The 57671-nt window shown below is 43.4% G+C and carries 63 protein-coding genes and 1 other RNA gene (1 of these 64 running past the window's edge); 53 read left to right on the top strand and 11 right to left on the bottom strand.

Annotation, left to right across the window (positions count from 1 at the left end):
• The 11 genes from CRO17_RS08180 to nth all read left to right on the top strand — a co-directional run.
• A protein-coding gene (locus CRO17_RS08180) for a CCA tRNA nucleotidyltransferase (protein ID WP_097041111.1) crosses the window boundary here: on the top strand, positions 1-544 show its end. Its footprint begins 626 nt before the window's first position; 544 of the gene's 1170 nt are visible here — the last part of the coding sequence; its start codon lies off the left edge, out of view; it ends in the stop codon at positions 542-544.
• Positions 528-1508 (top strand): biotin--[acetyl-CoA-carboxylase] ligase, encoded by a 981-nt coding sequence (locus tag CRO17_RS08175; protein WP_097041108.1) that lies wholly within the window; start codon positions 528-530, stop codon positions 1506-1508. The genes CRO17_RS08180 and CRO17_RS08175 overlap by 17 nt, the downstream gene beginning before the upstream one ends.
• A 4-nt stretch (positions 1509-1512) precedes the next feature.
• Positions 1513-2349 carry a 3-methyl-2-oxobutanoate hydroxymethyltransferase gene (gene panB / locus CRO17_RS08170; RefSeq protein ID WP_097041106.1) on the top strand — a complete coding sequence of 279 codons (837 nt, stop codon included), beginning with the start codon at positions 1513-1515 and terminating at the stop codon, positions 2347-2349.
• A complete protein-coding gene (panC, locus tag CRO17_RS08165; protein ID WP_097041104.1) occupies positions 2346-3215 on the top strand; it encodes a pantoate--beta-alanine ligase in 870 nt (289 codons plus the stop codon). The genes panB and panC overlap by 4 nt, the downstream gene beginning before the upstream one ends.
• A 16-nt stretch (positions 3216-3231) precedes the next feature.
• A complete protein-coding gene (gene panD, locus CRO17_RS08160) occupies positions 3232-3618 on the top strand; it encodes an aspartate 1-decarboxylase (protein WP_097041102.1) in 387 nt (128 codons plus the stop codon).
• 77 nt (positions 3619-3695) lie between these two features.
• Entirely contained in the window at positions 3696-6461 is a 2766-nt protein-coding gene (dinG, locus tag CRO17_RS08155; protein ID WP_097041100.1) for an ATP-dependent DNA helicase DinG, read from the top strand.
• A 198-nt stretch (positions 6462-6659) separates the two neighbouring features.
• Positions 6660-6833 carry a YpmA family protein gene (locus CRO17_RS08150; protein ID WP_097041098.1) on the top strand — a complete coding sequence of 58 codons (174 nt, stop codon included), beginning with the start codon at positions 6660-6662 and terminating at the stop codon, positions 6831-6833.
• On the top strand, positions 6799-7329 hold the full coding sequence (locus CRO17_RS08145) for a cell wall elongation regulator TseB-like domain-containing protein (protein ID WP_143596003.1): 531 nt from the start codon (positions 6799-6801) through the stop codon (positions 7327-7329). The genes CRO17_RS08150 and CRO17_RS08145 overlap by 35 nt, the downstream gene beginning before the upstream one ends.
• 38 nt (positions 7330-7367) lie before the next feature.
• Entirely contained in the window at positions 7368-8660 is a 1293-nt protein-coding gene (gene asnS / locus CRO17_RS08140; RefSeq protein WP_097041094.1) for an asparagine--tRNA ligase, read from the top strand.
• A 75-nt stretch (positions 8661-8735) separates the two neighbouring features.
• A complete protein-coding gene (locus CRO17_RS08135) occupies positions 8736-9449 on the top strand; it encodes a DnaD domain-containing protein (RefSeq protein ID WP_097041093.1) in 714 nt (237 codons plus the stop codon).
• A gap of 13 nt (positions 9450-9462) precedes the next feature.
• Complete coding sequence (nth, locus tag CRO17_RS08130; protein WP_097041090.1) at positions 9463-10116, top strand: endonuclease III; 654 nt, start codon at positions 9463-9465, stop codon at positions 10114-10116.
• Between the two features lie 46 nt (positions 10117-10162).
• Here nth and CRO17_RS08125 read toward each other — a convergent pair whose 3' ends face one another.
• On the bottom strand, positions 10163-12829 hold the full coding sequence (locus CRO17_RS08125; protein ID WP_097041089.1) for a penicillin-binding protein 1A: 2667 nt from the start codon (positions 12827-12829) through the stop codon (positions 10163-10165).
• Positions 12829-13410 carry a Holliday junction resolvase RecU gene (recU, locus tag CRO17_RS08120; protein ID WP_245864764.1) on the bottom strand — a complete coding sequence of 194 codons (582 nt, stop codon included), beginning with the start codon at positions 13408-13410 and terminating at the stop codon, positions 12829-12831. The genes CRO17_RS08125 and recU overlap by 1 nt, the downstream gene beginning before the upstream one ends.
• Positions 13411-13528: 118 nt before the next feature.
• Here recU and CRO17_RS08115 point away from each other — a divergent pair, with 118 nt between their 5' ends.
• A complete protein-coding gene (locus CRO17_RS08115) occupies positions 13529-14491 on the top strand; it encodes a DUF2515 family protein (protein ID WP_097041086.1) in 963 nt (320 codons plus the stop codon).
• An 18-nt stretch (positions 14492-14509) separates the two neighbouring features.
• Here CRO17_RS08115 and CRO17_RS17275 read toward each other — a convergent pair whose 3' ends face one another.
• On the bottom strand, positions 14510-14623 hold the full coding sequence (locus CRO17_RS17275; RefSeq protein WP_101896432.1) for a spore protein: 114 nt from the start codon (positions 14621-14623) through the stop codon (positions 14510-14512).
• Between the two features lie 137 nt (positions 14624-14760).
• Between CRO17_RS17275 and CRO17_RS08110 the strand changes: the two genes are divergently transcribed.
• The 14 genes from CRO17_RS08110 (at position 14761) to CRO17_RS08050 (ending at position 23276) form a co-directional block, all read left to right on the top strand.
• Positions 14761-14976: a hypothetical protein gene (locus CRO17_RS08110; RefSeq protein ID WP_097041084.1), complete on the top strand. Its 216-nt coding sequence runs from the start codon at positions 14761-14763 to the stop codon at positions 14974-14976.
• A gap of 45 nt (positions 14977-15021) precedes the next feature.
• Entirely contained in the window at positions 15022-15396 is a 375-nt protein-coding gene (locus CRO17_RS08105) for a DUF1798 family protein (protein ID WP_245864717.1), read from the top strand.
• A 1-nt stretch (position 15397) separates the two neighbouring features.
• Entirely contained in the window at positions 15398-15814 is a 417-nt protein-coding gene (locus CRO17_RS08100; protein WP_097041080.1) for a cytidine deaminase, read from the top strand.
• Positions 15815-16000: 186 nt separating this feature from the next.
• Entirely contained in the window at positions 16001-16234 is a 234-nt protein-coding gene (locus CRO17_RS18030; protein ID WP_097041958.1) for a glycosyltransferase, read from the top strand.
• 661 nt (positions 16235-16895) lie between these two features.
• Positions 16896-17123, top strand: a complete 228-nt coding sequence (locus CRO17_RS08085; protein ID WP_097041076.1) for an FAD-dependent oxidoreductase — start codon at positions 16896-16898, stop codon at positions 17121-17123.
• Positions 17124-17148: 25 nt separating this feature from the next.
• A complete protein-coding gene (locus CRO17_RS17870) occupies positions 17149-17283 on the top strand; it encodes a hypothetical protein (protein WP_281253811.1) in 135 nt (44 codons plus the stop codon).
• Positions 17284-17298: 15 nt separating this feature from the next.
• Positions 17299-17424, top strand: coding sequence for a hypothetical protein (locus CRO17_RS17865; RefSeq protein ID WP_281253810.1), 126 nt, complete (start codon positions 17299-17301; stop codon positions 17422-17424).
• A gap of 61 nt (positions 17425-17485) precedes the next feature.
• A complete protein-coding gene (gene fni / locus CRO17_RS08080; protein WP_097041074.1) occupies positions 17486-18529 on the top strand; it encodes a type 2 isopentenyl-diphosphate Delta-isomerase in 1044 nt (347 codons plus the stop codon).
• Between the two features lie 80 nt (positions 18530-18609).
• Positions 18610-19017: a CotD family spore coat protein gene (locus tag CRO17_RS08075; RefSeq protein ID WP_179636919.1), complete on the top strand. Its 408-nt coding sequence runs from the start codon at positions 18610-18612 to the stop codon at positions 19015-19017.
• A 78-nt stretch (positions 19018-19095) separates the two neighbouring features.
• Positions 19096-19665 carry an SLOG family protein gene (locus tag CRO17_RS08070; RefSeq protein WP_097041070.1) on the top strand — a complete coding sequence of 190 codons (570 nt, stop codon included), beginning with the start codon at positions 19096-19098 and terminating at the stop codon, positions 19663-19665.
• A gap of 75 nt (positions 19666-19740) precedes the next feature.
• On the top strand, positions 19741-20103 hold the full coding sequence (gene gpsB / locus CRO17_RS08065; RefSeq protein WP_097041068.1) for a cell division regulator GpsB: 363 nt from the start codon (positions 19741-19743) through the stop codon (positions 20101-20103).
• A gap of 60 nt (positions 20104-20163) precedes the next feature.
• Positions 20164-20538: RNase P RNA component class B (gene rnpB / locus CRO17_RS08060), an RNA gene on the top strand.
• Positions 20539-20633: 95 nt separating this feature from the next.
• Entirely contained in the window at positions 20634-21767 is a 1134-nt protein-coding gene (locus tag CRO17_RS08055) for a THUMP domain-containing class I SAM-dependent RNA methyltransferase (protein WP_097041956.1), read from the top strand.
• A gap of 18 nt (positions 21768-21785) precedes the next feature.
• Complete coding sequence (locus CRO17_RS08050; protein ID WP_097041067.1) at positions 21786-23276, top strand: carboxypeptidase M32; 1491 nt, start codon at positions 21786-21788, stop codon at positions 23274-23276.
• Between the two features lie 33 nt (positions 23277-23309).
• On the opposite strand, the gene CRO17_RS08045 is transcribed toward CRO17_RS08050, so the two are convergent.
• Entirely contained in the window at positions 23310-23849 is a 540-nt protein-coding gene (locus CRO17_RS08045; RefSeq protein WP_097041064.1) for a hypothetical protein, read from the bottom strand.
• 191 nt (positions 23850-24040) lie between these two features.
• Here CRO17_RS08045 and CRO17_RS08040 point away from each other — a divergent pair, with 191 nt between their 5' ends.
• Positions 24041-24325, top strand: a complete 285-nt coding sequence (locus CRO17_RS08040) for a DUF6123 family protein (protein ID WP_097041062.1) — start codon at positions 24041-24043, stop codon at positions 24323-24325.
• On the opposite strand, the gene CRO17_RS08035 is transcribed toward CRO17_RS08040, so the two are convergent.
• The 3 genes from CRO17_RS08035 to CRO17_RS08025 all read right to left on the bottom strand — a co-directional run bounded on the left by CRO17_RS08035 (position 24319) and on the right by CRO17_RS08025 (position 25738).
• Complete coding sequence (locus tag CRO17_RS08035) at positions 24319-24711, bottom strand: ribonuclease HI family protein (protein ID WP_097041061.1); 393 nt, start codon at positions 24709-24711, stop codon at positions 24319-24321. The genes CRO17_RS08040 and CRO17_RS08035 overlap by 7 nt on opposite strands.
• A 12-nt stretch (positions 24712-24723) precedes the next feature.
• The gene (locus tag CRO17_RS08030; RefSeq protein ID WP_097041060.1) at positions 24724-25407 is read right to left on the bottom strand and encodes a queuosine precursor transporter; all 684 of its coding nucleotides are present in this window, start codon (positions 25405-25407) and stop codon (positions 24724-24726) included.
• Positions 25408-25537: 130 nt separating this feature from the next.
• Entirely contained in the window at positions 25538-25738 is a 201-nt protein-coding gene (locus CRO17_RS08025; protein WP_097041058.1) for a cold-shock protein, read from the bottom strand.
• A 378-nt stretch (positions 25739-26116) separates the two neighbouring features.
• Between CRO17_RS08025 and CRO17_RS08020 the strand changes: the two genes are divergently transcribed.
• The 9 genes from CRO17_RS08020 (at position 26117) to CRO17_RS07980 (ending at position 35148) form a co-directional block, all read left to right on the top strand.
• Positions 26117-26965, top strand: coding sequence for a DUF72 domain-containing protein (locus CRO17_RS08020; protein WP_097041056.1), 849 nt, complete (start codon positions 26117-26119; stop codon positions 26963-26965).
• 19 nt (positions 26966-26984) lie between these two features.
• A complete protein-coding gene (locus CRO17_RS08015) occupies positions 26985-27599 on the top strand; it encodes an HD domain-containing protein (protein WP_245864715.1) in 615 nt (204 codons plus the stop codon).
• 17 nt (positions 27600-27616) lie between these two features.
• The gene (locus CRO17_RS08010; protein WP_097041054.1) at positions 27617-28573 is read left to right on the top strand and encodes a thymidylate synthase; all 957 of its coding nucleotides are present in this window, start codon (positions 27617-27619) and stop codon (positions 28571-28573) included.
• Between the two features lie 11 nt (positions 28574-28584).
• A complete protein-coding gene (locus CRO17_RS08005) occupies positions 28585-29079 on the top strand; it encodes a dihydrofolate reductase (RefSeq protein WP_097041052.1) in 495 nt (164 codons plus the stop codon).
• A 108-nt stretch (positions 29080-29187) separates the two neighbouring features.
• Positions 29188-29403, top strand: a complete 216-nt coding sequence (locus CRO17_RS08000) for a YozE family protein (protein WP_097041050.1) — start codon at positions 29188-29190, stop codon at positions 29401-29403.
• A 130-nt stretch (positions 29404-29533) separates the two neighbouring features.
• Positions 29534-30130: a glycerol-3-phosphate 1-O-acyltransferase PlsY gene (plsY, locus tag CRO17_RS07995; protein ID WP_097041048.1), complete on the top strand. Its 597-nt coding sequence runs from the start codon at positions 29534-29536 to the stop codon at positions 30128-30130.
• Between the two features lie 6 nt (positions 30131-30136).
• Positions 30137-31741 (top strand): aminotransferase class V-fold PLP-dependent enzyme, encoded by a 1605-nt coding sequence (locus CRO17_RS07990; protein ID WP_097041046.1) that lies wholly within the window; start codon positions 30137-30139, stop codon positions 31739-31741.
• Entirely contained in the window at positions 31738-33573 is a 1836-nt protein-coding gene (locus CRO17_RS07985) for an LTA synthase family protein (protein WP_097041044.1), read from the top strand. The genes CRO17_RS07990 and CRO17_RS07985 overlap by 4 nt, the downstream gene beginning before the upstream one ends.
• Positions 33574-33756: 183 nt before the next feature.
• Positions 33757-35148, top strand: a complete 1392-nt coding sequence (locus CRO17_RS07980) for an L-cystine transporter (RefSeq protein ID WP_245864713.1) — start codon at positions 33757-33759, stop codon at positions 35146-35148.
• A 49-nt stretch (positions 35149-35197) separates the two neighbouring features.
• Here CRO17_RS07980 and CRO17_RS07975 read toward each other — a convergent pair whose 3' ends face one another.
• On the bottom strand, positions 35198-35530 hold the full coding sequence (locus CRO17_RS07975; RefSeq protein ID WP_097041043.1) for a YolD-like family protein: 333 nt from the start codon (positions 35528-35530) through the stop codon (positions 35198-35200).
• A 114-nt stretch (positions 35531-35644) separates the two neighbouring features.
• On the opposite strand from CRO17_RS07975, the gene CRO17_RS07970 reads away from it, so the two are divergent.
• From CRO17_RS07970 to CRO17_RS07920, 11 genes are all read left to right on the top strand, one after another.
• Positions 35645-35863, top strand: a complete 219-nt coding sequence (locus CRO17_RS07970) for a transcriptional regulator (protein ID WP_097041041.1) — start codon at positions 35645-35647, stop codon at positions 35861-35863.
• A 72-nt stretch (positions 35864-35935) separates the two neighbouring features.
• Entirely contained in the window at positions 35936-36673 is a 738-nt protein-coding gene (locus tag CRO17_RS07965; RefSeq protein ID WP_097041039.1) for a YqcI/YcgG family protein, read from the top strand.
• Positions 36674-36744: 71 nt separating this feature from the next.
• A complete protein-coding gene (locus tag CRO17_RS07960) occupies positions 36745-37899 on the top strand; it encodes an exonuclease SbcCD subunit D (RefSeq protein WP_097041037.1) in 1155 nt (384 codons plus the stop codon).
• Between the two features lies 1 nt (position 37900).
• Positions 37901-41008: an AAA family ATPase gene (locus tag CRO17_RS07955; protein ID WP_097041036.1), complete on the top strand. Its 3108-nt coding sequence runs from the start codon at positions 37901-37903 to the stop codon at positions 41006-41008.
• Between the two features lie 12 nt (positions 41009-41020).
• Positions 41021-41269, top strand: a complete 249-nt coding sequence (locus tag CRO17_RS07950; protein WP_097041034.1) for a DUF2584 family protein — start codon at positions 41021-41023, stop codon at positions 41267-41269.
• Between the two features lie 167 nt (positions 41270-41436).
• Complete coding sequence (gene vrrA, locus CRO17_RS07945) at positions 41437-41976, top strand: VrrA/YqfQ family protein (RefSeq protein WP_097041032.1); 540 nt, start codon at positions 41437-41439, stop codon at positions 41974-41976.
• A gap of 67 nt (positions 41977-42043) precedes the next feature.
• Positions 42044-42997 (top strand): peptide-methionine (S)-S-oxide reductase MsrA, encoded by a 954-nt coding sequence (msrA, locus tag CRO17_RS07940; protein WP_097041030.1) that lies wholly within the window; start codon positions 42044-42046, stop codon positions 42995-42997.
• A gap of 92 nt (positions 42998-43089) precedes the next feature.
• Complete coding sequence (locus CRO17_RS07935) at positions 43090-43848, top strand: TerC family protein (protein WP_097041028.1); 759 nt, start codon at positions 43090-43092, stop codon at positions 43846-43848.
• A gap of 175 nt (positions 43849-44023) precedes the next feature.
• On the top strand, positions 44024-44923 hold the full coding sequence (locus tag CRO17_RS07930) for an AbrB family transcriptional regulator (protein WP_097041026.1): 900 nt from the start codon (positions 44024-44026) through the stop codon (positions 44921-44923).
• Complete coding sequence (locus CRO17_RS07925; protein ID WP_097041024.1) at positions 44923-45126, top strand: DUF6501 family protein; 204 nt, start codon at positions 44923-44925, stop codon at positions 45124-45126. Before CRO17_RS07930 ends, CRO17_RS07925 begins: the two co-directional genes overlap by 1 nt.
• A 121-nt stretch (positions 45127-45247) precedes the next feature.
• Positions 45248-45808, top strand: a complete 561-nt coding sequence (locus tag CRO17_RS07920) for a histidine phosphatase family protein (RefSeq protein ID WP_371747528.1) — start codon at positions 45248-45250, stop codon at positions 45806-45808.
• Here CRO17_RS07920 and CRO17_RS07915 read toward each other — a convergent pair.
• Positions 45805-46995 (bottom strand): M14 family metallopeptidase, encoded by a 1191-nt coding sequence (locus tag CRO17_RS07915; RefSeq protein WP_097041022.1) that lies wholly within the window; start codon positions 46993-46995, stop codon positions 45805-45807. The genes CRO17_RS07920 and CRO17_RS07915 overlap by 4 nt on opposite strands.
• 236 nt (positions 46996-47231) lie before the next feature.
• Here CRO17_RS07915 and CRO17_RS07910 point away from each other — a divergent pair, with 236 nt between their 5' ends.
• Positions 47232-47471, top strand: coding sequence for a ferredoxin family protein (locus tag CRO17_RS07910; RefSeq protein WP_077309121.1), 240 nt, complete (start codon positions 47232-47234; stop codon positions 47469-47471).
• An 85-nt stretch (positions 47472-47556) separates the two neighbouring features.
• Entirely contained in the window at positions 47557-49068 is a 1512-nt protein-coding gene (locus CRO17_RS07905) for an FAD-dependent oxidoreductase (RefSeq protein WP_097041020.1), read from the top strand.
• Between the two features lie 31 nt (positions 49069-49099).
• Here CRO17_RS07905 and CRO17_RS07900 read toward each other — a convergent pair whose 3' ends face one another.
• Complete coding sequence (locus tag CRO17_RS07900) at positions 49100-49372, bottom strand: acylphosphatase (RefSeq protein ID WP_097041018.1); 273 nt, start codon at positions 49370-49372, stop codon at positions 49100-49102.
• Positions 49373-49488: 116 nt separating this feature from the next.
• On the opposite strand from CRO17_RS07900, the gene CRO17_RS07895 reads away from it, so the two are divergent.
• The 4 genes from CRO17_RS07895 to CRO17_RS07880 all read left to right on the top strand — a co-directional run bounded on the left by CRO17_RS07895 (position 49489) and on the right by CRO17_RS07880 (position 54621).
• Entirely contained in the window at positions 49489-51006 is a 1518-nt protein-coding gene (locus CRO17_RS07895) for an FAD-dependent oxidoreductase (RefSeq protein ID WP_245864711.1), read from the top strand.
• Positions 51007-51126: 120 nt separating this feature from the next.
• Positions 51127-52275, top strand: a complete 1149-nt coding sequence (locus tag CRO17_RS07890) for an NAD-dependent epimerase/dehydratase family protein (protein ID WP_097041013.1) — start codon at positions 51127-51129, stop codon at positions 52273-52275.
• 9 nt (positions 52276-52284) lie between these two features.
• On the top strand, positions 52285-53439 hold the full coding sequence (locus tag CRO17_RS07885) for a glycosyltransferase family 4 protein (RefSeq protein ID WP_097041010.1): 1155 nt from the start codon (positions 52285-52287) through the stop codon (positions 53437-53439).
• A 210-nt stretch (positions 53440-53649) separates the two neighbouring features.
• Positions 53650-54621 carry an NAD(P)H-quinone oxidoreductase gene (locus CRO17_RS07880; RefSeq protein WP_097041008.1) on the top strand — a complete coding sequence of 324 codons (972 nt, stop codon included), beginning with the start codon at positions 53650-53652 and terminating at the stop codon, positions 54619-54621.
• Between the two features lie 1250 nt (positions 54622-55871).
• On the opposite strand, the gene abc-f is transcribed toward CRO17_RS07880, so the two are convergent.
• Entirely contained in the window at positions 55872-57506 is a 1635-nt protein-coding gene (gene abc-f, locus CRO17_RS07875) for a ribosomal protection-like ABC-F family protein (RefSeq protein ID WP_097041006.1), read from the bottom strand.
• Positions 57507-57671 lie beyond the last annotated feature (165 nt).

The following is a 57671-nucleotide window of genomic DNA, read 5'->3' as shown; positions in this document are numbered from 1 at the left end:
AGCTGTTCGTTTGCTTTCGCAAGCAAAACTGTGGGAAGCATTGCCGGTTTTTAAAGATCATCCTACGCTAATTGACAAGCTGGAGCAGCGTATGCAGCCGCTCGGCGGACTAAGTGAATGGATTGCGCTTTGCGCCATTTACAGCGGTGTATCTGTACCAGACTGGGTGAAACATTGGAAACTGTCCAATAGCGTTAAACAAGAAGCGCAAGCGTTGTTTTATATGCTGCAAAGTGATTTGGCAGCTTGGACAGTTTACCAGCTGCCATCCCATTTAGATGCAGGGTATTGCCGATTGATGGCGATTTATCAGGATAAAGACGTGCAAGCTGATGTTGCGCGAATAAGAGCAAAACTGCCAATCCACCAGCGTGCAGACTTGGCTGTTTCTGGCGGGGATTTTGTCAGCTGGTTCCCAGACAGAAAAAAAGGCAGCTGGATTCGTGAATTATTCCAAGCTGCTGAAAAAGCAGTGGTGGAAAACCGAATACCAAATGATAAAGAACGGCTGAAGGAGTGGGTGCTTCATGGATACGACGCGTAACCGGCTAATCAGAGTGCTGCAAGAGCATGAAGGTGCATATGTGTCAGGCCAGTATTTGTCCGATCAGCTTGGCATCTCCAGAGCTGCTATTTGGAAGCATATGAAAGCATTGGAGGCAGATGGCTACGAAATTGACGCAGTGCCGCGCAAAGGCTATCAAGTGCGGCAGTCGCCTGATAAATTAAGCAAAAATACGCTTAACTGGCAGCTTGATACTTCCTGGATTGGACGGAAGATCATCTTTGAAAAAGAAATTGATTCCACGCAGATGTTGGCCAAAGCGCTGGCTGACCAAGGAGCTGCACATGGAACAGTGGTTCTTGCTGATAAACAGACGAGCGGAAAAGGGACAAAGGGAAGAAGCTGGCATTCACCGGCCGGAACTGGTATTTGGATGAGCTTGATTATCCGTCCGGAATTTGGACCGCGAGAAGCAGCACAGCTAACATTAGCGGCAGCGGTAGCTTTAACAAGAGCTTTTCGCAAAGAAGGTATAGACGCAGAAATAAAATGGCCGAATGATATCTATCTTAACGAAAAGAAATTGGCTGGAATACTGACCGAGATGCAGGCAGAACAGGATTATATTCATCATATCGTGCTTGGTATCGGAATTAATATCAACCAGAAAGAAAAGGATTTGCCGCCGGACATTCGTGATAAGGCAACATCTTTACATATAGAGACGCAAAAAGAATGGAAACGCCAAGAGCTTATTCATCTCATTTGGAAAGAACTTGAAAGCGTTTATGCGCATTACACAAAAGCTGGTTTTGCTAGTATTCGGGAAGAATGGATGCAGCTTGCCTCCCGTCTTGGCCGGAGAGTAAAGGTAACGACTCCAACAGCCATTTTTGAGGCGGTATTTCAAGGAATTGGTGCAGAAGGTGAGCTGCTTCTGGAAAAAACAGATGGACTGACTCAGCGTATTTACTCTGCTGAATTAGAATGGATAGAGGAGTGAAGCAGTGAAAACGAGACTTGACTTTCTAAAGATGAAGGAAAACAATGAGAAAATCACCATGGTCACTGCGTACGATTATCCGACCGCTAAATTGGCACAGCAAGCGGGAATTGACATGCTGCTTGTCGGCGATTCATTAGGGATGGTTGTACTCGGTTATGAGTCAACCATCCCTGTCACTGTAGAAGATATGATTCATCATGGCAAAGCGGTAACGCGGGGAGGCAAGGATACGTTTGTAGTCGTAGATATGCCGTTTATGAGCTATCATGTATCTGTGGAAGAAACGGTGCCGCAAGCACGGCGGATATTCCAGGAAACAGGAGCACAGGCGCTGAAGCTTGAAGGAGCCGACCAAGTAATCCTGAATAATATCAAGGCACTTAGCGTCGGCGGTATACCAGTAGTTGGTCATCTTGGTCTAACACCGCAGTCCGTCCATATACTTGGCGGATATAAGGTGCAAGGCAAAAGCGAACAGACAGCCAAACAATTACTGGAAGATGCCAGAAAAGTTGAAGCGTATGGAGCGATTGCTGTTGTATTGGAGTGTGTGCCAAAACAGCTTGCTGCACTCATTGCAAAAGCATTAACGATTCCAGTTATCGGGATAGGTGCTGGAGCAGAAGTCGATGGGCAAGTGCTCGTTTTCCATGATATAAGCCATTATGGCGTTGAGCGTCTTCCTAAATTTGCAGTGAGTTATGCTGACTTAAACGAAACGGTTACGAATATGTTTACAACGTATCGGGATAACGTAAGAAATGGCGTTTTTCCGAATGAGAACCAAAGCTTTACGATGGATGAGGCGTCGCTGCCTAGCATAGGAGATTGCAAATGAAAATCATTACAAATCTTAAAGACTTGCAGGAGGAAAGACGGACCTTGGCGCAGTCCGAGAAATCAGTCGGTTACGTAGCGACCATGGGTTATTTACATGAAGGTCATCAAGCGTTAATGAAGCGTTCTAAGGCAGAAAATGATATTACCGTATTAAGTATCTTTGTAAATCCGCTCCAATTTGGGGCAGGAGAAGATTTTGAAACCTATCCGAGAGACATAGTGCGTGATCAGCAGATTGCTGCGCAGGAAGGTGTCGATATTGTCTTTATGCCGGATGCATCCGCTATGTATCCAGGTGTCAGTACAATTAAACTGCACGTAACGGACCGCGCAGATGTCTTATGCGGCAAATCTCGTCCTGGACATTTTGATGGTGTTGTAACAGTTTTAGCTAAACTATTTCACTTAATTCAGCCGGACCGTGCTTATTTTGGGTTAAAAGACGCACAGCAAGTCGCTGTTGTCCAAGCAATGGTTCAGGACCTTAACTTCCCGCTTGAAATTGTTCCTGTAGCGACTGTACGAGAAGCTGATGGACTAGCTAAAAGCAGTCGGAATGTTTATTTATCAGAGCATGAAAGACAAGAGGCTCCAGTCATCCAGCAGGCACTGCAGCAAGCCAAACAAATGATTGCTGATGGTGAAAACGAAGCGGAAAATGTAATAACGCACGTAAAAGAATTTATTATCAGCAAAACAAGTGGTAGAATAGACTACGTTGAAATTTTGTCATATCCGGCGTTAAAGCCTGTGAAAGATGTAAGCGAGCGTATTATTATTGCAGCTGCTGTCTTTTTTGAGAAGGCCAGATTGATTGATAATCTTGTTTTGGAAGCAGACGGATCTATGATGGACCGTTTCTAATATAGGGGGCTAGTATATGTTCCGCACGATGATGAAGGCGAAAATTCATCGCGCCCGTGTGACGGAAGCGAACTTGCATTATGTCGGAAGTATAACAATTGATACACATATCTTGGAGCGAGTAGGTATCCTGCCACATGAAAAAGTACAGATCGTGAATAATAACAATGGCGCCCGCCTTGAAACGTATGTAATTCCAGGCGAATCAGGCAGCGGCGTTATATGTTTGAACGGCGCTGCTGCACGGCTGGTACAAAAAGATGATGTGGTGATTATCGTTTCCTATGCGATGCTTTCAGATGATGAGCTCATTCAATTTAAGCCGAAAATTGCGCTGATGAATGAAGATAATACAATTCAAGAGATCATCGAGGAAGAACCGCCGCTTACTGTCAGGATATAAGGACAGAAATAGGTAGTTGATCGGACTCTTATCCAGGATAAGAGTCTTTCTTTTCTAAGCAGTATGGAGGGTGGAACATGGACAAATTTGTAGTGGTGGATCTAGAAACAACCGGACACGCGCCGTCGAATGGCGATAAAATTATAGAGGTAGGGATTGTCGTTATCCAAGGACGTGTAGTCACTGATCAGTTTCAGACAATGCTGGATCCCGGTATGCCGATTCCACCTTTCATTTCGCAGCTGACAGGCATATCTGATGAGGATGTGAATGGAGCACCACAGTTTGAGGAAGTTGCGGAAGAAATAGCGGCATTTTTTCAAGATAGTTATGTAGTAGCACACAATGCGAATTTCGATTTGCGCTTTTTGAATAGTTCATTGGAAGAAGCGGGCTTTTCTCCCATTTCCTGTCCGGTACTTGATACGGTTGAGCTGGCGCGGATTATGCTGCCGACCGCACCAAGCTACAAGCTAAGTGTACTTAGTGAGTACCTCTCCTTTGAGCATGATCAGCCGCATCGGGCGCTGTCTGATACGCTAGTCACAGCTGAACTCCTGCTGTCACTGCTCGAGAAACTGGACAAGCTCCCATATGAAACAATTGCGCATCTTCTTACACTGGAACGTGCACTTAAAAGTGATCTAAGGGAGCTGCTTGAAGCTAGGCTGGAGGATCTTGCTTTCGAAGCAGAACAGGACAATGGTTTGGAAGCGTACCGCGGTTTGGCGATCCGTAAGCTGCCGGAAAATGAGCGTACCGATGCAGTTATCGCGCAGTCTTTCGGTGAGCTGGCCGATCAGGTATATCAGAAAGATGGCTTATTATCGGAAGGCATGCAGAGCTATGAGCCAAGGGGCAGTCAGCAGGAAATGAGTGAGCAGATTTATGATGTTTTCCATTCCAGCAGACATGCTTTGCTCGAAGCAGAGACTGGGACAGGTAAATCACTTGCTTATTTGCTGCCGGCAGTGTACACAGCGGTTAAGAAAAAGAGCCGTATAGTAATTAGTACGCATTTGACACAGCTGCAGGCACAATTGATGGAAAGTGAGATTCCGCTTCTTCAGCGCTTGCTGCCTTTTTCTTTTAAAGCAGCACTGTTAAAAGGAAAACAGCATTATCTGAGCCTCAGCAGATTTGAATCGGAGCTGCAGCAAACAGCTAATGACAATTATGATATCACGTTAACGAAAGCAATTTTGCTCGTATGGCTGACGATTACAGAAACTGGGGATATTGATGAGGTGAACCTGCCTTCAAGCGGAAAACGCTTCTTTCTGCATATGTCTGCTGATGCAGAAGATACACAAGATCCGTTTTCGCCATGGTTTTCGCGTTCGTTTTACCAACGGGCCAAAAAAGCAGCATGGCAAGCTGATATTATTGTGACAAACCATGCATTGCTTTGCAGTGATATGCAGGAAGAATACCAGCTGCTGCCTTCGTATGAGCGAGCCATCATTGATGAGGCGCATCATTTCGAAGCAACAGCTGCCAAGCACTTTGGCTTGGCGCTTGACTACGTATCTATCCATCATATGCTTTCCCATGCCAATAAGGTTTATGACAAAGCAACAGAGCAGCTGCCGCATCCGCAAGCAGAAATGCTGATATGGCAAAGCTTATGGGAACAAACAAAAATGGAAGCAGATGATATGTTCCGTTATATACATGATTTTGTTTTGTCTCAGCATCATAATAAACTGGGAACGAACGATATCGGACGGATGCAGCTGCGCCTGGAAGAAGTGCGTAACACGAAGGCGCTCCAAGTTATTGCCGAGATGGGCAGCAGGCTGATATTTGGCATCAGAGATTGTATCCATCATTTGCTGCAGTTAGTGAAAACAGCAGAGAAACAAGCTGATAAAAAGATGGCTGACTCGCTGCAAAATGCAGTCAATCAGCTGCAGTCCATCATTGATTCAATTGAACGCATGTTCCTTGTAACGGATGATGAAGAGGTTAAATGGATAGAAGTGGATGTGTATGGAGCACGAAATTCTGTGTACTTGTACAGTGAGCCTCTTGATATTTCGGATATGCTGCTCAAGCGCTTCTTTTCTAAAAAGAAAAGCATTGTGCTGACAAGTGCTACATTGACGATGAAACAGTCTTTTGAATTTATTCAAGCTCAATTAGGGTTAGATGAACAGACGGTCATGAAGCGATTCGATTCGCCGTACTCCTATCAAGAACAGGTACAGCTGCTCGTTCCGAACGATTTTCCAGATGTTCGAGGGAAGGATAACTATCCCTTTATTTATGCTGTGTGCGAAGCTGTACTCAGTCTGGCCGCTGTGACAGACGGTCGAATGCTCGTACTGTTTACTTCCTATGACATGCTGAAAAAAGCGCACGGATTGGTAAAGGAATTGACAGACGATCAGGATTATACGTTAATCGCGCAAGGTATCACAAGCGGAAGCCGAGACAGATTGAAGAAGAATTTCCAAAGCAACAAGAAATCAATTCTTTTTGGAACGAGCTCTTTCTGGGAAGGGGTAGACATTCCAGGAGAGGACTTAAGCTGTCTTGTCATCGTCCGGCTGCCTTTTCAGCCGCCTGATCATCCGATTTACGAAGCAAAAGCAGCCAAGCTGAAAGCAGAGGGAAAGAATGCCTTTATGGAACTTGCACTGCCGAATGCTGTGATTCGATTTAAACAAGGATTCGGCCGGCTTATTCGTTCTTCCAGTGACAGAGGTATCGTGTTTGTTTGCGATGATCGAATGATGAAGACAAGATACGGAAATTATTTTACAGCATCCATCCCTGAAGTACCGACACATTACCAAAGCACAGCAGAACTTTTAGAGCTGGCAGAGCAGTGGTTATAAAAAAAGTGCGCCACAGGGACGCACAACTGCTGGGTGAAGGAAGATTTTTGTTGAAAAAACTTTGAACTCGTCTTAGAATTACACCAGTACAACTGGTATAATAAGAATGGATTGCTTCTCAACATGTATTAGTTTGTTGCAGAAAGCTGTCTCTATGAGTAACAAATCATGTAAATGGATTGCCTCGGAGGTTATAGGATGGAAAATAATAAAATGGAGACATTGTCCACCGTTCGTGTACAATACAGCAGTGACTTGTACAAGCTGGTTGATTCCCTGAATCGTACACTGAAAGAAAAGGACTTGATGTTCGGACTAGCATTGGATGAGGAAGATCATGAAAAGGCGATATTCACGATTTACCGTACCTAAGTGGGCAAAAATTACTCTTCTCGCTGTTTCGGCCGTATTGCTGCTTTTACTTGGCTGCGGTATTTATGTCTATTATACAACGCAGGACAAACGTACAGCAGGCTTTGAAGATTCAGAGAACTTTGTTGCAGAACATACCGATCTCGATGAAGCAGACGAAGTAACACGCTTTAATGGCGAGCACGTTTACCATGTTGTCACTGGCAAACAAGCTGACGGACAGGAAGCCATCGCTTACAGAATAAAAGGCGAGAAAGACCCGAAAAAAATCATTTATACGACAGAGCCTGCTGATGAACAGCAGGCAAAAGGCAGCTGGCAGTCTGCGTGCGGCAATAACTGTGAGCTGGACGATATCCGTCTTGGGCTGTATGAGGATGAACCAGCATGGGAAATAACATTCCGTGACGGTGAGGACCGTTTAGGCTACAGCTACTACACACTTGATGGGTTGGAGCAGCTGGAAAGCTTTGCTCTATCCAACCAATATAAATAAGACAACTACATATGTAGACAGACATTGGAGGTTTTTTTTTGAAGACTACAATTGCAAAGCTTAATGAGCATGTAGGAGAAGAAGTAACAATCGGGGCTTGGCTCCGCAATAAACGATCCAGCGGAAAGATTGCTTTCCTTCAGCTTCGTGACGGTACTGGATTCGTCCAAGGTGTTGTCGTAAAAAGCGACGTATCCGAGGAGGTATTCCAAACGGCCAAAAATATGACGCAGGAAACTTCTCTGTATGTAACAGGTAAAGTTGTAGAAGACAGCCGCTCTTCTTTTGGTTACGAAATACAAGTAAGCGGCGTGGAAGTAATTCATGCGGCTACAGATTACCCAATTACACCTAAAGAACATGGAACAGAATTCTTAATGGACAACCGCCATCTGTGGCTTCGTTCTCAAAAACAGCATGCTGTCATGAAAATCAGAAATGAAATTATCCGTGCCACTTATGCGTTCTTCCATGAAAATGGATATACAAAAATTGATCCGCCAATTCTGACAGGTTCTTCTGCAGAAGGCACGACGGAATTGTTCCATACAAAATACTTTGATGAAGAAGCATACCTTTCCCAAAGCGGACAGCTTTACATGGAAGCAGCTGCAATGGCGTTCAACAAAGTGTTCTCCTTTGGTCCGACTTTCCGTGCTGAAAAATCTAAAACACGTCGTCATTTGATTGAATTCTGGATGATTGAGCCGGAAATGGCATTTGTTGAACACGAAGAAAGCTTGGAAATTCAAGAGAATTACATCAGCTACCTGGTTGCTTCTGTATTGAAGAACTGCAAACTGGACCTTGAAATTTTAGGCCGTGATACAGAGAAGCTTGCTAAAGTAACAGCGCCATTCCCGCGTATTACGTATGATGAAGCAATTGACTTGCTGAAAGAAAAAGGCTTTGATGATGTGGAGTGGGGAGAAGACTTCGGTGCACCGCACGAAACTGCGATTGCGGAAAGCTTCGACAAACCAGTATTCATCACGCACTACCCAGCTGAAATCAAAGCATTCTACATGAAGCCGGATCCAAATCGCGAAGATGTTGTCCTTTGTGCCGACTTAATCGCTCCAGAAGGATACGGAGAAATCATCGGCGGATCGCAGCGTATTGACGATCTGGAACTGATGGAAAAACGCTATGAAGAGCACAACCTAACTGGCGATGCGTACAACTGGTACTTGGAATTGCGCAAGTACGGCAGTGTGCCGCATTCAGGCTTTGGACTTGGACTGGAAAGAACCGTTGCTTGGCTTTCAGGCGTAGAGCATGTTCGCGAAACGATTCCATTCCCGCGTTTGCTGAATCGCTTGTACCCATAATAATAAATAGAAATATATTGACAATCCCTTGTCCTTTAGACGAGGGATTGTCCTATTAAAGGGAGGAGAACCCAGATGAACACCAACAATTTGAACTACCAGCAGATACTGGGAAATCCAATTTCCTTTCCCGGTATTTTAATGGAACGCTACACAGCACTTGGTTTAAACGAAACGGAAATGATGGTTATCTTGCATATTTGCTCTTTCCAGCAGCAAGGTACAATGTTCCCAACAACAGACGAATTGGCAGCCAGAGTGACGCTGTCGGAGCGTGATGTAGCATTAATATTGCGGAAGCTTGTGCAGCGCAATATGATTCAGATAGATGATGTACAGGATAGTGCTGTGCGCAGCCAGGCATACAGCTTGAACGGCTTGTGGAACCTAGTCTTTCAGGAAACTGTCTATCCAGCGCCGGAAAAGAACACAGATAAAGAAGAAGAAGCTGCTATCTTTATTTTATTTGAGCAGGAGTTTGGCCGCCCGCTATCTCCTTTTGAGATAGAAACGGTTACATTATGGCTGGATGAAGATATGCAGCCGCCATCCCTAATCAAAGCTGCTCTTCGTGAAGCGGTGCTCATGAGCAAGTTGAATTTCCGTTATATCGACCGAATTTTACGGGAATGGAAACGCAAAGGTGTACGCTCCGTAGAACAAGCACGTAAAGAAAGCAAATCCTTTCATGAAAACCAACGCCCAGCTGCAGCTGCCGTGCAAGCAGAACAGCAAACAGCACCAGCACGTGATGTGAGTGTGTATTACAATTGGCTGGAAGAAGACTGAGGAGGAGCTGCCAATGCTGAACAAAACTCAAATACGCAGAGTATTGGATACGATGCAGGACATGTTTCCCGAAGCGGCCTGTGAATTGGTTCACAAAAATGCGTTTGAGCTCGTTATAGCCGTATTGTTGTCTGCGCAATGTACAGATAACCTAGTAAATAAGGTAACAAAAGATCTTTTTAAGAAATACCAAACACCAGAGGATTATTTAGCAGTGTCTCTAGAGGAACTGCAGCATGATATTCGATCTATCGGTCTATACCGTAACAAAGCGAAAAACATCCAAAAGCTGTGTCAAACATTGATTGACCAATATGATGGAATTGTACCGGACACACGCGATGAATTGGTGAAGCTTGCTGGAGTAGGGCGCAAGACCGCCAATGTTGTGGCATCAGTAGCGTTTAATGAACCGGCTATTGCAGTTGATACGCATGTTGAGCGTGTGTCCAAGCGCCTGGGATTATGCCGCTGGAAAGATAATGTGACAGAAGTAGAAAACACATTAATGAAAAAGGTGCCGCGAGATGAATGGAGTGATACGCATCACCGCATGATCTTTTTCGGGCGCTATCATTGTAAAGCAAGAAATCCAAACTGTTTAGCATGTCCTCTGAATGACATTTGCCGTGAAGGTAAAAAACGTTTAAAAGCAGAAGCAAATTAAAAAGACAGTCATCCTAATAGGAGTGACTGTCTTTTTGATTTGTATGTTATTCAGATTGCTGCTGTTCTGAATCTTGGTCTTGATTCTGATCAGCATCGGAACCGGAGTCAGTATTGGCTTCTTCCTCAGAACTGTTTCCTTGCTCACCATCAGCTGGCTCTTCAGTTTGGTCATTGCCTGACTGATTTTCATTCTGATTTGAATTTCCGTTACCATTGTTTCCCTGGTTTCCTTGGTTTCCGTTATTTCTGTTGTTATTATTAGCATTTTGATCGTTATTTTCATTTTGATTATTTTGCTCTTGATCATTCTGCTCGTCTTGATTCTGCTGATCTTCTGTGTTCTGGTCCTGCTGCTCGTCCGCATTTTCTTCCGGATCTTCTGGATTTTCTTCCTCAGCATTATCTGCCTCACCAGGTACAGTTACAGAAGTAGTCTTTGCTTCACTTTTTTCCCCATCAACCGAAGCCGTAACAGAGATATTATAGGTTTGTCCAGCTTCGACGTTCCCAATGACGGCAGATGTGTCAGAAGTTGTTTGGGAACCGCCAGGCTCAGCACTAATACTGAATTCAGCGTCTCCATCGTAATTCCAGCTTACCTTAATGCTATTGCTTCCCTCATCATAGCTGGCAGACAGACCAGTTACAGGATCAATTTCTTCCTCTACGTAACGTTCGGATGTTGATCCTGGAAGGTGGCCTTTCAGAAATAGCTCCGTCAAGATTGCGGAAGAGGGGGTAGCAGAGCTTGGAGAAGCAGCGGGGCGAGAGCCTTTTTCGACTTTCGCCTCCACTACGCTGCTGGGTTTTTGAAACTCTCCTGTTTCTTTACCTTCGTGTATTTCGGTCATAATTTGTTTGAACAAGTATTTGGCAACATTCGTGCCTGTGACGCCATTGCCGTCATTAATTGCCTTGTTCCCATCAGGATTACCGGTCCAGATGGATAAAGTATAATTGGTCGTCAAACCATTCATCCAAGAGTCAGGGCTGCCGGGTTTGTTGTCTGGAAGGTTCGTTGTACCTGTTTTACCGGCAATATCTAACCCTGGAACGTTAGCTAGAGTCCCTGTGCCTTCTGTCATAACCGAACGCATCATATCTGTTACCATGTATGCAGTTGATTCACTCATTGCTGCGTCAGATTCTGGTTTCATATCTAACGTACTGCCATCGCTGAATTCAATCTTTGTAATCGCATAAGGCTGTGTATATATGCCTTCGTTACCAAAAGCAGCATAAGCTCCGGCCATATCAATGGTGTGGAAGCGACTACCACCTCCGATTGCGTCGGAATACTGAATACCTGTTTCTGAGTTAAATTCCAGACCCAGTCCATTGCCAAACTCTTCGGCTTTATCTAAACCAACAGCTTCAAACGTCTTAACTGCGGGTATGTTGTAAGACTTCATAAGTGCGGTTCTTGCACTCATCCAGCCGTGGAAACGATCATCATAGTTCTGAGGTTTCCAATCTTGCGCTTCTTCGACAACAATCGGTTCGTCATTGATTTGCTCATAAGTTGACGTGTAAACGCCATACTCTAATGCCGGTCCATAGTCAACGAGTGGTTTCATACTCGATCCCGGCTGACGGCCATCTCCTTGAATAGCGTAATTAAAACCGCCTAACTGGTTATTGCGGTTACCGCCGATAGCACGAATAGCACCGCTCTTCGTATCGAGCAACGTGATACCGGCTTGCAGCTGTTCGTCCGGCCATACAATACCGCTGTCTTCACTGAGCGCACTTTCAACGGTTTCCTGTGCATCTGGATCTAATGTAGTATAGATCTTCATGCCATCCAGGTTAAGGTTGGTATCTTCAAATCGTTCGCTTAATTCTTTTTGTACTTGGTCAAGGAAAGCGCCGTATTTATTTGCTTGCGGCTGCTTTTCAATAAGCATGTCTTCGACTTTTGTTTGCTTTGCTTCATCGGCTTCTGCTTGAGTGATTTTGTCATGCTGTACCATCAAGTCGAGTACGGTATTCATTCGTTCTTGCGCCAAGTCAGGGTTTTCGTAAGGATTATATGCCGTTGGACGCTGCGGCAAACCTGCCAGCAATGCAGTTTCCGGCAAGGTAAGCTCGCTTAAGTCTTCTTTGCCGAAGTACGTTTCTGCTGCCGTAGCTACACCATAGGCATACTGGCCATAAAACACTTTATTCAGGTACATTTCTAAGATTTCTTCTTTAGAATATTGGCTGTCAAGCTTTAAGGCGAGCCACCATTCCTGCATTTTTCGTTTGACAGTTTTCTCTGGAGAGAGGAAGGAACGTTTAATTACCTGCTGATCAATTGTACTACCGCCTTCAGCTCCAAATCCGTCTTTGAAGTTGGCGAGCACCGCTCCTCCTGTACGAATGATATCAATCCCGTTATGTTCAAAGAAACGAGAATCTTCCGTTGCAGTGACAGCATCGATTAGCTGCTGCGGTAATTCATCAAATGTCACTTTCCGTCTATTCTCCGATCCTAATTCTGCAAACTCTTCACCGTTCATATCGTAGATGATATTAGAGGCGGGATCAGTCAATTTTTCTTCATCCAAATCTGGAGCAGTAGCTGCGTAATATCCAAATACAGCACCGCCTGCGACAACACATAATACACCCAACAACACAATCGTTAAAATAATTTTCTTCCATAAAGGTTTTTTCTTCTTTGTCTGTTTTCTGCGTGATGCACGAGATTGGCCTTTTTCTGCCATTACTCCTCTTCCTCCGTTCTAAAATGAAGCTGATCGATGATGTGTAAATAATCGACCTTTGCCTGATATCTCATCGGAATCAGGTACCCTTCTTCCGCTATTGCCTCATATGGGATAGATTTTCTGCCGCCATCATATTGACGTTTCCACCATGGAAAAAGTTTCTCTGCTTCAAAAAAAAATGTCTGGTCACGCGCAGAAAAGCGCATGATGACAAAACAAATAGCACCATGGCTGCATACATGCTCCATATGGTAGATTTGATGTTCGTGGAAATTGGACAGCGGGAAGGAGGTCTTGTTTTTGGTAACCTTCGCTTCGAAGTCTACATACTTTCCGCGATAAATGCCATTATAATCCGTAGTGGACGCTTGTTTAAAATAAGCTTCCTTAATTACCGCTGCACTTCGTTTCGGGTAATCGACTTGGACAATCTGAACGGGGGTAGGCTTCTTATGGATGATAGCCTTTTGTTGGGAAAGATAATATTCATTTGTCTCATTGATATCTTCCTCTAATGTCATCCCCCTGTTTCCAAAATCGACATGCTGCTTGAACTTAGGGGCAGCAGTCTGTTTCATGATCTTTTTCCCATTAGGATATTGCACGTTTCTCCCCCCATTATAGGATTGATCATACCATAATCCTTAGAATACTTCACTTTGCGTGGTGATCTCAACTGCTAAAAGGGGCAATTTCATGACAAATATTGATACTGCGCGGCTGCTTGCTTCTATTGAAGAGAAAACAACTGCTGCGAACTTAGATAATATCCGAAGAACGATGGCATATCAAGCATTTTATGAAGCAAATCCAGAAATACGCTGGTCCTTTTTGGCTTCTATGGTTTCAAGGAACGCCGGCTGGAATATGACAGATTTACAGCTGGATATGTTTCAAAGATTGCTGCCTGCTCGAGTCAGGAAACAACTATTTTCGCTGTATGAACGAGCCAATTGGCTCATTTTTTCGGATGCCTATCCGCAGCTTCTGCTGTACGAAGCACATAAGAAAGAACAAATTAACATGATCGATCACCTGCGCCATTTCCGTGTATCCGCGTTTATGGAACAAGTTTGGCGGCATTTCATAAAGGAAGGAGATGGCCAGAAGCTGCTGTATAGTTTAATCATTAACGAACAGCATGTTATCGGTTCGCCTGTGATCGTACAGTCTTTCTATAAAGAACATGTTTTCAGCCGCTGGCCGTATCGGCTGCAGGATTTGCTCCGGCTTAATGCAGTCTTTTTCCCAACTTTAAAAGGTGAATTATATGGACTGAATGCACACCATTTCACAAGTGTCGACAAACGAATACAGCTTGGAAAAAAGCTGAGTGCGCTGCTTTTTGATCCAAAGCTGCATGATATGTTCCTTCAGTTCGCTAAGACTGTGCCGCATTCTGGCTCACGTGAAGATTATGAGCAGTATTGCCAATATAGAACGAACAACAGCAAAACACTGCGAAAGTGCTACAAAATCATACGGCATGAAGATACTATTCGACCGGATTGGTACCATTATGGGGGTGTTAAACAGAATTGGCTGAGCGAGCCCAATAAAACAACACACCGCCCTGCAGGTGCGTTGTTTTATTGGAAACGAAGTTTGATGAATAGAACCAGCAAATTATTCAAAAGAAAAAGCAAAGCGGTCGATTGATCGCTTTGCTTTTTCGGCTTATATGGAAGGACGGTTTGGTCCATCTAACTTCTTATCATAACCATCGCCTGCTGTGCGGGCTGTCGGGCGTTTCTGTCCGGTTGATGTTTTCTTTTCTGGCTTTTTCATCATTATCACCCTCCTTTAAGCTTAGGATGAGCGAAACCGGTCTGATTCATGCGAAGCACGACATATTTTTTGTTGTTTTGTCAGGTGAGCAGGAGAAGTCAGCTGGTAGCAGAACTTTACACATAAAAGGAGGTATTCATATGCAAAATCAACAAGGGGCAACCAAAGAAGAGCTGCAGCTTGCACTGTTTCAGTTAACTGGCTCATATCGAAAAATGGATCAGCGGCTTACTGTCCAGGCTAACCGTTCTCGCACGGAAATGAAGCAGCCTTTGATTGAACGATTGCTGCGTGCCGAATATCGTCTGAATAGAAAGCCGGAGAAAAGCTGTCTTGAACATGGTAAATTAGCTTGAGAGCTTGTATAATAGAACAACACGATGAGCAGAGAAGGGATCTTATTGACAACATTACGTGCCTACAATAAACAGCTATCAAAGCAGATGGCGGTTCTTAAAGAGCGGTTTTTGACGCATGAACCGCCATCAGATAAAAAAGATAAAGAATTCTTTGAGCTGGTCAAGCGGGAAACTAAGCCTATGTATGACCTGCTTCAGCAGTGGAATGAAGCTGCTGCTGCGTTTGTACAGCAGCGGGAAGTGAATGTGCACCCGCAGCAAATCCAGTCGACAGAAGAGAACATCCATCTAATCATTTTGCATAGCTATTACATAGACATCCGATCGGAACGATATATGGATTACCATCATTCAATCGGTTATGTCATCCAATTGCTTAATGAAGATTTGGAACGGTTAAAAGGAGAGGGAGAGTAAGATGACAAAAGATGAATTGATCAGCCTGGCAAAGCAAGCAAGAGAGCGGGCTTATATTCCATATTCGAAATTCGGTGTCGGAGCTGCGGTTTTGACAAAATCCGGAAACGTTTATCAAGGCTGCAATATTGAAAATGCAGCTTATCCAGTTACATGCTGCGCAGAACGAACAGCGATTTTTCAAGCCATTGCGAATGGTGAAAAGGAATTTGCAGAAATCGCTGTTGTCGCAAATACCGAGCGCCCAGTGCCGCCTTGCGGTTCCTGTCGTCAGGTAATGGCGGAGTTCTTTACGCCTGAAGCGGTAATCCATATCTCCAATATGCATGGAAACAGTAAGAGCATTACAATGGAAGAATTGCTTCCATTTTCTTTTCAGCCGGACGATTTGTTCTCCGATGAAGGAGCAGCTAAATAAGGATGGTCAAGTAAAACCAAAGTGTGTACAGCACTTTGGTTTTTTTATATTAAATTTATCTCGCTGCACTATGCACGGCAGCTGCTAAACTGGCAATCATGTCTGGCTGTTTCCGCAAGGTGAGATTCTGCATCAAGACAAGCGCCCCTTTCTTTTTCAAACGGGCATTGGCTATCTGCTCCAGCAATCGGACTGTCTAATGATCAGACAGCAGCGATTGTCCGGCAATATGAGCATAAACTGCCTTTAACGTTACTTTCCGGAAAAGAGCTTCCTTTTGGCTGGACAGGAAAGAATTATGCTTGCCAGCAGCTCGGCGAACGCGCAACGGGAGAGTGGCTTTTATTTTTGGATGCAGATGTCGCCGTGGCAGCGAAAGGACTACAGCGTCTTCAGCGTTATTTGGATGGGCAGGTTTAAAATGGTTTCTGCTTTCCCGAGGCAGCGCGTTCATACGTTTATGGAAAAATGCTTGTTCCGTTTATGCTTTTTTTGGTGATATGCCATTTACCAATCAGACAAGTACAAAGAAGTGATAATCCTAAGTTTGCAGCCGCTCATGACGCTTTCATTTGTATTCACAAGCAAAGCTATCAAAAATCGGGAAGGCATGCCGCTATAAAATCTGCTATTGCCGATGACATGGCCTTGATGCACTTGATGAAGCAAGTAAAATATCCGGTTGCATTGCTTCGAGGGGAACCATTTGCCAGTATGCGGATGTATGAAAAGAATTCTGAAGTTTGGCTTGGGTTTCGGAAGAACATCTTTTCCGGAACTGGCAACAATATTTTTTTAACCTTATTTATTTGTCTTCTTTATAGTGTGCTGTATATTATTCCGGTTGTATCCGCAATTATTGGTATCGTGACGGTGATATGCAGACAGTGCTTATGGCGACAGCTGCTTATGCGCTCGGTGTACTGATTAACTATCAGATTGATTATCAAGCAGGGATACAGAAATAGCTCTGTTTTCTTCACCCGCTTGCATGCAGCTTCTTCATCTTACTCGCATTCGATGCCATACGTATTCATTGGCGAAGAGAAGGATACGAATGGAAAGGCAGGAGATATTATCAATGAGACGTGCTATTATCATCGGAGGAGGATTAGGCGGCCTGACAGCCAGTATTTATCTTGCTCATGCAGGCTGGCAAGTCCAACTCTTGGAGAAAAACAAAACACTCGGCGGAAAGCTCCAGCAAGTTAACGCTGCGGGGTTTCATTTTGATTTAGGGCCAAATACGATTACAATGAAACATATATTTGAACAAGTTTTTCATGATTTTTATCCAATCAATCGGTAGGAATTTCTTTCCGGATGGTTCGGTTGTGGATCTGACAGCTGACGCGGAAATGATGCAGGAGCAAATGGCTTCCTACAGACAGACGCCAATGCCGAACGAAATCATTTATGAGGAAATACAAACACCGGCAGATTTAGCCGTTCGTACTCGCGCATATTGAGGTGCTATTTACGGAATGAGTTCAAACAGCTTTGAGCAGGCATTTTTCCAGATCAGCAATAAAGACCAGCATATTAAAGGTTTATGGTTTGCCGGCGGATCAACGCATCCAGGCGGCGGTACACCGATGGTCACATGTTAGCGGAAAAATGACGGCACAAGCGATCATAAAAGGATAGATGCAAAAGCCAGGGGGAAAAGGAATGACAGAACGACGATCTATACATAATCGGAAAGATGAACATATACATATTACGTTAAATGAACAAGTTCAGGGGAAAGGAATTTCAACTGGATTTGAAGGATATCGATTTGAGCATCAAGCGCTGCCTGAAATCAGTTTTAAATCTATCGACACGTCGGCTGTGTTTCTTGGCAAGCAAGTGAAGGTCCCCTTTTTGATTAGCAGCATGACCGGGGGGACACCGCGTGCCCATGAAATCAATCGACATTTAGCAAAAGCTGCACAAGCGAAGGGCTGGGCGCTCGGACTCGGCTCCAGCCGTGTGGCATTGGAAAATAAAGAGGCAGCCGCCAGTTTCCAATTGCGTGAGGAAGCACCGAGCATTCCAATATTTGCTAATATTGGCGCCGTACAGCTGAATTATGGATACTCTGCTGCCGAATGTGAGCAAATCATCAAGATCACAGGAGCTGACGCTATTGTATTGCATTTGAACAGTATGCAAGAGATTTTCCAAGATGAAGGAGATACAGACTTTAGCGGTTTGTTAAGTAAGATAAGCGAAGTGGCTGAAAAATTGTCTGTGCCAGTTGGCGTAAAAGAAGTGGGGTTCGGTATTGCTCCGGATACGTGTACACAACTGATTGAAGCGGGCGTACAATTCATAGATACTGCTGGAGCAGGAGGCACTTCGTGGATTGAAGTGGAGAAGTACCGCTCCCAAGATTCAGTCAAACAAAAAGCTGCTTCTGCTTTTCTGGATTGGGGCATTCCGACAGCCCATAGCGTCGAGCAGCTTAGTAAATTGTCCATACCGCCAGCATGTTTAATCGCAAGCGGCGGTATTACAAATGGTGCAGAGGCAGCAAAAGCAATTGCGCTTGGTGCTAATATGGCAGGATTTGGACGATCGATCTTGCCGGAAGCTGTTCAATCAGCGGATATGCTGATTGAACGATTCGAACAGCTGGAACTTGAACTGCGTATCAGTATGCTTGGTATTGGAGCCCAATCTTTATCTGCACTGCAGCATACGGATAGATTAATCAGAAGAAACGCCTGAAATATAGGTAGATGTCATAGTACATGTTCCTCCCTCCTTTCATATCTTATAAAGAATCCAATACAGAAAGGGGAAAGAACATGCGCAGAAGACATCATTGCCCGCCGCACCCAGTGCACTGCGGAACGAAGACTGTCGTTGACCCTGTCATGAACAACGTACAGCACACTTACTCTCAAGAGGTAATTGAGCATATACACCCTGTCCACACAACAGTGGTGAATCATCATAAAGTGAACAATGTTCATATGTACCCGCATACAACATCCTTTGCAAATGAAGAAACATTCGAAGAAACGCACCTAAGCCCAGTACACGACAACAAACCAATGCCTAATCCTTGCAAAGATTGCGGTCCAAAGCCAATGCCAATGCATCAGCCAATGCCAATGCCGCAGCAAGTAAGCCCAGAAATGTACCAGCAGCCGATGCAGCAACAGCCGCAAATGGCTCCGAAACCGAAACCAACGCAAAAGAAATGGTATTAATCTGACAAAAGAGCTGGCGTAAGCCAGCTCTTTTATGTTTAGATAGTTACAGCAAGCAGATAGGAGAGCATGTATCTAATGAAGAAATTATATGTCACAGGATACAAGCATTATGAAATGGGAATCTTTAAGATGAACGATCCTCGTGTCCACTATGTGAAAGAAACAATACGAGACAAGCTGCTCGGATTTATGGAGATCGGTCTGGAATGGGTGCTTTTATCCGGACAGACTGGTATCGAGTTATGGGCAGGGCAAATAGTGCTTGATTTAAAGGAAGCAGATTATGATATACAGCTGGCGGTCATCCCCCCGTTTGATAACCAGGATACACGCTGGTCAGAGGAACTGCAGGAAGAGTATCAGGAACTGATTATGCTGGCGGACTTTTATCAGCCGATCTACGAAGGCGACTATAAAGGACCTCACCAATTTAAAGCGCGGGATAAATGGATGTTATCCAAATCCGATGCGGCTCTCGTCATGTATGATGAAAATCAAACAGGCAGTGTGGACTTCTTTCTGAAGGAAGCACAAAGCTATAAAGGTTCAAATGACTATGAGATTTATTATATTACTGCACTGGACTTACAGGACACGGTGGAACGAGAACAGATGAATGATCCATCTTATTGGGATCAGACGTGAGTTGAAAATTGACATTCTGAGTTAGTTTTGAAAGAATATACTTATATACAATCGTATAAATGAGGTGAATTGTGTATGGCTTTGGCAAATATCCAACTAACACAAAAAGATATTTTTGAAAAAAACTTCAAAACCGGCATGCGCGGTTATAATCAAGATGAAGTTGACGAGTACTTGGATAAAATCATTCAAGATTATGAGACATTCCAAAAAGAAATCGACCGCTTAAAAAGTGAAAATGAACGACTGAGACAGCAGCAGTCAGGAGATGTCAGACAATCCCGTTCCATCTCGCAGCAAAGGGAACCAGCACCGCAGCAAACTGCTCCTGTGCGAGAAACGCAGACGAATCATCAAGTCAATTATGATATTTTGAAACGTTTGTCTAACTTGGAGAAAGCAGTATTTGGCAAGAAATTTGCTGAAAACGATGTTTGAGTACGGACGGTCTTGACTATTAACGTCGAAACGTCTACAATAAGAAAGCAACTTTAATGAGTGTTTGAGTAATCGCTGCAGCAATGCAGAGGAAAGTCCATGCTCACACAGACTGAGATGTCTGTAGTGTTCGTGCTTGGCGAATTCATAAGCCAAGGTAGCATTATATGCTAACGGCAGGCAGAACGCCTAAGTCTTCGGATATGGCCGACATGTCTTGAAAGTGCCACAGTGACGTAGTCAGCTTGGAAACATGCTGAGTGGAACGAGGTAAACCCCACGAGTGAGCAACCCAAATGTTGGTAGGGGCACCCTTGATTATGGGAATTCAACCTAAAAAGGGACAGGCAATACGCTTGTAGATAGATGATTACTGCCGTTGTACGAGGCTGACCACCGCTCGCAGTGCATCGGTACAGAACATGGCTTACAGAACATTCATTTTGGTCCACTGTATACAACAAACAGCCCTTTCTAACTGGTTTCAGCTAGAGAGGGCTTTTTAATACATAAAAGCGAGGTTTTACATGATGAACAGGCAAGTGACCCTGATTGCAACAGCTGCAATGGGCTTAGAATCTGTTGTGGCACGTGAAGTGAAGCAGCTGGGCTATCAAGACGTAAAAGTAGACAACGGAAGAGTGCTGTTCCAGGCAGATCCGACGGCTATTGCACGCTGTAACTTATGGCTTCGGACAGCTGACCGAATTAAAGTGCTGGTCGGAGAGTTTAAAGCAACTACTTTTGATGAGCTTTTTGAACAAACAAAGGATTTACCTTGGGAGACGTACATACAAGAAAATGGCGAGTTCCCAGTTATCGGAAAGAGCGTCAAGTCAACATTATACAGCGTACCTGACTGCCAGCGTATTGTGAAAAAAGCTGTGGTTGAACGGTTAAAGAGAAAATACGGTATTGCTTCGTGGCTTGATGAATCAGGTCCTCGGCACCGTATTGAAGTTGCTATTTTGAAAGATACGGTCAGTTTGACATTGGATACGAGCGGTACTGGCTTGCATAAACGCGGCTATCGTGTCGGACAAGGCGAGGCGCCAATTAAAGAAACGTTAGCGGCATCGCTGGTGCTTTTGACAAATTGGCGGCCGGAATTTCCGTTGCATGACCCGTTTTGCGGTAGTGGTACGATTGCCATTGAAGCTGCTTTAATTGGTCAAAATATCGCACCTGGGTTCAACCGTGAATTTGATGCGGAAAATTGGCACTGGATAAAATCTGACATTTGGGAAAAAGCATTAGAAGAAGCAGAGGACTTGGCTAACTATAATCAGGAACTCCATATTTCAGGTTCTGATATTGACCATAAGATGATCGACATTGCGAAACAGAACAGTATGGAATCCGGTCTTGGCGAATTGATTGATTGGAAACAGATGCAAGTTTCCGACTGGAATCCTAAACTTCATAATGGCTATATGATTACCAACCCGCCGTACGGCGAGCGACTCGGAGATCGTCCTGAGGTAGAAAAAGCTTATCGACAGCTTGGCGGCATCATGCAGGAAAACCCTTCTTGGAGCGGTTATATCCTGACATCACATGAAGGCTTCGAATCGTGTTACGGAAAACAAGCTACGAAGAAACGCAAGCTTTTCAACGGTTTCATTAAGACCGATTATTATCAGTACTTCGGTAAACATATCTGAAAAAGGGGAGCGGATAGTATGTCAGATGCAACACAGCAATATTGGGCCTTCATACAGGAACAGAAAGCCTACGAAGAAGCAATAGCCCTTATGCACTGGGATTTGCGCACGAAGGCACCTAAAGCCGGTATGGAACAGCGGGCTGAAGCGATTGGTTATTTATCGCAGCAAGCACACCGCCTGTCCACATCTGACAGACTGAAGGAACTGATTGATGAACTAAAGCCAAGTGCGAAGGACGAGATTTTAGTAAAATCCTTGGCCGAAAGCGAAAAAGAATACGACCGCAACAAAAAAATTCCTGAAGCCGAGCATAAAGCCTATATTATGCTGCAGTCTAAAGCGGAATCTGTTTGGGGTGAGGCGAGAGAAAAAGGCGACTTTAGTCTGCTTCAGCCTTATTTGGAAGAACTCGTTGCTTATAAAAAGAAATTCGCTTCGTACTGGAACCCTAACCAGCATGCTTATGATGTGCTTTTAGATCTATATGAGCCAGGGATTACAATGGAGAAGCTTGATGACGTATTCCCAGCGCTGAGAAAATCACTGACGCACTTGCTGGAGCAGATTAAACAATCATCTGTAAAGCCGGATGTGGGCGTCCTGAAAACGCACTTTTCCAAGGAGCAGCAAAAAGCATTTACCGTAGCTGTCTTGAAAAAAATGGGGTATGACTTTGATGCGGGGCGACTGGACGACACAATTCATCCTTTCGAAATTACTCTGAACCCTAAAGATGTCCGGATTACAACACGCTATGACGAAGAAGACTTCCGTATGGCTGTCTTTGGCACCATTCATGAAGGCGGACATGCATTGTATGAACAAAATATCGGTGAAAAATTAGCAGCTACACCGTTAGCTGGCGGCACGAGCATGGGAATCCATGAGTCACAGTCTTTATTCTGGGAGAATTTTGTTGCGAGAAGTGAAGCGTTCTGGAAAGGGCATTTCGAGGAATTTAAGACTTACGCTCCGGCATCCTTACAGGCAATTGATTTTACTGATTTTTATCAGGCTGTTAATGAAGTCAAAGCTTCTTACATTCGCATAGAAGCAGACGAATTAACTTATGCTCTGCACATAATGATTCGCTATGAATTAGAAAAAGCTTTGTTTAAAGATGAGATTACAGTTGCAGAGCTTCCAAAGATATGGAATCAGAAAATGGAAGAGTATCTTGGCATTGTACCGGAAAGTGATGCACAAGGAGTTCTGCAGGATATCCACTGGTCCGGCGGTGATTTCGGATATTTCCCATCCTACGCATTGGGCTACATGTATGCAGCCCAATTTAATAAAAAAATGCGAGAATCTTTGGATACAGACAGCTTAATACAAGCAGGGGACTTTGCACCGATTAAACAATGGCTTACAGACCAAATCCATCAATACGGAAAAGCGAAGAAACCATTGGAATTGCTGCAGGATGTTACAGGCGAAGGTTTGAACGCAGATCATCTGGTAACCTACTTGACGGAAAAATACAGCAAGATTTATCAACTATAATAAAAAAACGATGCAGAAAATCTGCATCGTTTTTTAGCTTAATGCCTGTGCCATGTCTGGTACGTTCAAGTCAGCTTCTTTATAGATACCTTCTAGCTCAGACTGGAATGTATCGAAGTGTTTTTGAGCTGCGTCGAAGTTTGGCTCCGCTGCCGAAGCATCAAGACTTTTGCTGATTTCCTCAAAATAAGACTTCAAAGAGTCAAGTGATTTTGTATACGCTTCTTTTTGTTCGCCAGGAAGGTTGCTTTCCAGCTTGTAATCAGCAAGTTTAGCTGCCCCTTCATCAGCTGCTTTCTTTGCAGATTCTGCAGCGGTGTTTAATTCATCTTCTGTGGTAGCTTCGTCAGCTGCAGCAGCCTGGTAAGCTGCAATAGGTCCATAATAAGTGCTGAAATCTGCTGTAAAATCCATTTGTGTTTGAAGCAATTCTTTTTTAGTATCCGTTGTTTCCGTCTTTTCAGTCTTATCAGTTCCGTTGTCTGCTTTACTTTCTGAATCAGCACTGGCACAACCTGTTGCAAAGATAACTGCGATAGCCATTGATGCAAACAGATACATCAACTTTCTCAAACTAACATCCCCTTTCGTTTAACTTTTTTAGTTTAATGCCAAATTTTTGAATTGTAAATACTTAGGAGAAAAGTTGGTCAAATCTGAATAATCAAATAAATACGATAAACAGGAATTTTCGCTATTCTATTGAAACAGGAAACAAGAATGCTATAATAAGAGGCGGATTTTCTAATAAAGGAGCTTTTGGCATGGTGAATAAACAAAGCTTGGCCTGTTTTCTGGACGATTTATGGGCGAAGGGGTTTAAATTAACAGATGAAGACATTCAATTTATTTACTTTGGCAAAAACTTTGCTAATGCATCTGATTGGAAAGTTATTTTTGCTGTCCAGGTTACGCTGCGATTTCAACACGCGTTTGATGGCAGTTTCTATCTGAGTGTATTGGATTTTATTAAGGAAGACAATGTGCATACAAAAAAACAAGCAGAAGAACTGCTTGCTAATAAAGGGTTACAGCTTCAACCTCATTGATGCTGCCGAATTGCTCCCCGTGCAAGCTGATCTGCTGCTTTGTTCTGTTTCTCTGGTATCCATTTAATGAAGAAATAGGGGAAACCACTGCTTAGCTGAAGGATTTGCTCTAAAAGGGGCTGAAAATCCTTATTTTTTGTATGTTCCTTATCAATGGCCTGTACAGCAGCCTGAGAATCTGAGCGCAAGGAGATAATCGCCTCGGGATGATCGTTCTGGCAAATTTCCAGCGCTTTGATAATGGCCCAGAACTCTGCTTGATGATTCGTCATCATGCCAAGCGGAACGCTGTACGTTTTGCGCGCACCTTCATGGATGATGACAATACCAGCACCGCTTAACCCTGGATTACCGCTGGTGGCACCGTCGGTATATACCTCGATCAATACCCATTCCTCCTAATCTTCCATTTTACTAGACATACGCTTTGCTCCGTATAAAAAAGGAGTGGAGATGATGCTGACAATGAATTTTAATACATATGTCGAGATGAATATTTCAATCCACACAGACCATTCATATGTGCCGGCAAAAGCAATTGTACAAAAGACAAGTGTATCTATCAGCTGACTGAACATCGTACTGCCATTATTCCGCACCCACAAGTATTTGTCATCTGGAAGCAGACGCTTAACAAGCGCATAGAGCCATACATCTATATACTGACTAATTCCAAATGCAAGCAAGCTTCCAAGTGTAATGCGCGGAATAAAACCAAATATCGTGCTGAGGGACCCTTGCGCGAAGTCACTCTCTGCAGGGTCAAATAAAAGGACACCTTGCATAATGAGCGTCATCGAGATTAAGCTAGCGAACCCGAGACCAACTACTTTTCTGGCTGCTTTCTTGCCGTAGTTTTCGTTCAGTATATCAGACGCTAAAAAAATTGTCCCGAACATAATATTTCCCATTGTTGCTGTCAATCCGAATAGTTCAATGGTTTTTGTTACTTGGATATTCGCCACAACCGTCGCCATCCCGACCCAGACGAACAATCCGAGCCGTCCGAACAAACGATACATGATTAACAGCAGAATAAAATTTATAACTGCAAATAGAATCCATAAAATTTCGTTATTCAATGCTGCTCCTCCTAGTTAAATTTACTTAGACAATGGAAGAGTATACGCTTTTTTCAAGGCCGTTGCAACTTTCGGCATTAGGGCATAAAGAAAAGCGGCAACCCCTATGGATTGCCGCTTATGTACATGATTATAGTTTTACTACGTTAGCTGCTTGAGGGCCTCTGTCTCCTTCAATTACTTCAAAGGATACTGCCTGACCTTCTTCAAGATTTTTAAAGCCTTCTTCCTGGATGGCGGAGTAATGTACAAACACATCGTTACCGTCCTCAACTTGAATGAATCCGTAACCTTTTTCGGCGTTAAACCACTTGACAATTCCGTTTGGCATATTCCTTATCCTCCTAAAGACGTTTCACAGAAAACGTATAAAAAATACAAAAAGACGTGCAAGAAATAAAAAAGGCAGCTTGTTAGAAGGGCGGAATACATGAGCTCTTCTAACAAGCTGCCGACGTTCTAATTCCGCTCATCTTGTTTGCTTGACACCAATATAGCTTATTTTAAAAAAAGCGTCAAGTAGGGAAAAATACAGATGCAATGGGAAAGTAACCGCTTTCTAAGTAAGGAAAATGGTCTGTGAGTTTGCTTATTCCTAAAATATTGCGACATTTTGTCGTTATTTTCTGCCAGAAACACTCATCGTTGATGGGATTCTGCGATTCTATTACAATAAAAGAAATTAACGAAGGTCGAAAGGAGGAAAGTTATGACGATTCAAGTCGGTGTGACGGGCTGGGGCGATCATGACAAGCTATATACGGATCCGAAAGAGCGACAGCAGAAATTAAAAACATATAGCACACATTTTGATGTGGTAGAAGTAGACACATCCTTCTATGCCATCCAGCCGATGAGCAACTACGAAAAATGGACAGCCGAAACCCCGGCGCATTTCTCTTTCGTCATAAAAGCACATCAAGATATGACGGGGCAGAGCAGGAAAAAGATGACGCGAGCAGAAGCTGCAAGTTTATTTGAAGCTTTTCTCTCCTCCATTCAGCCGGTCATTGAGGCAGACAAACTAGCGGCTATTCTTTTTCAATTTCCGCCTTGGTTTAAGGTAGAGAAGGCTAGTATCGATCGGCTTCGCTATATCCGGGCGCTGACAAAAGGGCTGCCGGTCGCCATCGAATTTCGGCACCAATCCTGGTATACAGAAGCCTATCGAAAACAAACGCTGAACCTTTTGCAAGAGTTGGAATTCATCCATACTGTCTGTGATGAACCGCAAGCAGGAAGTGGTTCTGTTCCAGCCGTTCCGGTAGCTACGAACGAGGAAATGACACTAGTCCGTTTTCACGGACGAAATGTTCATGGCTGGAACCAGCACGGAAGGGAAGACTGGCGGAAAGTTCGATTTTTGTATCGCTATAATGAAGAGGAATTGAAAGAATGGCAAGCGTCAGCTGCAAGATTGGAGCAGTCCTGTAAACGTGTTCTTCTGCTATTCAATAACAATTCCGGAGGCGACGCGAGTGATAATGCTAAAGAAATGATGCAGCTGCTCGGTCATAAGCTGCCTGATCCCCCGCCAGAACAGCTCCATTTATTTTGATTAGGAAGGATGTTGACTAGTGGAACAGGAAAAACAATTGGAAGAGATGGAGCGCTATGCGTATACTATCTTTCGAGAAGATGCAACGGGACATGACTTTTACCATATGAAACGGGTGTCAAAATTGGGCCGTAAGATTGCATTTAAAGAAGGCGCGGACCCGTTTCTAACCGAAGCTATTGGCTGGATGCATGATATCGGAGATCATAAACTGTTTGATCGGCCGGCAGATGCCATTGCTGAGGCGCAGGCATTCTTAAGAAGAATTGAATTGGAAGAAAGCACGATACGAGAGATTTTCCAAGTATGTAAGGATATATCCTTCAGTAAAGGGCGTATACCAGAAACGCTGGAAGGAAAAATCATTCAAGATGCCGATCGTCTGGATGCTATTGGCGCAATCGGAATTGGACGGACATTCGCTTTTGGCGGAGCTGCCAGCCGGCTTATTCATTGGCCGAATGATCCCAAGCAGTCGAGCATTCAGCATTTTTATGATAAACTGTTAAAATTGAAAGAAACGTTACATACGGACACAGCTAACCAGATGGCCAAGAAAAGACATGCTTTTATGGAGAGCTTCCTAGATCAGTTCTTCGAGGAATGGGACATGCCGTGCGACGATATAAAGTAAAAGGAATGTGATAGTTGATGACAACCTCTGAACAAACTTATTTGGATTTATGCAGATATGTTTTAAATAACGGCACGAAAAAAGAAGATCGCACAGGAACCGGTACGGTATCCGTATTCGGTTATCAAATGCGTTTTGATTTGAAGCAAGGTTTTCCGCTTTTGACGACAAAACGTGTACCTTTCCGACTTATTGCAAGTGAACTGCTTTGGTTCTTAAAAGGAGATACAAACATTCGTTACTTGCTTGAACATAACAATAATATCTGGAATGAATGGGCGTTTAAGAACTGGGTCGAAAGTGAGGCATACGATGGTCCGGACATGACAGATTTCGGACGCAGATCATTGCAGGATGAAACCTTCCGCGCTGCTTATGATACAGAAATGGATAAGTTTAAGCAGCTCATTTTGACTGATAATGACTTTAGTGAAAAATTCGGTCATCTTGGCGATGTTTATGGAAAACAGTGGAGAAGCTGGCAGACAACCAAAGGAGAGACGATTGATCAATTACAAGACATAATTGAAATGATCAAGAAAAATCCAGATTCACGAAGATTGATTGTTTCCGCGTGGAATCCAGAAGATGTCCCGACAATGGCATTGCCGCCTTGTCATACGATGTTCCAATTTTATGTTGCGGATAATAAATTATCTTGTCAGCTGTACCAGCGGAGCGGCGATATCTTCCTTGGCATCCCGTTCAATATTGCCAGCTATAGTTTGCTGACTCATTTAATTGCGAAAGAGTGCGGTTTGGAAGTAGGAGAATTCATTCACACAATCGGAGATGCGCATTTGTATACAAATCACTTGGAGCAAGTGGAAACACAGCTTAGCCGTACACCGAAACAATTGCCATCTTTGCATATTAAAGACAGTTTCAGCTCCGTATTCGATGCTGCTATGGAAGACTTGGAAATCGTCGGTTATGAGCCGCATCCAGCTATTAAAGCGCCAGTCGCAGTTTAAGGAGGAACACGATGATTTCTTTATTATTTGCAATGGATCAAAATCGCGGTATTGGATATAACAACGACTTGCCGTGGCGCCTTCCCAAAGATTTGCGCTTCTTTAAGGAGAAAACGACAAACCAGATTATTGTGATGGGAAGAAAAACGCTGGATTCCATGAATGGCGCACTGCCCAACCGAAAAAATATCGTACTGACGCGAGATGAGAATTTCCAGGCTGATCAAGTGATTGTCTTGCATGATATAAAGGAAATAGAAACGTTAGCGGATAAGCATCCGAATCAAGAGATATTCGTTATTGGCGGAAGCGACATTTTTGCGCAAACAGTAAAAATAGCAGACCGTATTTATATGACGTATATCGATGAATCTTTCCCGGCAGATACTTTCTTTCCTGCTATCTCAATGGAAGAGTGGCAGGAAACAGCACGGGAAAAAGGTGAGAAGAACGAACGCAATCCATATGATTATTATTTCATCCAGTATGACCGGGTGAATCGCTAAATGCTTTACGTGCTATTGCCGCCTGCTTGTTTCTTTCTTCTAATCGTACTGACAATTTATTATCCCGTTTGGAGGAACAAGAGCAAGTTCAAGAAAGAAGGTGAATAAATGCGATCTTTTTATCATTATATGATGACGCATCGCGGACGAAAGAAACCGACCGATGAGAGCCGTCTTGCTGATTGGATGTTCAGTGAACATAATTTCCCAAAGCACAGTTCATCCTATGATGAAATTAGCGAGTACCTAGAGTGGAACAGTCCGTTTCACGGATCTTTGCAGGTATTCGACCGTCTTTGGAGTACTTATGAATCGTCGGAATAAGAGAATGATATGCCTATATCTGTTGATATAGGCATTTTTTTATACCCTCTTTAGGTAAAAATTTGTCAAATATCATTGAAAGTTTACTTGTTTATTTATACTATGGAACTACGCAAGGTGGTGTAAGTTTATGGAAGGCGTTATGCTTGCATGGTTATGGATTATTCTAGCATATATACTCGGTTCCTTGAATGGAGCCTATTATTTAACGAAATGGAAGCATGGAATTGATATACGGACGACCGGCAGCGGTAATGCAGGCGCGACTAATGCCGGAAGATCAATGGGGAAGAAGGGCTTTCTGCTCGTTCTTATTTTTGACTTGGCTAAAGGCATGCTTGCTGTGCTGCTTGTCCGCTGGAGCGGCGGAACGGAAGTTATCGCAGGCCTAAGTGCTGCTGCGGCCGTATTGGGACACATTTTCCCGATTCAGCTTCGCTTTCGCGGCGGAAAAGGAATAGCTGTGTCACTTGGAGCACTTGTAATCTTTTCTTTTCAAGCAACCTTTCTCTTACTTGCCGTATTTCTATGTATCTATCTTTTCTTTAGAAGATTTAGTGCCTCAGGATTGCTCGCTTACGTGAGTACAGCTGCACTGCTCCCGTTTTTACGGTTGGACGTACTTACAATCGCAGTTTACGTTGTAGTGACTGTCCTTGTCCTAGCAGCACATCACACACATGTGAAAGCTGCATGGAACTATTTGCTATTACGTAACGAAAGGTGACATACAATGAATTCGACACAATTACAGTATAAAATCGCAACAGAAACGTGGGAATTCGAACAAATACACGCTCTGAATTATCGTACATTTACAGAAGAAATCCCTCAGTTTGAAGTGAATGAGGGGCGCAGCCGAATTGATCGCTTTAATGAAGAAAATACATATATTATTGGGCTTGACGGGCAGACGGTCGTTGCCATGATTGCTATTCGTTCGAATAGACCTTTTTCACTTGACCTAAAAATAGATAACCTTGATAATCTTCTTCCTCCGCATAAAGCCAAATGTGAAATCAGGCTGCTTGCCGTAGAAAAAGCTTATCGGAATAGCTTTGTTTTCTTCCGCCTTGCCGAGGCTTTGATTAACTATTGTCTAGACCATGGCTTTGATATGGCTGTTATTTCCGGTATTATGCGACAGCAAAAGCTCTACCGGCATATGGGGTTCGTTCCGTTTGGTAGTTTGACTGGAAATGGGGAGGCGCAGTACCAGCCGATGTACGTGACGGAAGAATTATTCCAGCGTAAAGCGCGGGCTTTTCAGCGGATACTTTCGAAGCAAAAGCCGATTAGTTTCCTTCCGGGGCCTGTTCCTATGGCCGACGAAGTAAAACAGGCTATGGGTCAGACTGCATGCTCGCACCGCGCGCCGGTTTTTCGTGATCAGCTTCATCAGCTGCGGGAGAAACTAAAAAAACTGACACACGCTAAACACGTGCAAATTATGCTGGGATCGGGCACACTTGGAAACGATGCAGCAGCAGCACAGCTTTCGTTTCTGAACCAGCACGGACTTATCCTTGTGAATGGTGAATTTGGTTTGCGGCTGACAGATCACGCACAGCGGGCAGGACTGTCTTTCACCTCCTTGGAGATACCTTGGGGACAAGCATTTGATTATCAGCACATTTTGGCAGAAGCAAAGAAGCATAATGTTGGCTGGATTTGGGCTGTGCATGCAGAAACGTCAACCGGTGTACTGCAGGACTTGGATAAGCTGAAGCAAATCGCCCGGCATACAGACAGCAAGCTTATTTTGGATTGCTGCAGCTCCCTTGGTAATGTGCCAATTGATTTGAGCGGTGTCTATCTAGCTACCGCTGGAAGCGGCAAAGGATTGGCTTCTTACGCAGGGTTAGCATTCGTTTTCTATCATCATGAAATCAAGATCTCAAACAGCATTCCACGTTATCTTGATCTTGGTCTTTACCATTCATGTGAAAATACACCTTTTACACATTCTTCTAATCAGCTCGCTGCATTAGCTGCAGCTATTGATCAATGGGAAAAGAAGAAGTTAATGGAGAAGGTTAGCTTGTTGACAGATAAACTTGTCAGCCTGTGCAATCAAAAGGGACTTCCATACTTAGCAGACGACAGATGCCGCGCTGCAGGCATATTGACAATCCCCCTTCCAAAGGAATGCCGGTCCGAAACTATTGGACGCATACTTGCGGAGAAAGGATTCCTAATCAGCTGCAATAGCAGCTACTTGATTGAAAACAATTGGGTGCAGCTAGCTGTTATGGGACATCATGAAGAGAAGAATCTGGTTCGTGTCACCGAGGAACTTGCCAGCCTGATCCGAAAGAAGGAAACAATCACCCAATGAGATTTTTGTCTACTGTCAAAGGTTACTGCTCGGTTGGAGCAATCCTTCTGTTATGTAAAATGTACTTAATAAGTATTATCTATTTTGACTTGCCATTATATGAACCGTTTGATTATCTCCAGTTGTTTTTATCGAGTTTGTCGTCTGTCGCAGTGCTCGTGCTGCTGTTATATGTTTTTGCTCGAAAACTGCGAGCCGGCTCACTCTTAATTCTGCATATAATCTTGACAGGCGTTCTCTATGGCAACTTACTGTATTTTCGTTTTTACATCGACTTTGTAACATTGCCTATTCTATTCCAATTCCAAAACGTCGGCGGTCTTAGCCAGAGTACAGTAGAATTGATGGACACGCTAGATTTGGTGTTGTTTGCGGATACCGTTTTCCTGCTCATCTGGTGGCTGATCAAACGGCCGAAACCGGTGCGTTTGAACTGGAGAAGAAAAGGACTTTTTACTAGCACTATTATCTTGCTTATTGGTCTTAATATTGGTATCGGTCAAATTGGAGCAGGAGATCAGCATGATGGGAGCTTTAACCGTACTGCTAAGGTAAGTGAGCTAGGTCCGGTTTATTATCACGGATATGATATCTATCAAACCGTTCGTGCTGAGCTCAGCAGTGAATTTGCGACAAAGAAAGATTATGAGAAAGCTGCTGCTTACTTGGAGCGCACAAATAAGGATGTTCAGTCTGATTATTTTGGTATTGCAAAAGGAAAAAACGTCATTCTTATAAATCTGGAATCAACACAACAGTTTGTTATAGGACGAAAAGTAAAAGGGGAAGAGATTACCCCATTCCTTAATAGCTTAATCAAGGATAGTTTTTATTTCGACCATGTGTATCATCAAACTGCCCAGGGAAAAACTTCGGATGCTGAGTTTATGTTTGATCAGTCCTTATATCCTTTATCGAGCGGATCTGTTTATGTACGTCGTCCGGATAACGAATACATTGCCATGCCTGAAATATTAGCCAAGTCCGGTTATCATAGTGCGTCTTTCCATGGAAATGTCGCAAGCTTCTGGAACCGCGAAGAAGCATATGATGCATTTGGCTACAACGACTTTTTCTCAATGAATTCTTATGATGTGACGGAAGCAAACAGTGTGAACTACGGTATCAAGGATGGCGCTTTCCTTGAACAATCCATGCCTTACTTAAAAAGTTTAGAGGAACCGTTTTACAGTAAATTCCTGTTGCTGACAAACCATTTTCCTTTTATCTTGGATGAAGAGGACATTTTACTGGATGATGCAGATACAGGTGTCGATGTAGTAGATCGTTATTTCCAGACTGTCCGCTATCAAGACGAGATGCTGCAGAATTTTTTTGAAGACCTGAAAAAGTCGGGTTTGTATGAAAACTCTGTTGTAGTCTTGATTGGTGATCATTATGGTATTTCCGAAAGCTATTATGACGGCATTGAAACGTACCTCGATGAGGAACTTTCCACGCCGGAGGAACTTGATTTGCAGCGGGTGCCCTTAATTATTCACGTGCCTGGTGAGGAAGGAAAGACCATTCATCATCCAGGCGGTCAGATTGATATCCAGCCAACCATCTTGCATCTGTTAGGCACTGATACGAGTCCTTATCCTCATTTTGGACAAGATTTGCTGGCAGATGATCGTGATTCTTTCGTTGTGTTGCGAGATGGTGACTTCATTACAGAAGATGTAACCTATACAAAGCAGCTTTGTTATGACAGAGCAACATCGAAACAGACTGATATGAGCCGCTGTGCTCCATTTTTCGAAAAACGAAACAAAGAATTATATTACTCAGATGCCATTTTAAATGGTGATCTGCTGCGCTTTGCCGAATGATGCGTCCAGCCCCTAGCAGGGGCTGGACATTTTTTGTTTGTATATAGAAGCTACCATAGCAGTGGGCAGATCATTTTTTGTAGATATAAAAATATTTACTTAATCCTTCCAACATGCTATTGTAAAAAAAGGTTCAATTCATACTTAGTTGATAGGGATTATTGATTTAGGGAGGGATATTGGTTGGACTTATTTACAGCTATTAATATTATTGTTTTATTAGGATTACTTTTTGTTCTTTATTGGATGCAAAAGAAACACGTTTCCTTTTCGAAACGGGTATTGACGGGGCTGGGGCTTGGCATTGTATTTGGAGTTGCTCTGCAATTAATCTATCAGCCTGCCTCCGACACGATTACGCAGACAAATGATTGGTTTGGAATCGTGGGAAGCGGATATGTTAAACTTCTGCAAATGATCGTTATGCCGCTTGTCTTCATTTCTATCGTTGCAGCGTTTACGAGATTGAAGAAGTCCGCTAACCTTGGTAAAATCAGCGGGCTGGTAATTGGAACATTGCTTTTAACGACAGCTATTGCAGCTGCTATCGGTATTGCATCCACTGTCGGATTTGACCTGAAAGCGATCGACGTTAATACAAGTGTTGCCGAGGAAGCGAGAGGGCAGGAATTAGAAGAGCGTTTAACTGACGTACAAAGCACAACAGTTCCGCAGAAAATATTGGAGTTTCTTCCTACTAATCCATTTCAAGACTTAACTGGAGCTCGGCCGACATCTACAATAGCAGTAGTCATTTTTGCAGCATTTGTTGGTGTCGCTTATTTGGGAGTGAGAAAAAAACATCCTGAACAAGCTGACTTTTTCCAGAGAATAGTAGAGTCCTTGCACAGTATTGTAATGCGCATTGTAACACTTGTTTTACGACTTACACCTTATGGGATACTTGCTTTAATGGCCAGAACAGTTGCAGGAAGTGATTTTAATGCTATCGCAACGCTAGGGAAGTTTGTTATCGCTTCTTATGTGGCGCTGATTGCCATGTTCCTAGTTCATTTGCTTATCTTGGCTGTTATGGGACTTAGTCCAAAACAATATGTGAAAAAAGTTATGCCTGTGCTTGTATTTGCCTTCACTGCGCGTACCAGTGCAGGAACGTTACCATTAAATGTTGATGCACAACGGAATAAGCTGGGGGTTCCAGAGTCTATTGCGAACTTCTCTGCTTCGTTTGGTATTACAATTGGGCAGAATGGCTGTGCTGGCATTTATCCAGCTATGCTGGCTGTCATGATCGCACCTTCACAAGGTATTGATCCTTTGTCGCCGTCTTTCCTTTTCACTCTCATACTTGTCGTCATGATTAGTTCGTTCGGTGTAGCTGGTGTTGGGGGAGGCGCAACATTTGCTTCTTTAATTGTTCTCTCAACGATGAATTTGCCAGTAGCTTTAGCAGGCGTATTGATATCTATCGAGCCGCTTATCGATATGGGCCGTACAGCGGTAAATGTGAGCGGTTCTATGGTGTCCGGCCTGGTAACAAGCCGTTCACTAGGAGAACTGGATACAAAAAAATATCGTTCAGATGATGTTTCCTCTGAAAGCACTGCAGTATAAACTGACTTTTCGAAATGCCGTTCCCAGCCGGGGAGCGGTATTTTTTTATTTAATGGAATGAAATATCGATCAGCCGATTAAACGGAATACGAACAGGATACAAACGATTTGCTGTATCAAGAAGCAGATATTGTTCAGCTGGTTTCAAGCCGGTCACAATACCTGAGGCTCTATTCACTTTGTTGCCGCTGCTATAAACAATAAGTGCTTTTGTTGTTCCGATTTGGATTTGCCGGACTTTTTGTTCCAGTTCTTCCAGCTGCTGTTCATCTAAAATTGGCGCCTTTTCTACACCGATTTCACGTCCCATTTGCTGCAGCATCTCTACATGTTCCGGCAGCATTAAAGATGTCCATTTTATTTTTCCTCGATCGTGCACCATACATCATTCCTCCTGTTCTCATTATATACGAACGCATGTTCCTTTTTCAAGTGACAAAGAACAATTGTTCGTATATAATGCAAGTAAATAACGAGCAGAAAGCAGGGATCTAAAATGAAACAAAGTGCAGTGGCAAAATTTTTGAAGCAGCAGGTGACGATGATTTATATGGCAAAAGATGGCTCGGTAACAAAACGCCGTATAAAAATAGACCTGATAACAGAAACAGCTGTTACTGGCTATTGCTATTTGCGAAAACAGCAGCGTACATTTCGACTGGATCATATTCTTGCTATGCAGCCACAAAAAACCTCGTGGCGCATTTCTTCTTAAAACCTATACTCACCACCGCACTTCTTCCTGAATAATGTACTAGGGATATAACTAGGTAAAGGAGAACGTGCGATGACCACCTTGTTTGATGTCCACAACTCTGAATATCACCAGCTAACTTCATGGCAGCAAGATATGCTCCAGTGCTTTCATAGCAAACTATCTGATCAAGAAAATAAGTTTCCTTGTATTCCAGCAACTGCTGGCCATGCGCTTGGCCAATTCCGCTATGGCTTCGCTGATGATCCAACAACAGAAGATGCAGCTAAACAATTGGCTGGCTTATTAGAGGAATATGGAAAGAATTCAAGGGAATTTGGCTCTTATACTTCCCTGATTGTGTTTTTTGATACAGCAAAACAGCAAGAACTTCAATTGGATGTTCCGGCTTATTTCAAAATCTTCTGGGAGCTGCTAAGCAGGGCAACTGACTATGATACAAGTAACTGGCCGGTCCAGATTCCTAAAGACCCTAAAGAAATACTATGGGAATATTGCTTTGGCGAAGAAAAGTACTTTATGTATTGCGCTACACCGTCTCATCAAGTGAAAAGAAGCCGAAACTTCCCATGTATGATGCTGGCAATCACACCTAGATGGGTGTTGGAGGAGTTTCAATCAAAGCCGAAGCCTGCGGCAGCAATCAAAAATAAAATTCGGCAGCGGATACGCGCTTATGATTCCAATGAAGTTCACCCTGACTTGAATGCGTACGGTAACAATGACAATCTGGAATGGAAACAATACTTCCTCCATGATGACAATACCTCACCTGCACGCTGTCCGTTTCACCGAAGAAAGCAAGACTAGCAATTTCCTGGCGGTTCTTCCCATACCACCCTTAAACAAATCATGCTAGAATAATAGCAGGAGGAATTCGTATGAAACTATTGCATACTGCTGATTGGCATCTGGGCAAGATTGTCAACAGCGTACATATGACAGACGATCAAGCGCTCATCTTGGAGAAGATCAAACTAGTCATAGAAAAAGAACAGCCTGACGCAGTTATTGTGGCTGGTGACTTATACGACCGAGCAATTCCGCCGCGTGATGCGGTCGAGCTCTTAAATAATACATGGAACTGGCTGATTGGCGAAAAGGAAATTCCGGTATTGTCAATCAGCGGTAACCATGACAGTCCTGATCGCCTTGATTTTGGCAGTCAGCTGTTTAAAGCAAGCAACCTTTATATTGAAACAAAACTGCGAGAAGGACTTGAGCCAGTGACCCTGCAAGATGCGTATGGGCCAGTCCATTTTCATTTGATTCCATATACCGAACCGGCTGATGTGCGGGCCTTTTTCAAAGACGACACAATCACTACCCATCAGCGTGCGATGGAGCGCATCGTGTCTTTTATAACAGACAACAACAATATGGCAGAACGCCATGTTTTTGTCGGACATGCTTTTCTGGCAGGAGGCATGGAATCTGACTCTGAGGAGCGGCTTTCGATGATTGGAGGAAGCCCATATGTGGATGCATCTCTGTTTGAACCGTTTACGTATGCTGCTTTTGGGCATTTACACCAAGCACAGCGAATTACGAGTGATCATATTCGCTACAGCGGTTCACCGCTTAAGTACTCCTTTTCAGAAGCAAATCATAAGAAATCAGTGACCATCATCGAGCTGGATGACTCAGGATTTCAATCATTTGAAAAAATCGACCTGGAACCAAAAAGAGATATGCGGATAGTCGAGGGCTATTTTGATGAATTAATGGAGGGCGTCTCCGGCGGCAACACAACAGATTATTTGCATATTCGTTTGCTTGATGATGGACAGCTGCTGGATCCGATGGGCAAACTGCGTAAGCTTTATCCAAATATCCTTCGATTGGAGCGAAAAGCAAAAAGCGGGGCTAGCTCCATGTCTGATATAAAGGAAATCAAAGAGAAACAGCGCATGTCACATCTGCAGCTATTTGCTGCATTTTATGAGGAGATGAAAGGTGAAGCCATACCGGAGCATCGCCAAACGCAAATGGAAACAATCATTCAGCGTTTAATTGAGGAAGAAAGGAGGGGATAATATGCGTGCTATCACCCTGCAAATGACCGCATTCGGACCATACCATAAGCCGCAGACTATTGATTTTCGGGAGCTCGGGGCCGAATCTATCTTTTTAATTACTGGACCGACAGGCGCCGGAAAGACAACTATTTTTGATGCAATTTGTTATAGCCTCTATGGACGGGCAAGCGGCAGTGACCGGGATCAGGATTCGCTGCGCAGTCATTTCGCTGCGCCAGGCGAGATTACGGAAGTCCGTTATTGTTTCTCCTTGCGCGGAACCGAATATGAAGTTATACGTTACCCGAAACAGCAAAAAAAGAAAGAACGCGGCGAAGGATTTACCGATGATCCGGCAAGAGCGGAATTTTACGAATGGAAAGACGGAGAAAAGTCTCTCATTACATCTCGAATCAAAGAAGTCAATGAAGCCATAGAAGAAAAAATCGGACTTGATTATGAGCAATTTCGTAAAATGATCATGATTCCGCAAGGCGAATTTCGAAAGCTTATCTCGGAAAATAGCAAAGATAGAGAAGAAATTCTCCAGCGGATTTTCCGTACGTACTTTTACGAACGCATGACAGAAACGCTGAAGGACGAAGCCAAGCAGTTAAAAGAGAGCTTGCAGCAAACCGAATGGAAAGAACAGCAGCAAATCAGCAAAATAGAATGGCGCTCACAGGAGCCATCTGAAACAGACAGCGTCCCTGATGTCATGAAAAAACTGCAGCTTGAACTGGATGCAATGGATTTGTCTGTCACAAAAGGTGAAAAAGAGCTGACAAAGCATAAACAAATTTGGCAGGAACGGCAAAAGCAGCTTTATGAAGCAAAACAGCTGCTTGCTACATTTGATTACCTGGAACAAGCATTAAAACAAGATGAACAGCTGCAGCAAAAGCAGCTGGAAATGCAACAGAAGCAAGTACGTCTTCAAGAGATGCAACGGGCCAGCCGACTTCTGCCTTACGAACAGCAGCTGGCTGCCCGCAAAGACGAATGGCAGCGCCAGGTAAGGCAGCAGCAAGAGACAAAGGCAAAGAAGGATCAGTTAGAGAAACAATTCGAAACAACCAAGTCTTCTTACATGAAGGCAAAGGAATTAGAGCCTCAACGGCAAAAACAGCAAGAGCAGCTTCAGCTTCAAAAGCAGCAGCTGGAACAATTGCAAATATATGAGAAGCGCAAGCAAGAATTAAACAGCATCCAAAAGAAACTGGAAGAAAAACAGCAGCAAATCAATAAACTAAAAGATGCCCATACGGAACGAAAAAATAAACAGCTTGCGCTGGAAAAAGATATAAGCCGAGAATCAGCAATTATACAGTCGTATTACGAAGAACAGCGTGAGCTGGAAAAGATTGAGCATCAGCTTACAGAAATAGCTCGCTTAAAAGATGCTTTCCGTCAGCTGCAAGAGATGCGTACGAGTTACCAGCAGGCAGTACAGCGATTGCAGGAACAGGAAAAAAATGTGCAGCAGCTGCGGCAGGATATTAAAGAGATGGAAGAAGCACAAGCAGCTCACCATGCCGCTCATTTGGCACAGCAGCTGACAGAAGGTGAACCATGTCCGGTCTGCGGTTCTGCCGAGCATCCTTCTCCTGCGCACACGTCTGGGCATGTCCAGTCTTTTGAACTGTTAAAACAAAAGAGAGTACTGCTTGAAAACGCCCAGCGTGCATATGATGACGTACAGAAACATTATATAGAAGCTAAATCAAATGGGCAGGCGATCCGGCAAGTAACCGATGAATTGGCTCAGAGTATTTTAGGTGACTCGGCTTACGATCAGGCGAAAGCAGATGAACTGACAGAAGAGATGCACAATCGTAAAGAGAAAATTACTGCCTCTTTACAGCAAAAACAAAAAGAGCGCAAGCATATTGAGCAGTTAAAACAGGCGATCGAGCAGATTAAACAAACGTTTGAACAAGAAGAAAAAGCTGCTGAAGAGCTGCAAACTGCGATTCGGAGTCTTGAAGAGTCCTGCCACCACGCGGAAGCAGAAGTTCGTTTACAGCGTAAGCAGCTGCCAGAGGTACTTCCGGATCCGTCAGATTGGGAGCTTACCATTAAACAAGCTGAGACTGCACTCAATACAGCGATTAGCGAATGGGAAGCACTGCAGCATAATTATGAAGAGATATCCAAAAGCAGAGAACAAATTGCGGCTGCTTTGGAATCGACTGCAAAATTCACGTCTGATTTGGAACAAACATATCGTCAGCAAGAAAAAGACTATCTTAAGAAGCTTGAAGAGGCAGGGTTTACAGACACAGAAGCATTTTTGACAGCTAAAGGAACAGATAGAGAGATGCGGGCACTGCAAGAGGAACTGGAAAGCTATGATCAACAGCGCCGCAGCCTCAGCGAACGTATTGCTGAATTGCAAAAGCAGACGGATCAGCGTGAAAGACCGAACCTCACTGTGTATGAGCAAGCTGTAACAGAAGCAGAGCAAGTATTTGAAGCGGAAAATGCGAAACTGAATGCCGCAAGAAGTTATGTTTCGCAGCATAATGTTATTAAAGATTCCTTACAAGCACTCCAGAAAGAAGCAGCCGATCAAAAGGTTCGCTATTATGATATTGGTGAATTGGCCAATCTAGCTAAAGGAGACAACAGTCTTCGTCTATCGTTTGAGCGTTATGTGTTAACGAGTTTCTTAGATGAAATCATTCTCCAAGCAAATATCCGATTAGAAGAAATGACAGATCACCGCTACCAGCTGAAGCGGAGCGGCCAAATAGCCAAGCGCGGGGCACAAAGCGGATTGGACTTGGAAGTGATAGATCATCATACCGGTCAGGAGCGGCCAGTTAAGACATTATCCGGCGGTGAAGGGTTTAAAGCAGCTCTTTCTCTGGCACTCGGGATGTCGGATGTTGTCCAGGCGCATGCAGGCGGTGTTGAACTGGAAACGTTATTTATTGATGAAGGTTTTGGTACATTGGATGAGGTATCGCTGGAACAGGCGATTGATAGCTTGAAGGGACTGCAAGCGAGCAATCGGGTACTCGGTATTATTTCCCATGTGCCGCAATTGAAGGAAGAAATTCATGCAAAGCTGCAGATTGATAGTTCCCCGACTGGATCAGCAGCAAAATTCATTTTCCAATAAGGAGGAGACACGATGGGAACACCTATCAATTTTGAGACGGTTCTGCGTACAGAAGGCAAAGAAAAACGCATTGACAGTAAAGAAAATATATTTCAGCTTCAGCTGCAAGGTTATCATCTATTTCCTCTGCACCAGCCAATCGAAATTACCCGCACGAAAGAGACAGATGAGATTGGCACAGCTATCATTGTCGAATTAACGCTGAAAGAGAAGCAAACTTTTTGTACGTATCAGCTAATTTCGTTATCAAGCGTCAATTGATGACATTTTTCACAATGTTTTAGGTTATGTATTGGAGAATACTGCGCTTGCCCGGGAAATAGTTAATCGAAAGGGAAATATCTTGCCTTTCTGCTGAATAGAATGGAACAGAATACTTCTTTCTAGCGTACACTGGTATAAATATTGACGCGAGAAGAGGTATAACAATGGCAAGAAATCCATTCGGCCCCCCAGTCCGCAGCGGGCAGGGGTTTACCCCTGTGCGGCGGAATCCGTTTCCTTCCAGACAAATAGCTGTACAACAGGCGCCGCGCACGAATGGCGGTGTAGCTGGTCTTTTGCAGAAAGTTTTGAATCGCGGCGGTGCTAAAACGCAGAATGCAGCAAGAGCGGCCCTGCCGGCAAGCACCAGTAATTCGGGCGGTATATCGTTACTTGACATGGTGAATCATACGCAAAGTGCGCTTAAAGCAGCCGAATCCTTTATGCCGATGGTTCAAGAATATGGACCAATGGTGAAGAATCTGCCTTCGATGCTGAAGATGATGAAGGCATTAAAAGATATTGACTTTGACGAAGATGAAGAAAAGGCATCGGAAACAGCAGCAGAGGAGAAAAAGGAAGAAAGCATTTCTCCGAGTTCGCTCTCTGATAAAAAGGAATCAGAAAAGGATTACAATAGAGCATCTGTAAAGAAAGAAACGAAAAAAAGTACCGGCGCTTCCCTTCCGAAATTGTATATATAAGCGTGCTACTTGATTTTTTTCTCCAAAAGAGGAAAATATAGAGCATACGATAAAGGAGGGATTTTTAGTGGCATTACAACACGCAACCTTTGCAGGAGGCTGTTTCTGGTGCATGGTAGAACCATTCACAGAACGTCCTGGTATTGAGGCTGTAGTCTCCGGGTATACAGGCGGCGACAAACCGAATCCCACATACGAAGAAGTTTGCTCGAATACGACCGGACACGTCGAGGCTGTCCAAATTACGTTTAATCCAGATGTTTTTCCTTATGAAAAACTAGTAGAGACATTTTGGCAGCAAATCGATCCTACAGATGCAGGCGGCCAGTTCCATGACCGCGGCCAATCTTATGAGACGGCAATCTTTTACCATGATGAACAGCAGCGGCAAGCGGCAGTAGCATCCAAAGCGAAGCTGCAGGAAAGCGGACGGTTTCAAAAAGATATCGTGACACCGATCCTTCCTGCCAAGCCGTTTTATCCTGCTGAGGAGAAACATCAGGATTATTACAAGAAAAACAAGTTTCACTACAAAATGTACAAGCGCGGGTCAGGTCGTGAGGACTTTATCAAGCAGCATTGGGGTCCTAAAAAAGACAAAGCAAAATTAAAAGAAATCCTGACACCAATTCAGTATCACGTAACACAGGAGAATGGAACGGAAAGACCTTTCGAAAACGAATACTGGAACAATACGAATGAAGGCATTTATGTGGATGTTGTTTCTGGCAAAGCGTTATTCTCATCAAAAGATCAATATGATGCTGGATGCGGTTGGCCAAGCTTTACGAAGCCAATCGATTCTTATGAAGTGAAGGAAAACATGGACCTTACACATGGTATGGTCAGAACAGAGGTACGATCAGCAGAAAGTGATTCGCATCTTGGACATGTTTTCGATGACGGGCCGCAAGCAACTGGCGGTTTACGTTATTGCATGAACTCTGCTGCGATGAAATTCGTCCCAGTGAGCGAGATGGAAAAAGAAGGATACGGAGAGTATTTATATCTCTTCAAGTAAGATTTACAATTAAATAATTATAGCAACTGGCTTTGCTCTTGTTCGCTTGTTTATGGAACAGGAGCATTGTTTTGGACAAGGAGTATAAAACTATGGATTCTTCGTTATGGCTTGAATATGGCTGGATCTTACTAGTCCTGATTGGATTGGAAGGATTACTTGCAGCCGATAATGCGCTTGTGATGGCGCTTATCGTAAAACACTTACCAGAGGAAAAACAGAAAAGGGCTTTATTATACGGTTTAGGCGGAGCATTCATTTTCCGGTTCGCATCCTTGTTCTTTGTCAGTTACCTTGTGAATATCTGGCAGATTCAAGCATTAGGCGCTCTTTATCTGCTATATATATCATTATCGAACCTTGTGAAGCTGAAAAAGAATGGCGGGGAAGAGGACGCCGAAAGTCCGTTCAGTAAGAAGAGCTCCGGTTTCTGGATGACTGTTTTGAAAGTGGAACTAGCAGATATTGCGTTTGCTGTAGACTCCATCTTAACGGCCGTTGCACTTGCTGCGTCTTTATCGGCTACCCCGCTTCCGCATATCGGCGGAATGGACGGCGGTCAGTTCCTCGTTGTACTTGCCGGTGGTATGATTGGGTTGATTTTAATCCGGATTGCTGCTTCTTATATCGTGAAAATTTTGGACAAGCGTCCAGGACTAGAGGCCGCAGCATATTTAATCATCGGCTGGGTCGCGATTAAATTGGCTATCCATACGCTTGCACATCCAGCGCTAAAGCTTATTCCCGAGCATTTCCCTGATTCAACAGGATGGAACGCAACGTTCTGGATCGTGATGGCAATTATCGCAATTAGCGGCTGGTTCTACAAACCGAAAAGTGAAAGGTCATGATCTGAGTGAGCAGTACTGGTCATTTACGACCTATTCTACAGTCTTATGCAATTGCTCTCATCGGAGGCGGTCTCTTTCTTTTGCTGCATTTGCCGCTTCCGTGGATTCTTGGACCTGTAACCGCGCTCCTGTTATCTAAAATGATTTGGAATACTAAAACAGCAGCTCCCAGCAGCTGCGTAAAGGAAGTTATTGGCTGCTAGGGATTCAAATCGGTAATACGTTCACGGTGCACACATTTCATAATGTGCAGCCTTATTTATTAAATTACACACTGCTGACATTGCTGCTGATTGGTATTTGTATGGTGAATGCTTATCTTGTCAGCAAATGGGTGAAGGTAGATATGACAACAAGCATGCTCGGCAGTATACCGGGCGGTCTTTCTGCTGTTACTGCATTAAGTGAATCAATGAAAGCTAATACCGGCCTGGTTACCATCTTCCAGACGATCCGGCTGATCAGCATTTTGTTTATTATCCCGTTTGCAGCAACGCACTTCTTTCTGGATAGTTCCGTTCAAACAGCGATACAGCTTCCGCAAACAGAGCAAGGTGCTTGGTGGACAATAGTACTTTATGTCACCATGTACATACTTGCCCGGCTTACAGACAAATTTATTCCTTCATCCTTAGTCATTGTGCCGATGCTGCTTACCGCGGTTCTCCAAGTAAGCGGGATGCAGCTTTATCAGTTTCCGCATTTATTTTTCGTTCTGGCACAGTTGACAATTGGCGTATATTTAGGTCATTCTATTTCTATACGGGATTTAAAAAAAGCTGGCAGACTTTGTTTGTATTATACTGGGCTGTCCTTGCTTTTAATTCTGCTCTCATTTGGCCTTGGCTATCTGTTCAGCTTGACCACATCACTGAATATGGCAACATCTATACTAAGTATGGCGCCCGGCGGATTAGTGGAAATGGCGCTGACAGCTCAGACGACCGGCGGTGATCCGTCTATTGTCAGTTCGCTGCAGACGATACGACTGCTATTAGTCGTGCTTGTTGTGCCGCTGCTGCTGCAATGGACGCTGCCAAAACTTGAGAAACACCATCGAAAGGAAGAATCATAATGATACACAAACATTGGCAAGATAACGAAACGATTAAACAAGTGAAGTGTGTTCACACAGACGCGAAAAAATATGTAGTAAACACAACACTTACACCTGGAAAGATCTACGACGTAAAAAATGAGACAGAGGAATTTATTTTTATTGTTGATAATACAAACCGCGTCGGTGCATTTCGCAAAGATTATTTTAAAGATGTGTAATAATTTGACAGTAAGAAGGCTAACCTAGTAGAGGTTAGCCTTTTTTGTAGGCTTGTTTTTTCCTGTACTTGTAATTGTCTAGTGCTTAACCGATAATAAGGCTAAGGACATTAAGAAGGAGATGGGGCTTGTGAAAAGGATCATTCTTGTTCGCCACTGTAATGCGGAAGGTCAGCATAAGGATTCACCGCTCACCTATGAAGGAATCAACGAAGCCCGTTCATTAGCAGCTTTTTTGAAACGTCTGGACTATCCAGTTCAGCGGATCCTCTCCAGTCCCTTCTTCCGGGCCGTTGAGACAATTAAGCCGTTCGCTGATGCTGCGGATATTCCTATTGAGCTGGATCGAAGGCTGCAGGAACGTATTTTAAGTGAAGAGCCTGTGGATGATTGGCTGGAAGTACTGGAAGAATCATTTACAGATTTTGATATGCGTCTGCCTGGAGGCGAGTCTTTCAATGATGCGAAACTTCGAGTACGTGCATTGCTGGATGAACTTGAATCAGAGGAGCAGGTAGAGAATGTTGTGTTAGTAACACATGGGAACCTCTTGGCAATATTATTAAAAGAGTTCCAAACTGATATTGGTTTTTCACATTGGAAAGGATTCTCCAATCCAGATGTTTTTCTTGTGCAGCGCGGCGGAGGCAGCTATATGGTGGAGCGGATCTGGAACGTTTAATTATGTTCTGTTTCTGTTAACAATACCATTAGAATGCTGCTCAGCTTTTGATAAATAGTTTGTATTTGATCGATGGGCAGAGGATTCGTCCCTTTGCCCAATTCAATTGTAAAACCCGGACGCCGGTAGGCAGAGATAAACCAGTCTTTGAACCCTGCGTAGTTGTCTAATGTTTTTATAGCTTGATAACCGCTCGCCTGTTCCATTTTTTTTGCTATATGCGCAGAAATAGACGGTTCTTTCTCCTCAAAACTCCAATAAATCTCCTCTCCCTGTGTATGCAGTGCCGCAAGTAAGTCGAAATTACGAGATTCCACTAATTGATACATGCCGATAGATTCGTTTTCCGTTAGCGGCGTACGTCCAGGAAAGTCACGCGGACCTGGTAATTTGGGTTTGCGTTCCTGCTCATACTCCCACTTAGCGGGGTACTGCTTGTTTAGATCTACACCTGCTATATTTGCTTTCCACCCGCGAAAATCTGCAGCCCCTTCATTCAAGAAGCAAACAAGTTCTTCATATTCCTGCGCTGCCTTGCTTCCATGTATAACCAAGTCCACGCCATCCGGATTTACCATCGGTACCACCGACAGCGTTACATCACGGAAAAGTTTGCTTGCCGGATGGCCAAATAGCTTCTGATCATGTGTAACTGCAATTAAATACATATTCACAAATCGCATGAGTGCATTTGTAGTAATCCATTCATTTCCATGAAAGCTCGCATTTATATGGATCTTTCTTTTACCTTTGCCAATTTGGATTTCCGTTACCGGCTTGCCTAGCACGCTTTTATATATGGTGTGCATATAAAATATCGGAAACAACTGATGCAAATTCTGGAAGTCCTGAAGGAGGGTCGCATAGTCATAAGCTTGATGGAATGCAGTTTGCGGCTTGGTGACGCTGCGAGGCAGGACAAGCTCATCTCCTGCAGCAAATTGCGATTGACCATATAATAAGTTTACTTTGCGAATTGGCATTTTAAAGGCAGCTGCGAATGCTTCGGCGGACAAATCGTGTTCCAATACAATCTTTTCGGCACGATAGCCTGGCACCTGAATCGCCTGCCTTGCCGGTACATGTGTGGAGAGAAAGGGGTTTGCCGCAAAAAGCACATATGTTGGCAGGTGAAACATCGTGGCAACTGTGCTGAGCTGGCACCCGTGCTGCAGTATTATTTCCATCTAGTTCGCCTCCTTTGGTACAGTGTATGTCAAGAGAGATAAAATTATGGTGATGAGCCAAGCTGTCAAATTGTTGAGGAGGAGCGTTGTTATTATTTAATATTGTTGTTATAATTTGAAGCGATAGGGTATAAATACATAAAGCTCACTTGTATTTTGCGAATTAGCAATATACCTTGGTAAAAAAACGAGTCCTTTTGGCTGGTTTATTTATAGTAGTAGAGGAGGCTATATACATGGCTTTTGTCATCACTTCCCCGTGTGAAGCGGAAAAGGCCGGCGAATGCATGGAAGTTTGCCCGGTTGACTGTATCGCGGAAGGTAAAGATATGTTCTATATCGATCCTGACATCTGCATCGACTGTGGTGCATGTGAAGCGGTATGCCCGGTTGAAGCAATCTTCATGGAAGATGAAGTACCTGCGGAAGAAAGCAAGTACATTGAAATCAACCGTAAGTTTTTCCAAGAGAATTAAGACGATCCACTGCCAAGCGGCAGTGGATTTTTTTGTTTACTCTTTCTGTAAATAGGTTAAGAGAGAAACAAAAGGAGTGGTGTACATGTCTACTGGAAAACATGAATCTTATTGGATCGAAACAAGCGACTTTCCGCCTTTTGAGAAACTGCAGACGGATATTAACACTGAATTGTGCGTGGTAGGCGGCGGTATAGCCGGAATTACTTCTGCATATTTGCTTACTAAAAAAGGCTACAAAGTAACCTTGATCGAAGCATTGAAGCTCGGACATGGCACTACGGGTTATACAACTGCGAAACTGTCAGCACAGCACAAGCTTATTTATGACCAGTTAATCAGTATATTTGGTGAGAAAACGGCGAAAATCCACTATCAAGCTGCTATGGAAACAATTGAATTTGTGCAGGAAACAGAAAAAGAACTGCAAGCTGATTTTCAGTTCAATATGGAGCCAGCTTACGTATTCACGGATGAGGAAAAGCAGATCCGTCAAATTGAAAAAGAATGGTCTGCTTATAAGAAGCTGGGCATCCCGGGTGCTTTGTTAGATGATATCCCTTTGCCAATATCCGCGAAAAAGGCAGTGCGTATGGATCAGCAAGCACAATTTCATCCTTTATTGTTCTTACAAGCAATGACCACGTATATTACCGCAAATGGCGGCACTATCTATGAAGATACACGCGCGGAAACAATTAACGAAGTCGGCAAGACTACCGTAAAGCTGAAAGACGGCGGCAGCGTGACAGCAGATCACGTTGTTATTGCTACACATTTTCCGTTTTATGATTTCAAAGGAGCTTATTTTGCTCGTCTTGATATGGCTCGCTCTTATATTGTTTCAGGTAAAAGTCCGCTCGCTTATCCAGGAGGTATGTATATCTCTGTTGACAGTCCATCCCGATCTGTCCGCAGCGCCAAGGATAAGAATGGCGAGACATTGTGGCTGATTGGCGGAGAAGGACACCGACCTGGTAAAGGAAAACAAATGAAAGAGCATTACAGCAACCTCCGAAACTGGGGACGTTCCGAATTTGATATGGAAGAATTTGATTATAACTGGTCATCGGAAGACTTTATCAGTTTGGATAGTTTGTTTTATATAGGCAGAATAACAGAACAAACGAAAAATATCTATGTGGCTACTGCTTTCCGGAAATGGGGAATGTCAGGAGGCATAACAGCAGCGAAAGAAATTACATCATTGATTGATACTGGGGAAAGCTTGTATCAGGACATTTATGATCCAGCGCGTAATGATGGCACAAAAGGTATTCGTACTTTAGCGAAGAACTTGGTTGAAGTAAGTAAGGAGCTCGTATCCGGAAAGCTTGAAAAAACAACCAAATCCATAGATGAGTTAGAACCGGGAGAAGCCGGAAAGATACGTAATAAAGGTAAACTCATTGGTGTGTATAAAGATAATGACGGTACCCTCCATAAAGTAGATACAACATGTACACATATGGGATGTGAAGTACATTGGAACGATGCCGAAACAACTTGGGACTGTCCGTGTCACGGCTCCCGTTTCCGAGCAAGCGGAGAAGTAATCGAAGGTCCGGCAGTGAAGGACCTGAAAAAAGCAGATTAAAGAAAAAACGCTCGGCAGGCATGCCGGGCGTTCATCTTACTTCAAACTTTTTAAAGCCTTGTTGTTTTTCTAAGTATTTTACATCAACATTTTTAACTTTGACTTGTGCATTCGGACCTTTTTTTACTTCTTTAATGAATTGCTCCACTTGATTATCTTCCCCTTCTAAGTCTACTCGCACCGTTCCGTTTGCTTCATTCCGAACAAAACCTACTAAATTGAGTTTACGTGCTTTCTCTGCTGCGGAAAGACGGAAACCAACACCTTGCACCTTGCCTCCAACTATCATTTGAACGCATTTCATTTGCTGCGCCTCCTTTTTTTTAGGTGTTCCCTAGTAGCGTGTACCAAAAACATCTGATTAACTCCTTGTATCTTTGGCAAAAATGGAGTTATCAAAACATGTATGGAGGAGAAAGTATGAAACATAATCTAAGTTACTGGCGGGAGAAGACAAAAATTCCGCAGTTTGAATCACTCCGATATGATGCTGAAAGCGAGATTGTGATTGTCGGCGGCGGCATTACCGGTATCGTAACTGGTTATATGCTAGCTCAAGAAGGTAAGCAAGTTACCATTCTTGAAGCTGATGATCTGTATAGCGGAACGACTGGCTATACAACTGCAAAGCTCACAGCGCAGCATGGGCTCATTTATGACGAGTACATCCAGCATTTTAATACCGCTATTGCAAAAACGCATTATGAAGCTTGTATGGACGCTATTGCATTTGTGAAAGACACAGCAAAGAAACATAAGATTGATTGTCACCTTACTGAACAAGATGCCTATATCTATACAAAGGAAAAGCAGAATATCCAAAAACTCGAAAAAGAATACGAAGCTTACCAAAAACTTGGTATAACCGGCGAACTGACAGATACTATTCCGCTTGCATTTGATGTAGAAAAGGCATTAGTCATGAAAAACCAATACCAATACCACCCGCTTCAGTTTTTGAATGGCCTGCTGCAGGTATTTCTGGAGAAAGGCGGTAAAGTATATACCAACACGCCTGTCGACACGATTGAGGAAGGCAGCGAGCCTGTAGTGGTAACGAAGAACGGGTTAAAAGTAACATGTAAAAAGATAGTTTCAGCTTCACACTGGCCTTTCTATGACGGAATGGGGTTTTATTTTGCCAGATTGTATCAAGACAGATCATATGTAGTAGCGGCAAAGCCGAAAGATTCTTATCCAGGCGGTATGTATATCAATGCCGATACACCGTCTCGCTCGGTGCGCAGTATTGATACAGAAGAACATGGCACATTACTCTTAATCGGCGGAGAATCCCATCGGACGGGCGAAGGACATCCAGAAGAAATGTACTATAAGGAATTAACCGATTATGCTGCTTACTTAGGAACAGGAACACCTCTTTATATGTGGTCAGCGCAAGATATTGTTACATTGGATAACTTACCTTATATCGGTTATATCAGTAAGGGGAAGGACAATATCTTCGTTGCAACTGGCTATCGTAAATGGGGAATGACAAGCAGTATCGTTGCCGGTCTCGAGATCAGCTCACTGATCTCGTCCGGAATCAGTCGTTATAAGAATATTTATCAGCCATCGAGGTTTCAAGCAGACCCGGATGTGGGTAGTTTAACTAAGAATGTAATGGAAGTGGCAAAGGAATTTGTGATTGGTAAACTGGAACAGCCTTATGAATATGTGCCTCACTTAAAACCTGGAGAAGCGACCAAGGTGCGAACCAATGGCTTGCTGCTTGGCGTCTATAAAGACGAGACTGGCGAAATCCATCAAGTGGATACAACATGTACACACATGAAATGCGAAGTGAATTGGAACAGTGCAGAATCTAGCTGGGACTGTCCGTGTCATGGGTCTCGCTTTACCGGAACAGGCGAAGTTATTGAGGGTCCAGCGAAGAAACCTTTGAAAAAATTGGATCATGGTTTAAACAGTTAATGTTTCGTTTACAAATTCTCAATTCTTCCTTAACACCTTATGGTTTTTCATTACAGCACTGTTAGCATATAATGTTAACGAAACGTACCAAGAAATGTTGATGTTACAGGAGGATGAGTCATGAAAATTGTTGTAGCTGGTGGAGATGGTTTCTGCGGTTGGCCAACGGCACTTTATCTGTCAAAGCAAGGTCATGAAGTGGCAATCGTCGATAACTTAGTAAGACGTAAGTATGATGAAGAATTACGCTCCAATTCCGTCACACCAATCTATTCTTTGGAAGAGCGGGTAGCCAAGTGGAAAGAGAAGACTGGTAAGGAAATCAAGACATACATAGGCGACTTAAATCACTATGATTTCCTTAGCGAAGTATTCCGTCAAACACAGCCTGATGCATTTGTACACTTTGCGGAACAGCGCTCGGCGCCTTACAGCATGATTGACCGGGAACACGCGGTTTACACGCAGCAGAATAATGTGATCGGAAACTTGAATGTGCTTTATGCAATCAAGGAATTCGCTCCATCTTGTCATTTAATCAAGCTTGGTACAATGGGAGAATACGGAACACCGAATATCGATATCGAAGAAGGTTATATTGAGATAGAGCATAAAGGCAGAAAAGATAAACTGCCATTCCCGAAACAGCCGGGTTCTTTCTATCACTTGTCTAAAGTGCATGATAGCCATAATATCATGTTAGCTTGTAAAATTTGGGGTATCCGTGCAACAGACTTAAACCAAGGTGTCGTTTATGGTCTTCACACAGAAGAAACGAAGCTGGACCCCGTTCTTGCAAACCGTTTCGATTACGACGGTGTATTCGGTACCGCATTAAATCGATTCCTTATTCAAGCGGCAACCGGACATGACATTACCGTGTACGGAGGCGGCGGTCAGACGCGCGGCTTCTTAAATATCACAGACACGATTCGCTGTGTAGAAATTGCTGCTGAGAATCCGGCAGATGCAGGCGAATTCCGGGTATTTAACCAGTTCACAGAATCATTCTCTGTACAGGAACTTGCGGAGAAAGTACAGAAAGTGAGCCGGGAAAAAGGACTTGATCCACAAATCACATCAATCGAGAATCCTAGAGTAGAAGCGGAAGAGCATTATTACAATGCGGTAAATACTCGTCTTCGTGATCTTGGACTAGAGCCTAATCTTCTAACCGACGACGTACTGCATGCTATTTTGGAAACGGCGATTGAACATAAAGATCGCGTTATTAAAGAAAATGTACTCCCGACAGTTACGTGGAAATAGGAGCAGACGGTGAAAATCGTTATTATAACGGAAACATTTCTGCCATCGACTGATGGTGTCGTCACTCGATTAACCGAAGCGATTAAATATCTCCGCAGCCAGAAGCATGAAGTCGTCGTTATCGCTCCGGATCTCGGGGTAAAGGAATATCAAGGTGCAATAGTTGAGGGAACCGGGACGGTTACGATGCCATTTTACCGTTCGAAGAAGTTCTCCTTGCCGACAAGAAAGATAAAGCCCTTACTGGAGAAACACCAGCCTGACCTTGTCCATGTGGCGAACCCAGCTTTGGTCGGCGTAGCAGGAATCCATTATGCGAAAAGAATGGGCTTACCGCTTATGGCGTCCTATCATACGCATATACCGAAATATCTGGATTATTATAAGCTCTATAAACCGTTAAAACCATTATTCTGGTGGCATTTCCGCAGGCTTCATAATGCTGCCGACTTGAATCTTTGTACGTCACAAGCAATCAAGCAGGAATTAGATGAGCAAGGATTTGAGCGGATGCATGTCCTGCGCAGAGGTGTGGATGTAGAGAAACGGCACCCGGCTTATTATTCAGAGAAAATGCGGGAACGTCTGCTGCAGGGTGCAACAAACAAAAAACTGCTCATCTTTGTGGGCAGATTAGCAATCGAAAAAGAAATTCATAAGATTCGGCCTTTATTGGATGAAAGAGATGATTTAGCATTAGCGATTATCGGAGACGGACCTGCCCGTAAAGAGCTAGAGAAGGTATTTGAAGGGACACATACACTTTTCACAGGCTTTCTTCACGGAGAGGAATTGTCTCAAGCATTTGCTTCAGCTGATGCCTTTGTTTTCCCATCCATTACTGAGACACTCGGCCTCGTTATATTAGAAGCGATGGCTTCCGGTATACCCGTTATCGCAGCAAAAAGCGGCCCAACGTTGGAGCAAATTGAAGAAGGGAAGACGGGATTCCTTTTTGAAAATGAAAATGTGTCCAGCATGAGCAGAGCTGTCGAACAGCTTGATCAACAGGAATTGGTAGCGGAAATGAAACAAAATGTGCGATTAGAGGCTGAAAAACATTCCTGGACAAATGCTTCCAGAGAAATGTTTGACTACTATTTAGCGACAATGCATGCAAGATCGCCGGTATATCAAGGCGTGCAGAACCCGAGCTCCCACTGAGGAAGCCGGGTTTTTGCATGTTTAGCAGTTCTTTCATATGGTTAACAATAAGAAAAAGCACATAAATGAGGTGCAGCAACATGAAGGGACCATCATTTTTTAAAGGATTAATAATCGGGATCTTACTTGCCATTCCATTTTGGGCAGTGCTGATTTATTTACTTTTTTTCCGCAAAGGCTGACAATAGAAGGAGAAAGGGAGTCTTAATCATGAAAGCAATCAAATTACAAGGTTTCGGCGGCACAGAACAACTAAAGCTAGAGGAAACCGATAAACCAAAAATCAAAGCGGATGAGATTCTTGTGGCAGTCAAAGCGTCAGCAATTAATCGCGCCGATATTGAAAAGAGAAAAGGAAATTATCCTTCCTCGGATTTTGATCCGGTATTAGGACTAGAAATAGCCGGCGTTGTAGAAGAAGCTGGTCCAGAAGCGAGCGGATGGTTGAAGGGAGACCGTGTATTCGGACTAATTCCTTCTGGCGGCTATGCCGAATATGCTGTCATAAACAGCAAACTGGCAATGTCTATCCCTGATGAATTAACTTATGAGCAGGCCGCAGCAGTTCCGGAAGTATTTTTAACAGCTTATCAAACACTACATTGGCTTGGTGAATTGAAACAAGGAGAAACGGTTTTGATTCATGCAGGCGCAAGCGGTGTCGGCACAGCAGCTATTCAATTAGCAAAACAAGCAGGAGCAACGGTAGCAGTAACAGCTGGATCTCAAGAAAAACTTGATTTCTGTAAAGATCTGGGCGCTGATATTACCATTAATTACAAAAAAGAAGATTTTGCTGAGCGTTTAGCTGATACAGGCGCTGATGTTATCTTAGACTTCGTCGGAGCACCTTATTGGGATCAGAACATTAAAACACTAAAAACAGACGGCAGAATGGTTTTAATTGGATTCCTAGGCGGAACAGAGCTTGAAAATGTAAGCATTATGCCGTTGCTTGCAAAACGCTTACACGTAAAAGGAACGTTATTAAGCACCAGAACAATTGATTACAAAGCGAGTTTAACAGCAGACTTAATCGATAATGTGCTGCCATTGTTTGAAACAGAATCAATTAAACCAATCGTAGATAAAGTATTTCCGTTAGAACAAGTCGCTGATGCGCATGATTACATGGAAAGCAATAAAAACACAGGTAAAATTGTATTGCGTGTAGCAGAATAATAAAAAACAGATTGTGCAGTTAAAGATCTGCGCAGTCTGTTTTTTCAATCTCGTCTCACTATCTCAAGAATACTTGTGTAATGAGACGGTAAATACGATTTTCTTATAACTTCCGATAATATATATTATGTAAACTAGAAAAATGAATAAAATAAGCGTTGCTACTGCTGCTGTAACTTACCCTTCTGCCGTTATCTGCTGCAGATCATGCCTTTGTCAGCCGTTTGTTTAGGCTGCTATAAGATTAACTTAAAATACTGCACGTGTTGGCTCAATTAAAAAGCTTCAGCATCTATGCATTCATTTAATCCAATTGATTGCTATATTTTGATTTCTGTTTCATACAGCAATTAATTCTTAAACTTTATCTATGCGTAATGTTATAACAATGATTTTTTATACTGTTACTCAGATTGTTCGTCTGCTGCTTGATTTTTGTGCTGAATGCTAAGTAAATAACTGCTGCGGTTCCTGCCGCGAACATTATTGCTTTTATTAGTAGCTATGTACACCTAGCAAATGCCCCCTTTATTCACTAACATTCCAACATATAATATTCCATTTTGAAACAAAGTTGATAAATGAGAACTTGCATCTATTAATACGTAGCCTTTATTTAACTTTCTGCGTGCCGCAAAACAAGTTATATTCTTCGCTGAATAAGCTGCTGTTTTAAACACCTTCTCAAATAACGCTGCAAGCTTGCTCACAGTCCGAATCTTATCTTTGGAATGTTGAATCCTGTGTCAGTCATTCCGCCGCTTGAAGCGCCTTGTTTTAGCTTCTCCTGTAAAATGAAGATCAATTGTTAATCAGTATTATGCTCTAAACCAGGAATATACGTTAGGTTGCATGCTGCCCATATCCAAGAATTCAAGAGATTTGCAGCTGCGTTTATCTTATTATGTCTGCGAAAATGTCCTTTTTCACGGGATGGGAATGTCTGTTCTCGTTGAGAAAAGCAGTTGTTTTTTTATGCCATAGAAGCTTTTAACGGCCAGAAAAGCCTCCGTGTAATCAAAAATATGCCTTATATCAGGGAAATTCGCTAGTTAGCGTGTTGCGATTTGCGCACTCATCTAACTAATGTTGTCTAATAATGCCTTTTTTTACGGGGTGGGAACATTTGTTCTGTTGAGGAGAAAAAGAAACGTTTTTGATATGCCGCAAGCAGTTTACAGCCACTTTCGAAATTACTTTTGCTATGGAATGTTGCACAAAAGGGCCGCCTCCGCTAGGCAGCCTATTTGTTAGTTAAGGTCATTCAGTTGCTTTGTCAGCTCGTTAAATCGCTTATCAAATTCCTTATACGCAGTATCCGCCGCTGTCAGCATGCTCAATTTACCGAGTACTCCCTGCCGCTCATTTTCTAATTGCAGCCGCATTGTCTGTTTATCTGAAATACTTTCGGTTTTATCGCCATCATGCCGCCTCTGTATGATACCTTCTGTGATAAGCAGCTGCGTATTGGTCACTTTTTCCCGAAAATAGCGATCATGTGATACGACAATCAATGTACCCTGATAAGCTGCTAACGTTTTCTCGAGTTGCTCACGTGAAGGCAAATCCATATGATTAGTCGGTTCATCTAGCAAGAGAACGTCTTTCTCCTCTAAGATATGCTGCATAAGCTTCAGTTTAACGCGTTCCCCCATACTCATGTCTTTAATAGCCAGTTCCCAGCTTTCTGTCTCAAACCCGAGTTGTATCAGTAAATTTCGGACGAGCCCTCTTTCTGCAAATGTCTCTCTGCGGAATAGTTCGGATGGCGTCTTATCTAAAGGCAGATCATAGACGTTCTGAGATAGGTAACCTATATTTGCTGTCGGTGACAGCCATATCTCGCCTTTATAATCCTCTTTGCCAACTATCATGTTCAAAAAGGTGGTTTTTCCGCTCCCATTTGCTCCTAGCAAGTTGATTTTCTCTCCGTACTGAACAGTAAAGTTTACATTTTTAAATAACGCTTTATTTTTGTATGTCTTGGCTGCGTTTTTACAGGCTAGAAATCGTTTGCCTACTTTCCGCGCATGCTTGAGTTGGAAGGAAACCTCTTGCTCTGGTGCGACAGCTTGTGTCTTTTCCCGGGCCAGTTCCTTCTCTAGCCGCTTCTGCTTCGATTTTACTTGTTTATCCATTCGTTTTGCTTTCTTTCGGTAATACTCTTTTGCGCCTTCTTGCTTTGTCGATTGTGCATGCGCTTTGGCGCTCCAGTTTTGCAAAGACAGCATTTGTCCTTCCACCCGTTTAATCCGTTTTTGCTGTTTCTCATAAGCGTGCTGCTGATCCGCTTTCATTTTCTCTCGGAATGCCGTATAGTCCGTGTAATTACCACCTAGCGTATAAAGCGTATTCTGTTCGATAGACCAAATTTTTGTTGCCATCTGATCAAGAAAATAACGATCATGTGACACGATAAGAAACGTTTTAGCAGATTCCTTTATCTCTTGCAAAAGTACACGCACACTTTCTTCGTCAAGATGATTGGTCGGTTCATCCAATAACAATATATCCGCATTACTTGCAAATCCGCGCGCTAATCTTGCCTTTAGCTTCTCACCGCCGCTCATTGCTCCATAAGAACCAGTTGGTACTTTCCACAGATTCCGCAGCCGCATTTCCTCTGTGTTAGTCGTTTTTGCTGAAAAAACATTATTTTCTTGCTCTACTAAGTTTGTTTGCTGATTTGTTTTCGAACGCCAGACCGATCCGCTCGTTGGCTGCCTCCTCCCTGCCAATATATCCAGCAGGGTGCTTTTCCCGGCGCCGTTTCTGCCGATAATTCCAATAATATCTCCTTCGTGAACAGTTGCCTCTGCTTTTTCGAATAAAACAGTTTCTGTATGCATGTATGAGACATCTTGTAATTTTATTAATTCTCTCAAGTAAATCTCTCCTTTTTAGGCAGGAGGACAGAAAAAAATCCTCCCAAAATGAATTGGAAGGATTAGCCGTACCAGTTTATAGATACACTCCTAGCTGGAAATGTACCTGTCACTTGATTGAAAGATGGGCAGACTAATCCTATTTTTTACGCGTTGAAAAATATT

The sequence above is a fragment of the Terribacillus aidingensis genome, from assembly GCF_900215625.1.
GTDB classification, from domain to species: domain Bacteria; phylum Bacillota; class Bacilli; order Bacillales; family Amphibacillaceae; genus Terribacillus; species Terribacillus aidingensis.
This window is presented reverse-complemented; position numbering and strand designations above follow the sequence as displayed.

What these genes read in the sequence shown, in the direction of transcription:
- CRO17_RS08135 (WP_097041093.1), top strand. Translation starts at nt 8,736, where the DNA reads ATGAACACCAACAATTTGAACTACCAGCAGATACTGGGAAATCCAATT.
- CRO17_RS08110 (WP_097041084.1), top strand. Translation starts at nt 14,761, where the DNA reads ATGCAAAATCAACAAGGGGCAACCAAAGAAGAGCTGCAGCTTGCACTG.
- CRO17_RS07880 (WP_097041008.1), top strand. Translation starts at nt 53,650, where the DNA reads ATGAAAGCAATCAAATTACAAGGTTTCGGCGGCACAGAACAACTAAAG.
- CRO17_RS08020 (WP_097041056.1), top strand. Translation starts at nt 26,117, where the DNA reads ATGACGATTCAAGTCGGTGTGACGGGCTGGGGCGATCATGACAAGCTA.
- CRO17_RS08000 (WP_097041050.1), top strand. Translation starts at nt 29,188, where the DNA reads ATGCGATCTTTTTATCATTATATGATGACGCATCGCGGACGAAAGAAA.
- CRO17_RS07915 (WP_097041022.1), bottom strand. Translation starts at nt 46,995, where the DNA reads ATGGAAATAATACTGCAGCACGGGTGCCAGCTCAGCACAGTTGCCACG.
- CRO17_RS07975 (WP_097041043.1), bottom strand. Translation starts at nt 35,530, where the DNA reads ATGGTGCACGATCGAGGAAAAATAAAATGGACATCTTTAATGCTGCCG.
- CRO17_RS17865 (WP_281253810.1), top strand. Translation starts at nt 17,299, where the DNA reads ATGAGTTCAAACAGCTTTGAGCAGGCATTTTTCCAGATCAGCAATAAA.
- CRO17_RS08050 (WP_097041067.1), top strand. Translation starts at nt 21,786, where the DNA reads ATGTCAGATGCAACACAGCAATATTGGGCCTTCATACAGGAACAGAAA.
- panC (WP_097041104.1), top strand. Translation starts at nt 2,346, where the DNA reads ATGAAAATCATTACAAATCTTAAAGACTTGCAGGAGGAAAGACGGACC.
- CRO17_RS07910 (WP_077309121.1), top strand. Translation starts at nt 47,232, where the DNA reads ATGGCTTTTGTCATCACTTCCCCGTGTGAAGCGGAAAAGGCCGGCGAA.
- vrrA (WP_097041032.1), top strand. Translation starts at nt 41,437, where the DNA reads ATGGCAAGAAATCCATTCGGCCCCCCAGTCCGCAGCGGGCAGGGGTTT.
- CRO17_RS08175 (WP_097041108.1), top strand. Translation starts at nt 528, where the DNA reads ATGGATACGACGCGTAACCGGCTAATCAGAGTGCTGCAAGAGCATGAA.
- dinG (WP_097041100.1), top strand. Translation starts at nt 3,696, where the DNA reads ATGGACAAATTTGTAGTGGTGGATCTAGAAACAACCGGACACGCGCCG.
- CRO17_RS07990 (WP_097041046.1), top strand. Translation starts at nt 30,137, where the DNA reads ATGAATTCGACACAATTACAGTATAAAATCGCAACAGAAACGTGGGAA.
- nth (WP_097041090.1), top strand. Translation starts at nt 9,463, where the DNA reads ATGCTGAACAAAACTCAAATACGCAGAGTATTGGATACGATGCAGGAC.
- CRO17_RS17275 (WP_101896432.1), bottom strand. Translation starts at nt 14,623, where the DNA reads ATGATGAAAAAGCCAGAAAAGAAAACATCAACCGGACAGAAACGCCCG.
- CRO17_RS07935 (WP_097041028.1), top strand. Translation starts at nt 43,090, where the DNA reads ATGGATTCTTCGTTATGGCTTGAATATGGCTGGATCTTACTAGTCCTG.
- CRO17_RS07960 (WP_097041037.1), top strand. Translation starts at nt 36,745, where the DNA reads ATGAAACTATTGCATACTGCTGATTGGCATCTGGGCAAGATTGTCAAC.
- recU (WP_245864764.1), bottom strand. Translation starts at nt 13,410, where the DNA reads ATGAAACAGACTGCTGCCCCTAAGTTCAAGCAGCATGTCGATTTTGGA.
- CRO17_RS08025 (WP_097041058.1), bottom strand. Translation starts at nt 25,738, where the DNA reads ATGCCAAACGGAATTGTCAAGTGGTTTAACGCCGAAAAAGGTTACGGA.
- CRO17_RS08100 (WP_097041080.1), top strand. Translation starts at nt 15,398, where the DNA reads ATGACAAAAGATGAATTGATCAGCCTGGCAAAGCAAGCAAGAGAGCGG.
- CRO17_RS07985 (WP_097041044.1), top strand. Translation starts at nt 31,738, where the DNA reads ATGAGATTTTTGTCTACTGTCAAAGGTTACTGCTCGGTTGGAGCAATC.
- CRO17_RS07950 (WP_097041034.1), top strand. Translation starts at nt 41,021, where the DNA reads ATGGGAACACCTATCAATTTTGAGACGGTTCTGCGTACAGAAGGCAAA.
- panD (WP_097041102.1), top strand. Translation starts at nt 3,232, where the DNA reads ATGTTCCGCACGATGATGAAGGCGAAAATTCATCGCGCCCGTGTGACG.
- CRO17_RS07970 (WP_097041041.1), top strand. Translation starts at nt 35,645, where the DNA reads ATGAAACAAAGTGCAGTGGCAAAATTTTTGAAGCAGCAGGTGACGATG.
- CRO17_RS08115 (WP_097041086.1), top strand. Translation starts at nt 13,529, where the DNA reads ATGACAAATATTGATACTGCGCGGCTGCTTGCTTCTATTGAAGAGAAA.
- CRO17_RS07905 (WP_097041020.1), top strand. Translation starts at nt 47,557, where the DNA reads ATGTCTACTGGAAAACATGAATCTTATTGGATCGAAACAAGCGACTTT.
- CRO17_RS08070 (WP_097041070.1), top strand. Translation starts at nt 19,096, where the DNA reads ATGAAGAAATTATATGTCACAGGATACAAGCATTATGAAATGGGAATC.
- CRO17_RS08075 (WP_179636919.1), top strand. Translation starts at nt 18,610, where the DNA reads ATGCGCAGAAGACATCATTGCCCGCCGCACCCAGTGCACTGCGGAACG.
- CRO17_RS08040 (WP_097041062.1), top strand. Translation starts at nt 24,041, where the DNA reads ATGGTGAATAAACAAAGCTTGGCCTGTTTTCTGGACGATTTATGGGCG.
- CRO17_RS08125 (WP_097041089.1), bottom strand. Translation starts at nt 12,829, where the DNA reads ATGGCAGAAAAAGGCCAATCTCGTGCATCACGCAGAAAACAGACAAAG.
- CRO17_RS07920 (WP_371747528.1), top strand. Translation starts at nt 45,248, where the DNA reads ATGGGGCTTGTGAAAAGGATCATTCTTGTTCGCCACTGTAATGCGGAA.
- CRO17_RS07925 (WP_097041024.1), top strand. Translation starts at nt 44,923, where the DNA reads ATGATACACAAACATTGGCAAGATAACGAAACGATTAAACAAGTGAAG.
- plsY (WP_097041048.1), top strand. Translation starts at nt 29,534, where the DNA reads ATGGAAGGCGTTATGCTTGCATGGTTATGGATTATTCTAGCATATATA.
- CRO17_RS07955 (WP_097041036.1), top strand. Translation starts at nt 37,901, where the DNA reads ATGCGTGCTATCACCCTGCAAATGACCGCATTCGGACCATACCATAAG.
- CRO17_RS08150 (WP_097041098.1), top strand. Translation starts at nt 6,660, where the DNA reads ATGGAAAATAATAAAATGGAGACATTGTCCACCGTTCGTGTACAATAC.
- CRO17_RS08010 (WP_097041054.1), top strand. Translation starts at nt 27,617, where the DNA reads ATGACAACCTCTGAACAAACTTATTTGGATTTATGCAGATATGTTTTA.
- CRO17_RS07900 (WP_097041018.1), bottom strand. Translation starts at nt 49,372, where the DNA reads ATGAAATGCGTTCAAATGATAGTTGGAGGCAAGGTGCAAGGTGTTGGT.
- CRO17_RS08085 (WP_097041076.1), top strand. Translation starts at nt 16,896, where the DNA reads ATGAGACGTGCTATTATCATCGGAGGAGGATTAGGCGGCCTGACAGCC.
- fni (WP_097041074.1), top strand. Translation starts at nt 17,486, where the DNA reads ATGACAGAACGACGATCTATACATAATCGGAAAGATGAACATATACAT.
- CRO17_RS07890 (WP_097041013.1), top strand. Translation starts at nt 51,127, where the DNA reads ATGAAAATTGTTGTAGCTGGTGGAGATGGTTTCTGCGGTTGGCCAACG.
- CRO17_RS08145 (WP_143596003.1), top strand. Translation starts at nt 6,799, where the DNA reads ATGAAAAGGCGATATTCACGATTTACCGTACCTAAGTGGGCAAAAATT.
- CRO17_RS07965 (WP_097041039.1), top strand. Translation starts at nt 35,936, where the DNA reads ATGACCACCTTGTTTGATGTCCACAACTCTGAATATCACCAGCTAACT.
- gpsB (WP_097041068.1), top strand. Translation starts at nt 19,741, where the DNA reads ATGGCTTTGGCAAATATCCAACTAACACAAAAAGATATTTTTGAAAAA.
- CRO17_RS08055 (WP_097041956.1), top strand. Translation starts at nt 20,634, where the DNA reads ATGAACAGGCAAGTGACCCTGATTGCAACAGCTGCAATGGGCTTAGAA.
- CRO17_RS08005 (WP_097041052.1), top strand. Translation starts at nt 28,585, where the DNA reads ATGATTTCTTTATTATTTGCAATGGATCAAAATCGCGGTATTGGATAT.
- CRO17_RS07895 (WP_245864711.1), top strand. Translation starts at nt 49,489, where the DNA reads ATGAAACATAATCTAAGTTACTGGCGGGAGAAGACAAAAATTCCGCAG.